The organism is Pseudomonas sp. B14(2022) (assembly GCF_012030485.1).
Lineage (GTDB): Bacteria > Pseudomonadota > Gammaproteobacteria > Pseudomonadales > Pseudomonadaceae > Aquipseudomonas.
In genome coordinates, this window is the sequence record NZ_JAAUVM010000015.1 from 112,737 (window position 1) to 154,882 (window position 42,146).

Genomic DNA, 42,146 nt, shown 5'->3' on the forward strand with positions numbered 1-42,146 from the left:
CGAAGCCTTTGCCGTAGTCAGCCTGGTGACCATGAGCAAACTGGAAATCCCCCATGCCAAGGTCAATGTCCACGGCGGCGCCTGCGCCCTGGGCCACCCGATTGGCGCGTCCGGCGCGCGGATCCTGGTCACGCTGCTTTCGGCCCTGCGCCAGAAAGGCCTCAAGCGTGGCGTCGCCGCCATTTGTATTGGCGGTGGTGAAGCCACGGCCATGGCCGTCGAATGCCTGTATTAAGGACCTACTCCCATGCTGCCCAATGACGAACAACTGCAAATCAGCGACGCGGCCCGGCAATTTGCCCAGGAACGGCTCAAACCGTTTGCAGCCGAGTTGGACCGCGAACATCGCTTTCCCAAGGAAGCCATCGGCGAGATGGCCGAACTGGGCTTTTTCGGCATGCTGGTGCCGGAACAGTGGGGCGGTTGCGACACGGGTTATCTGGCCTACGCCATGGCCCTGGAAGAAATCGCCGCCGGTGACGGCGCCTGCTCCACCATCATGAGCGTGCACAACTCGGTGGGCTGTGTGCCTATCCTGACCTTCGGCAACGATCAGCAGAAAGAGCACTTCCTCAAGCCCCTGGCCAGCGGCGCCATGCTCGGTGCTTTCGCCCTGACTGAGCCGCAAGCCGGTTCGGATGCCAGTGGCCTGAAAGCCCGCGCGCGCCTGGACGGCGACCATTACGTGCTCAACGGCTGCAAACAGTTCATCACCTCCGGGCAAAACGCAGGGGTGGTGATTGTGTTTGCCGTCACCGACCCGGCAGCGGGCAAGCGTGGCATCAGTGCGTTTATCGTGCCTACCGATTCGCCGGGCTACAGCGTGGCCCGTATCGAGGACAAGCTCGGCCAGCATGCCTCCGATACCTGCCAGATCCTGTTCGAGGATGTGAAGGTGCCGGTGGCTAACCGTCTTGGGCAGGAGGGCGAAGGCTACAGGATCGCCCTGGCCAACCTTGAAGGCGGTCGCGTCGGCATCGCCTCCCAGTCGGTGGGCATGGCCCGCGCCGCCTTTGAGGCGGCGCGCGATTATGCCCGGGAGCGCGAAAGCTTCGGCAAGCCAATCATTGAACACCAGGCCGTGGCTTTTCGCCTGGCGGACATGGCCACGCAAATCGCCGTAGCGCGGCAGATGGTGCATTACGCCGCCGCCCTGCGTGACAGTGGCAAACCAGCGCTGGTGGAGGCCTCGATGGCCAAGCTGTTCGCCTCGGAAATGGCTGAGAAAGTCTGTTCCGCAGCCTTGCAAACCCTCGGCGGTTACGGTTACCTGAGCGACTTCCCCCTGGAGCGGATCTACCGCGATGTGCGGGTCTGCCAGATTTATGAAGGCACCAGCGATATCCAACGCATGGTCATCTCACGCAATCTCTAAGGAGCCGATACATGAGTTACGAAACCATTTTGCTCGAAATCCAGGGCCGCGTCGGGCTGATCACTCTCAACCGTCCGCAAGCCCTGAACGCCTTGAATGCACAGTTGGTCAGCGAATTGAACCAGGCGCTGGATGGCCTGGAAGCCAACCCGGAAATCGGCTGCATCGTATTGACCGGCTCGAAAAAAGCCTTCGCCGCTGGCGCCGACATCAAGGAAATGGCCGAGCTGACCTACCCGCAGATCTACCTCGATGACCTGTTCAGTGACAGCGACCGCGTGGCCAACCGCCGCAAGCCGATCATCGCCGCCGTCAACGGCTTCGCCCTGGGCGGCGGTTGCGAACTGGCGCTGATGTGCGATTTCATCCTGGCCGGTGACGGCGCCAAGTTCGGCCAGCCGGAAATCAACCTCGGCGTGCTGCCGGGCATGGGCGGCACCCAGCGCCTGACTCGCGCGGTGGGCAAGGCAAAAGCCATGGAAATGTGCCTGACCGGGCGTTTTATCGATGCGGTGGAAGCCGAGCGCTGCGGGATCGTGGCGCGCATCGTGCCGGCCGATGAACTGCTGGACGAGGCACTGAAAGTCGCCACGCTGATTGCCGGCAAGTCGGTGCCGATCAGCATGATGGTCAAGGAAAGCGTGAACCGTGCGTTTGAAGTGAGCTTGTCCGAAGGCGTGCGCTTTGAGCGCCGAGTGTTCCATGCGGCGTTCGCGACGCAGGATCAGAAGGAAGGCATGGCGGCGTTCGTGGCTAAGCGTGCACCGGAGTTCAAAGATAAGTAAGCGATCCTTCAAGCACTGAAGATCAAATGTGGGAGGGGGCAAGCCCCTCCCACATTGGTTGTGTAGTGTGCCAGTTAGAGTTGGTAGTGCTTGAGCTCTCTTGCAATCACCATCCGCTGGATCTCGCTGGTCCCTTCGTAAATCTGCGTGATCCGCGCATCCCGGTAGTAACGCTCCACCGGGTAATCCTCCAAGTATCCGTAGCCGCCATGGATCTGCATCGCACTCGAGCAGACTTTCTCGGCCATTTCCGACGCAAACAGCTTGGCCTGGGACGCTTCCGATAGGCAGGGCTTGCCGGCACTGCGCAGGCGCGCCGCGTGCAGGATCAGTAAACGGGCAGCGTTCAGACGGGTTTGCATATCCGCCAGCAGGTTCGCCACGCTTTGGTGCTCGATGATCGGCTTGTCGAACTGCATCCGGTCGCGGGCATAGGCCAGCGCCGCCTCAAAGGCCGCACGGGCGATGCCCAGCGCCTGGGCGGCAATGCCGATGCGGCCGCCTTCGAGGTTGGACAGGGCGATGGCCAGGCCTTTGCCGCGCTCGCCGAGCAGGTTGGCCTCGGGCACGCTGCATTGGTTGAGGGTGACGGCGCAGGTATCCGAGGCCCGAATACCCATCTTGTGTTCGGTGCGATCGACTACAAACCCTGGGGTGTCGGTGGGGACCAGGAACGCGGAAATACCTTTCTTGCCCAGGTCCGGGTCGGTTACGGCAAATACAATCGCCAGCTTGGCGCGCTTGCCGTTACTGACGAACTGCTTGGCGCCATTGATCACCCACTGGCCATCGCGCAGTTCGGCCCGGGTGCGCAGGTTGTGGGCCTCGGAGCCGGCCTGCGGTTCGGTCAGGCAAAAGCAGCCAATCGCCTGACCACTGGCGAGGTCGGCCAGCCAGGTTTGTTTCTGTACATCTGTGCCGTAGTTGAGGATTGGCCCGCAACCCACTGAATTATGGATACTCATCAACGCGCCGGTGGCGCCATCACCGGCAGAAATCTCTTCCACCGCCAGGGCATACGCCACGTAGTCGACATAAGTGCCGCCCCATTCTTCCGGCACTACCATGCCCAAGAGGCCCAGCTCACCCATCTTCGCCACCAGGGCGTCGTCGATCCAGCCGGCCTTCTCCCAGGCTTGGGCGTGGGGGGCAATTTCGCCGCGGGCGAAGTCGCGCGCCATGTCCCGAATCATTACCTGTTCTTCAGAGTATTCAATGTCTTGCATGGCTTATTTCGCAACCTGCTCGAAGTGGTGGAAGAAGCTGTCGACATGGCTTTTGTCCAGCCCATGGAGCGTCGGCGGGTTCCAGCGAGGGTTCTTGTCCTTGTCGATGATCAGCGCGCGGACCCCTTCGATCAGGTCGCCGCGTTCGAACCATTGGCGGTCAAGGTGCAGTTCCAGGGCAAAGCACTGCTCCAACGGCAAGCGCCGGCCGCGTCGCAGCATTTCCAGGGTCACGGCCATGGCCAGGGGCGAGCGGGTGCGCATCAGGTGGACGGTGTTCAATGCCCATTCATGGCTGTCGGCGACCGTAACTTCCTGGAGTTGCTCGACAATGCTCGGAATGTCCGGCAGGCCGAAGAAGTGGTCGATAGCCGGGCGCAATTCTGCCAACGGCGGGTCGGGCAGCCGCTGCACGGCGAGCTTGGCCAGCACGCCTTGCAGATCCTTGAGGGGCGATTCGTGCCATTGCAGGCTATCGAGTTTCTGGTCGAGGCTGGCCAGCTTGGCGCTGTCCAGGTACCAGTTGGCCAAACCGCAATAGAGGGCGTCTGCCGCGTGGACCTGCACGCCGGTAACGCCGAGGTAAATGCCCAGTTCACCGGGAATACGGGGCAGGAAGTAGCTGCCACCGACATCCGGGAAATAACCGATCGCCACCTCCGGCATCGCCAGGCGGCTACGCTCGGTGACGACACGCAAATCTGCGCCCTGCACCAGGCCCATGCCGCCGCCCAGGACAAACCCGTCCATCAGGGCCAGTACGGGTTTGCGGTAATGGTGGATGGCCAAGTCCAGCGCGTATTCCTCGACGAAGAACTCTTCGTGCAGGGTGTCGCCGCGTTTGAAACTGTCGTACAGGGAACGGATATCGCCGCCGGCACAGAAAGCCTTTTCGCCCGCACCGCGCAGGACCACGGCATGCACCTGTGGGTCGTCTGACCAAGCCAGCAGCTGTTGCGTCAGGCGGCGGACCATGTCCAGGGTGAGGGCGTTCAAGCCGGAGGGGCGATTGAGGGTGAGGTGGCCGATATGGTTGCGTACCTCGGCCAGTACGTCTTCCTCAAGGCTATTGGCACTGCTTGCTTCGCTTGAAACCTGAGCAGTCATCTATAACTCCCTGCTTTTATTGTTCTTTATCAAGATGTTCGTGTGCGAACACTCTCGTGATCGTACCAGTGCAAATTTGCACAGTACAACCCGGAATCATGCAGGTCGTTTTTGCATTTATGCAGGGTTCCGGGCCTGGGCTCAGGTCACGCGACTTGCCAGCACTTCGCCAATACTGCGGCGCCGAGCGTGGGTTTCTGCGGCGTGGATCAATTGCTCCAGCTCCGTGGGTGCCACATCGTAGAACTGCTCCATCTCGGCCAGTGCCAATTTCAAGTCGGCAGCGGTAATGGCCGGGTCTCGTGCAGCCTTGGGGTCAGGCAGGATAGCCGTTGCAACCTCGACAGCGCCCTTGGGGTAGCGTGTTCGGGTGGCATTGTTGTAGGCCAGCGCGCAGGCCAGCAGGGCACCGGCACCGAGTAGTACAGCACCCAATTCGTGCCAGCCCAGGGCGGCGGAGGCAGGATCGGCCAATACCAGGGTCATGGCCAGGCCGCCGGCGGGCGGATGCAGGCAACGCAGCCAGCACATCAGCACCACGGCCATGCCAGCTGCCAGGCAAGCACCGCCCAGGGTGCGACCAAGGACGCGGGCCACCAGCAACGCCACGACACCGGCGCACAGGTAGCTGCCGATGATCGACCAGGGCTGCGCCAGCGCACCGGACGAAACCGCAAACAACAACACCGCTGAAGCCCCCAACGGACCGAGCAGGTGCAGCGCCACCTCCATGCCGAAGACCTGGGCGCAGAGCCAGACACTGAATAATGTACCCAAGGCCATGCCAATCGCGGCACGGCTCCATTCGGCGGGGCGGGTATTGATAGCAGCGGGAAACCAGCGAGCGAGCATTGAAAAGAAATCCATAAACGGCGGGCAAAAAAAAGGCTTGTCTGGTTGCCCGGAAAAGCCCTTTGAAAGTTCCTGCATTCGGGGGAGGAACACTGCGCAGTGTGCCGTGCCAGATAGGTCAGCGCCAATGCATATTAATGAGGGTTAAATACAAAAATAATGAATTTATTACGAAGTGACAGCAGGATTGAGCTTGCCCAGTACGCGATTATCGGTTTCTTCATTGAACAAGTGCTTTTGCAGGTTTTCCTGCAGCCCTGGCTCGCCGGCCAAGGGACCTTTGAGTGCCACCAGGGCATTGCGCAGCCACATCAGCCGATCCAGCGGCGGAACGGACAGGTAGCCGATATGCACTTCATCACGGGCCAGGGAAGTTGGGGTATCCGGTAAACGGTCATTTGGCACGGTTTGTCCTCTCACGAAGTGAGCCGCGGTGCTGGCTGCGGCTCATAGCGTCCTTGTTGTTATCCATGGCCTGTGGCGGTAGACAGTTACCGCACGTGGCCATCGAGTTTACAGTTGGGTTTCAGACGCGGGAAAGTGAAATGACACCAGCCATTACGCATAGCTTCGTAGGATCTTTCTGCGTCGCAACTCAAGGTTGAGTGGCTTTGGCCAGGTACAGCAGGACATAGGGGTTTCGGTCGAACTCGCCGGTCAACGTTGGTGTGATAGAGGCAAATCGCGGGTCTTTGAGCCCTTCGAAATCCTCCTGGCTCATCACCAGCCATGCCGGCCCTCGTAACGGAGCCAGGTCAGAGGCTTGTCGGGTAAACAACGGCACCTGATCGCAGTCGAGGTTAACCATGAATTTGATCGCCTTGGCGTCTTTGCCCAAGCCGTGCAATACCACCGGGGCGCGCTGTTGCTGGACCTGCTCATGCACTTGGAGCGTAAAGGTGCGGGTGTCGTAGATGCTGCGTTCGAGCGGTTCGACCACTGCTATATACGTTGCCCACACCGCAAGGACGGCGGCAAGCGCCGGCCCCAACGGCCGTAGACGAGCCCTGAACAACGCCAGCAATGCCAAGGCTTGCAACAGCCCGAGCACGGCAAACACCGGCCCCAGCTGGCTCAACTGCTCCGGATAACGTGGCCGCGCGAAGATCAGCCCAACGATCAGCAGGCCTGGCAGCAGTGTCCAGACACCCAGCATCAGCCCGCGCAGCCATGCAAACAGACGACCTTCAACGACCTGGAACGGGTACGCCGCAATGATCGCCGCCATCGGCAACATCGCCAGCACATAGCGGGCCTTCTTTGCCTGGGGAATCGACAGGCCCAGCATCACCAGAAAGCCAGCGGCAGCGCAGTACAGCACCAGTTGCAACGCGGGCGTCGGTACGCGTCGCCGACCGACCCCGACCGCCAGCAGCACCAGCAGTGCCACGGGATAGGCGAGGGCGTAATTACCCAGCGAGCTGGTGAAGTAGTACAACGCGCCGCTGGAGCCTTCACTGCCGTCCATCCGCCCCAGGAACTGCATGCGGATCACATCCTGCATGAAGCTCTCGCCGCCACTGAGCTTGGCCATCAGCAGCAGCAGGCCGACACAGGCCACCAGCAGCGCCAGGGCCAGCAGGCCGAAACTGAACAGTTGTCGCCATTGCCGGTTGATCAGGTAGTAGCTGCACAGCACGCCCGTAGGAATCACCAGCCCGATCGGCCCACGAATCGCAAAGCCAAGGATCAGCAGCAGGTACAGCCAGTGCAGGCGTTTCCCCCCGCCGAAATGGTCATGGGCATAACCGAGGTAGAACACCGCCAAGGCGATGGCCGCGAGCATCTGGTCGAGGGAAACCGCGCGGGTTTCACTGATGAAGGTACTGCTCAGCAACAGCAGCGCGAGGCTCAGCAGCCCCCAACGCTGTGAGTAGGGCGCCGTCAGGCGATACACCAGGGTGACGATCATTGCCGAAGCCAAGGCCGTCGGCAGCCAGGCCGTGAGGCTGGTGACCTGGCCCAGGGGCAGCGACAACAGCCAGGTCATCAGCGTCGAGGTGGCGAGGTAATCAGCATACGGCTGCCCGTACGTGGTGGGGAAAAACCCCGGCCCATGGCGCAGCATCTCCTGGGCAAACACCACGAAGCGTGAGTCGAAACCGATAATCGCCTGGTGCCAACTGCCGGCGATAAACAACAACAGCGCCAGCAATCCCAGGCCGAGGGATTGGCGGCGGATCGTTGGGCTGAGCAGGGACGACTGAGCTTTGTTCACGTATCAGGCTTCCACGACCTGCGGCACCCACTGCTGCTGGGGAATCGGCAACTGGCAGGAATCGCCACGGCCAATCGGGTAGTACTGGAAGCCTTTGCGCGCCAGGCGTTCACCGTCGTACAGGTTGCGGCCGTCGAAGATCACCGGGGTTTTCAGGCGCTGGTGGATCAGGTCGAAGTCCGGCGCCTTGAACTGCTGCCATTCGGTGCAGACGATCAGCGCATCGGCGCCGACCAACGTGGACTCCGGCGTGCCCATCAGCATCAGCCGTTGCTCGTCACCGTAGAGGCGCTGGGTTTCCTGCATGGCCTCCGGATCGAACGCCCGGACGTTGGCGCCGGCAGCCCACAGGGCTTCCATCAGCACGCGGCTGGGCGCATCGCGCATGTCGTCGGTGTTGGGCTTGAACGCCAGGCCCCAGAGGGCAAAGGTCTTGCCGCGCAGGTTGCCCTGGAAGAACGCATTGATGCGGTCGAACAGCTTGCTCTTCTGGCGCTGGTTGATGGCTTCCACGGCTTCCAGCAGGTCGCTGGAACAGTTGGCCTGCTTGGCGCTGTGGATCAAGGCGCGCATGTCCTTGGGGAAGCACGAGCCGCCGTAGCCGCAGCCAGGGTAGATAAAGTGGTAGCCGATGCGTGAGTCGGCACCGATGCCCAGGCGCACGGCCTCGATGTCGGCGCCCAGGTGTTCGGCCAGCTCGGCGATCTGGTTGATAAAACTGATCTTGGTGGCCAGCATGCAGTTGGCGGCGTATTTGGTCAGCTCGGCGCTGCGCAGGTCCATGAAGATGATGCGGTCATGGTTGCGGTTGAACGGCGCGTACAGGTCACGCATCACGTCGCGCACTTCTTCGCGCTCGCAACCGATGATGATGCGGTCCGGACGGCGGCAGTCGGAAACGGCAGAGCCTTCCTTGAGGAATTCCGGGTTGGAGACGATATCGAACTCCAGGTGCCGACCGGCCAGGTGCAGGACTTTTTCGATATGGGCGCGCAGGGTATCGCCGGTACCCACGGGCACGGTGGATTTCTCCACCAGGATCACCGGTTCGATACGGTGGCGGGCCACCGCATCGCCCACCGACAACACGTACTTGAGGTCCGCCGAGCCGTCTTCATCCGACGGCGTGCCCACCGCGATAAACAGCACTTCGCCGTGTTCGACGGCGAGTTTTTCATCGAAGGTGAAGTGCAGCCGCCCGCTTTCCAGGTTTTCCTTAACCATGGCCGCCAGTCCCGGCTCGAAGATGCTCACATGGCCTTGCTGCAGGAGCTTGACCTTGTTCTGATCGACGTCCATGCAGATGACATCGTGACCGACTTCGGCTAATACGGTGGCCTGTACCAGACCGACGTAACCACTACCAAATACACTGATTTTCATGGGGCATTCCTGGCGCTTGCAGCGCTAGCACGGCGAGAGTTAATGACCAGCACACCGAGGATGACCAAGGCCACCCCCAGGGTTTTCGAGAGGGAAAAATGTTCGTTGAACACCGGCAGGCTGGCGGCCAGCAGGTACACCAGCGCGTAGCTGATGCTCAGCAGCGAATAGGCGCGGCCCAGGGGCAGGTGCTTGAGGGCGCCGAGCCAGCAGAGCATCGACAGCGCGTAGGCCAGGATCGCCAGGCTCACCACCCCCAACGCCCCGAAGTCGATGGCGTTGCTGTTGAATGCCGTCAGCCATTCGGCGGGCAAGGGCAGGCGCGTCATGCTCCAGCGCATGCCCAATTGGGCGGCGCTGACCAGGCCAACGCTGCCCAGGGCCAGGGCGAAACCACGAATGCGGCTCATACCTGGCGCCCCAACAGCACCACACCGGCAATCACCAGCGCCACGCCCAGCCAATGCCGTGTGTCGATGGTTTCCTTGAACACGAAGCGCGCCACCAGCGTGACCAGAACAAAATTGAGGCTGAGCATCGGGTAGGCGATGCCGACTTCCAGACGCTGCAACACCAGCAACCACACCAGCAAACCAAAACCCAGGCACAGCAGGGCAGACCACAACCACGGCGAGCGCAGTTTCAGCGTCCAATCGTCGGGCTGGTCGCGCCAGCCTTCCACGGCGAATTTCTGCGAGACCTGGCCCATGCATGTCAGCAGGCAGGCCGCCAAGAACAGGAGCAGTGTGATCATGGCGCAACCTGCGGGAACACCAGGATCACGATATTGCCTTGCTCGTAGCGCTTGCCGTCTTTGGGCAGCAACGCCACTTCGGCGATTTCGTCGTCACCCTTGACGCGCATCACCACACCGACCGCGCCGTGTTTGCGCGCGTCGCTCATCCATTGCTGGACCTGCGTGGTGTCGACCTTGTGATGGGCCGCATCGTCGAAGGCCAAGCCATATTTCACTTCGCCGATGGTGTTATAGAGGGTCACGTCCGGGCGCTTAACGCGCCACGCCAGGGCGGAGGCCGCGCCCAGGTCGTTGCTCAGCAACGCGGTGGTCTGGCTCAGTTCCTGGAGGTGATCGATGATGAACTGGTCCGGGGTCTTGTTATAAACCACCGAATGGGGCAATGCGGCCGGGACCAACGCCACCATCAACCAACTGCCGATCACCGGCGCGGCCCACAGTTTCAAAGGCCGTGCGGCCTGCAGCAGGTTGACGAGGATCCAGCCAAACAGGAAGGCAAACACCAGTACCAGGCTGAGGGTTTCACTGCCGTGCTCATACACCGGTTTTTTCAGTTGGAACCAGGTCAGTGCGAGCAATGCCACGACACCGATGATCAGGTTCAGCCCGCCGTTGACCCGCAACGCACGGTCACGGCCCTCGGCCAATTTGGCGGACAACGCAGACCCCATCAGCAACGCCAGCGGCAGCAGGCACGGCATGATGTAGGAGGGCAACTTGCCTTTGGCCAGACTGAAGAAGGCCAGGGGCATCAACAACCACAGCAGCAGAAACGCGGTGGCAGGCAAGCGCTTTTGCTGCCACGCCTGCTTGAAGGTGGACGGCAGCAGGGCGACCCATGGCAACGAAAACGCGACCAGCAGCGGCAGGTAATACCAGAACGGCTCGGCGTGCTGTGCATCCTCGCCGGCAAAACGCTGAATGTGCTCGTGCCAGAAGAAGAAGTTCCAGTAGTCCGGCTCTTGCAGGTGCACGGTCAGGGCCCAGGGCAGGCTTACGACAATGGCGACGACCACGGCGACCAGGCCGTAACCGAGCAGTTCGCGAAAGCGCTTCTGCCAGATCGCGTAGGGCAGGGCAATCAGCACCGGCAACAGCCACGCCAGGAAGCCCTTGGTCATAAAGCCCATGCCACAGGCCAAACCGAGCAGCGCCCAGGCTCCCAGGCGGCCGTTGCGGGTGGTGCTGTCGAAGCAGAACCACAGGGCAACGCCGGTCAGGTTGACCCAGAACGTGAACTGTGGATCGAGGTTGGCATAGCCGCCCAGTGCCGCCACGCTGACAAAACTCATGTACAGCACGGTGCTGACCAGGCTCTTTTGCGGGTCATTCCACAGCCGGCGGGACACCAGGTACACCAGCAGGATGCTCAAGCCGGTGCTCAACGCCGAGGCGAAGCGTACACCAAACAGGTTCTGCCCGAAGATCGCCTGGCCCAGCGCGATCATCCAGTACCCTGCAGCGGGTTTTTCGAAGTAGCGAATCCCCATGAAGTGCGGCGACGCCCACTTGCCGGTCAGCAGCATTTCCTGGCTGATCTGCGCGTAGCGGGTTTCATCCGGAATCCACAGGCCGTGGGTGGCCAGCGGCAGCAAATAGAACGCGCCGAATGCCAACAGGAGCAGGGGCAAGGCCCAACGCCGGATCATGCCTGTTGCACTCCGAGCCAACCCTCACGGCCGCTCAATGCGCCGCGCACCAAGTGTTGTTGGGGCAGGGTGCTCAGGTCCGCAGGCAACAAGTCGCCCAGGGGTTTGAAATCGATGCCGCGCAGCCCTGCCTGGGCGAGCAACTGGCGAAAATCATTGGCCATCAGAATCCCTTCTACTTCTGCGTGGATCGTGTAGACGTTGAGCTTCGACTCGGCAAACCGGTCAAGAATGAAACCGTTGAAGTCTTTGGCGGCCACCACCGGCCCGACGACTTCGTCGAAGGTCGGCAGGTCCACCGGAATTTGTGGCGTACCCGCGCTGCCATCGGCCAATGTCGGCCGAAACAGGCTGGTACCCCGGCAATCGCTGTTGTAGCGAAAGTTGAACCCTTGCTTGGCTTGCACCACACGCTCATCGGCACGCCACCCGGCGGCCGCGGAACAGTCGATGCGTTCGCCGAGGATGTCGCTCAAAGTCTCCACGCCGCGTCGAATCTGCTCCACCAGCTGTGCACCGCTCCAACGCCCGGTGTTGGCCTGCCAGCCGTGGTGATCCCAGGCGTGCAGGCCGACTTCATGCCCCGCTGCCTTGGCCTGGCGCATCAAGTGCCCCAGGTCACGGCCGATGGGCTTGCCTGGCCAGGCGGTGCCGGCCAGCAGGATGTCCCAGCCGTACAGGCCGGCAGCATTGGAACGCAGCATTTTCCACAGGAACTGCGGGCGGATCAGGCGCCACAAGTGGCGCCCCATATTGTCCGGCCCGACACTGAAGAAGAACGTCGCTTTTACCCCGGCCTCATCCAGGGATTCGAGCAACCGCGGCACACCTTCACGGGTGCCGCGGTAGGTGTCGACGTCGATGCGAAGACCTGCCTGCATCAGCGCTTGTCCGCGATTTCGAGCATGGCTTCACGCAGGAAGAAGTCCAGCGTGTTGCCGATGGTTTCGCTCATCTCAACGGTCGGCTCCCAGTTCAGCAGGCGCTTGGCGTTTTCGATGCTTGGCTTGCGGTGGGCCACGTCCTGGTAACCGGTGCCGTAGAACGCCTTGCTTTCTACATCGCGGAAACCGGCGAACGGCGGGAAGTTGCTGCGCAGCGGGTGCGCTTCGAACTGACGCAGCAGCTCTTCGCCCAACTGACGGATGCTGGCTTCGTTTTCCGGGTTGCCGATGTTGATGATCTGGCCGTTGCAGGCATCGTTGTCGTTGTCGATGATGCGCGCCAGGGCTTCGATACCGTCGGCGATGTCGGTGAAGCAGCGCTTCTGCTCGCCACCGTCGAACAGGCGGATCGGCGTACCTTCCACCAGGTTGAGGATCAGCTGGGTGATCGCACGGGAGCTGCCGATACGCGCCGAATCCAAGCGATCCAGGCGCGGGCCCATCCAGTTGAACGGACGGAACAGGGTGAAGTTCAGGCCCTTGGCGCCGTAGGCCCAGATCACGCGGTCCAGCAGTTGCTTGGAGACCGAGTAGATCCAGCGCTGCTTGTTGACCGGGCCGACCACCAGGTTGGAGGTGTCTTCGTCGAAGTACGGGTCCTGGCACATGCCATAGACTTCGGAGGTCGACGGGAAGATCACGCGCTTGTTGTACTTGACGCAGTAGCGCACCAGCTTGAGGTTTTCTTCGAAATCCAGCTCGAACACGCGCAGCGGGTTACGGGTGTACTCGATGGGTGTGGCGATGGCCACGAGCGGCAGGACCACGTCGCATTTCTTGATGTGGTACTCGATCCACTCGGTGTGGATGCTGATGTCGCCTTCGACGTAATGGAAGTTTGGGTGGCTGCGCAGGCGCTCGATGGCGTCGGAGCCGATGTCCAGGCCGTAGACTTCATAACGGTCGTCACGCAGCAGGCGCTCGGACAGGTGGTTACCGATGAAACCGTTCACACCGAGGATCAGCACGCGGGTACGGCGCGGCTTGCGGCCGGACTCGGCACCGCGCAGCACGGAGCCGTCGACCAGGCCCAGTTCGTTGGCCAGGGACGGACCCGCCAGGTACAGGCCGTTGTCGTTGCGCTGGCCGAACTTGACCACCAGGGAGTCTTCACCGCAGGCGATGCGCAGCGGGTTGACGCTGATCACGCGGCCCGGCGCCAGGCCTTCGTTGCCCTTGACCACTTCGGCTTGCCAGACGATGAGCTGGTGCTCACCGACAGAGCAGAAGGCGCCCGGGTACGGTTGAGTCACCGCACGCACGAGGTTGAACAGTTCTTCAGCCGGTTTTTTCCACTCCAGCTTGCCGTCGGCTGCCGTGCGGCGACCAAAGTAGGTGGCCTGGCTTTCGTCCTGGGCAGTCTCGGGCAGCTTGCCCGCAGCCAGTTGCGGCAGGGCATCGCGCAACAGGCTGGTCGCCGCATCACGCAGCTTGGCATGCAGGGTCAGGCCGGTGTCGGTGCGCTCGATCACGACTTTTTGCTGGACCAGGATCGCGCCGGCATCGGCACGCTTGACCATGCGGTGCAGGGTCACGCCGGTTTCGGTTTCGCCGTTGACCAGCACCCAGTTGGCCGGTGCGCGGCCACGGTATTTAGGCAGCAGCGAGCCGTGCAGGTTGAACGCGCCTTTGCTGGCGGTGGCCAACAGCGGCTCGCTCAACAGGTTGCGGTAGTAGAAAGAGAAGATGTATTCCGGGTTCAGCTTGGCAATGCGTTCGATCCACAGCGGGTGGTTGGCATCTTCCGGCGCATGTACCGGGATGCCGTTGCGCGCGCACAGCTGGGCGACGGAACCGTAGAAATTGTTTTCCTTGGGGTCATCGGCATGGGTGAACACGGCGGCAATGTCGTAGCCGGCAGTCAGCAGGGCTTCAATGCCCGCACAGCCAATATCGTGGTAAGCGAAGACAACGGCTTTTGAATTCATGACGAAACCTGATCGGAAGGAGAAGTAGTGGTGGAATGGGAGGACACCAGGCCGTCAACGACGACCACGGGTGCCGGTGCTGCCGGTTGGTTGCGCAGCACTTTTTCAATAAAGAAACGTGGGCGGGCGCGGACATCGCTGTACATGCGGCCCAGGTATTCACCCAGCAGGCCCATGCCGATGAACTGGCCGCCGGTGAACACGAACAGCACCGCGAACAGCACGAACATGCCGTCGCCGGCCCATTCAGCACCGAAGGCCAGGCGCAGGATGATCAGTGCAAAGGCGAACAGCATGCCCAAGGCCGCCAGGCTGAAGCCGACGATGGACAGCAGGCGCAGCGGGGTGGTGGTCATGCAGGTCAGCAGGTCGAACATCAGGCTGATCAGGCGCATGGCGCTGTATTTGGATTCGCCGTGTTCACGCTCGGCGTGGTGCACCAGGATCTCGGTGGTGTGGCGGGCAAAGCCGTTGGCCAGGATCGGGATAAAGGTGCTGCGCTCACGGCAGGCGAGCATGGCGTCGACGATCGTGCGGCGGTAAGCGCGCAGCATGCAGCCGTAGTCGGTCATGGCCACGCCAGTGGAGCGTTGCACGGCGAGGTTGATCAGGCGCGAAGGCCAGCGGCGAAAGGCCGAGTCCTGGCGATTGTTACGCACGGTGGCGACCACGTCGTAGCCCAGGGCCGCTTGCTCCACCAGGCGTGGGATTTCTTCGGGCGGGTTCTGCAGGTCGGCATCGAGGGTAATCACCACTTCGCCCCGGCACTGCTCGAAACCGGCCATGATCGCCGCATGCTGCCCGTAGTTGCGATTGAGGATCACCGCCACCACGTTGCTGCCGTCTTCAGCGGCGGCGTCTTCGAGCAATTGGGCGGAGTTGTCGCGGCTACCGTCATCCACCAGGATGATTTCGTATTCGTAGGCCAGTTGCTTGCAGGCGGCGGTGGTGCGGCGCAGCAGTTCAGGCAGGCTTTCTTGTTCGTTGTAGACCGGGATAACGATCGACACGCAATGAATAGGGTAGGGTTTCAAAGATTCATGACCTCGGGGTTAGAGCAACTTGGAGCGTGAAAGCGGTAGTAATCATTGGGCGAACACCTGGCCCGCTGGTAAAAAAACGGCGCTAAAGATGAAGCGTAATCAACAGGTTAGCGGGTGTTGTGTGACTCGCTCTGAAGGTTCACGTTCAAGATTAAGCGCAAAAATGTGCAACAGATATGAAAGGCAGATGAAAAACTCGTTTATTTGACAGGTAGACAGCTAGTGTTCAGCTACTTAATTAAGGCGATAAAGGCGTTATAAATTGGGCGAAACACGAACGGTTTGTATGTCGTGGGCCGGACTTGCCGAATACCGGCCGCCGTATCGCCCCGTGCGACTGCCTGCTGTGCATTTATATTGAAGAATCTTCTCTGCAATGCGCCTCAAGTGCCGGTAAAGTAAGCCATCTCTTGCCAGGGTACTCGGATGAATAGCGTGCAGCGTGTAGGCGGCCAATGGCGGCCCGTCTTGATGGGATTGTTGATGACGGTAGCGTGCGTCCCCACCGGACGGGCAGATGACGGCGTGGCACTCACCACCCTCGCTCAAGTGCCTGAGGGCGTTGAAGTACGCGGCAGGCAGGTCGCCGCCTATACCTGGGATGACCACCAGGGCAAGAACCTGCTGGTGCTCGCTGAGCAAGTCAGTGAGCGTGAGGACGATGGTACCCAATCGGCATTTGTCTACGCGGCGCAATACCTGATCGACGGCGACCGCCCCAAGCGCATGTGGATGCTCTACGACGACGTACAGCATTGCGAATTCGATGCGGCGCTGCACTTCGACATGGCGGCGACCAAGGTCACTGACCTCAGCGGTGATGGCATCACCCAGGCCACCGTGGGTTATTCGCGCACCTGCACCAGCGATGTCAGCCCCAATGAATTCAAGCTGATCATGCATGTCGGCAAGTCGCAGAAGTATCGCCTGCGCGGTGTCGACCGGGTGGGCGCGGCCTGGTGGGATGAAGAGGCCGGTGCGCTGCGTGGCATGCCGCTGCCCAAGGATTGCAGTGTGGCCGGGCAGCAGGCGCTGGTCAGCCAATACAAGGAGCAGGGCACCGAGTTGCCATTGCCGGGCTGCTATGACAACGAGAAGGACTTCGCCAAGGCGCCGGAGGCTTACCTGACCTTTATGCGCCAGCACTGGTTCGCGCTGATGCAGAAGCAGGACACCGAATGGAACCAGACCCAGACCCAGTCGCAGGCACGGACGGAGGATGACGACACGGCCCCGTGATTTTGTGCCAGGACCCCTCCTGGGTTAGACTCGGTCTTCGCCAATTCACTAAATACCTCGATTAAACAATGGTTTGTTTGAGGTATTTAATCCAAAGGCTGATCTACCTTGACTGAGTCTATCCGCAACCCACTGACCCTCTACCTCACTCGCCTGGCCCCCTCCAGCCAACTGACCATGCGCTATGTGCTGCAGGATGCCGCCGACCGCCTGGGCTACGAGGACATCAACCTCGAAGACATCGACTGGCATCTGCTGCAACCCGAACACGTCATTGCCCTGGTCGCTGCTTTGCGCGAAGACGGCTACGCGCCGAATACCTCGTCGCTGTATGTGAATGCGGTGCGCGGGGTGATGAACGAGGCCTGGCGCATGAGCCTGATCAGCCAGGAACACCTGTTGAAAATGCGCACGGTCAAGGCCACGCCCGGCACTCGCCTGGGCCAGGGCCGCAATCTGCGGCGCACCTTGATCCGGGAAATGATGGAAGTCTGCGCCGCTGACCCGCGTCCCCAGGGCCTGCGGGATGCAGCGGTGATCGGCATCCTGTATGGCTCGGGAATGCGCAAATCGGAGTCGGTGAACCTCGACCTGGCGCAGATTAACTTCGCTGAGCGCAGCTTGCGGGTGATTGGCAAGGGCAATAAGGAACTGGTCAAGTATGCGCCGGACTGGGCTTTCGCCAAGTTGCAGGCCTGGTTGGCCTTCAGGCGCGAGCAGCTCAAGGATGGCGAGCAGGACGATAGCTTCCTGTTCAACCGCATACGCCGGGGCAGTCATATCACCCGCGAACGTATCACCAAGCACGCGATTTACTACATCGCCCGCCAACGCGGTGAGCAGGTTGGGGTGAAGATCATGCCCCACGATTTCCGCCGCTCGTTCATCACGCGGGTGATCGAGGAGCATGACCTGTCGATTGCACAAAAGCTGGCGCATCACACCAATATCCAGACCACCGCCAGCTATGACGTGCGTGACGACAACGAGCGGCGGCGGGCGGTGGATCGGTTTGATTTGTAGGCGATCAGCGCCGTTTTACGTAGCGCTCGCAAGAGGGGCCGGCTTAGAGAATGGGTTTGCCACCGGTGACCGCATAGCGCGAACCCGAGATGTAGCTGGCCTCATCCGACGCCAGCAGCACATAAATCGGCGCCACTTCCACCGGTTGGCCGGGGCGGCCCAATGGGGTTTCGCTGCCGAAGTTCTGCACGTCTTCATCGGTCATGGTCGCCACGATCAACGGCGTCCAGATCGGGCCGGGCGCGACGCTGTTGACGCGGATGCCCTTGCTGCCGAGTAATTGCGCCAAGCCACCGGTGAAGTTGGCGATTGCGCCCTTGGTGGCGGCATAGGCCAGCAGGGTCGGCTTGGGCATGTCGGAGTTGACCGAGCTGGTGTTGATGATCGAACTGCCGGCCTTCATATGCGGCAGCGCGGCCTTGCAGATGCGAAACATCGCAGTGATGTTGATATCGAAGGTCTTGACCCATTCCTCATCCTCGATCTCTTCGAGCGTCTCGTGGGTCATCTGGAACGCAGCGTTATTCACCAATACATCGATGCGCCCGAATTGTTCCACGGTTTTGTCGACCAGCGCCTGGCAGGTGGCTTTTTGCGCGATATCGCCGGGCAGCAAAAGGCATTGGCGGCCAGCTTCTTCAACCCAGCGTGCGGTTTCCCTGGCGTCTTCGTGTTCGTCCAAATAGGCGATGGCGACGTCAGCCCCTTCACGGGCAAAGGCAATGGCCACCGCGCGGCCGATGCCGCTGTCGGCACCGGTGATCAAGGCGATTTTGTTGGCCAACCGACCGGAGCCCTTGTAACTCTGTTCCCCGCAGTCCGGGTACGGGTCCATTTTGCGCTGGGTACCGGGCACGTTTTGCGCTTGAGGGGCAAAGGGTGGGCGTGGGTAGTCAGTCATTTCCAATCTCCATAGGTTTCGAGCGGTGCTATGGGATTAGTAGTTTCATGGCCGGCGATAGTTGTAATGGATGCCGGCCAGGCCCGACGAGTGGTACCGCTCAGGAGGAGGGCGGGGCGCTCGCCAAGTGCGCCGGCAGACGGCGCAAGGTCCAGAGGACGGTGAGCATCGCCGCCACGGCACACAACGCGATGCCTGTCAGCATCGGCGCCGGTGTATGGTCGGCAAACACCCCGACCAGTGTCATCGACACTGCGGCGGTAATCATCTGGATCGCCCCCAGCAGGGCCGAGGCGGAGCCCGCCACTGCGCCGTGATCCTCCAGCGACAACACCCCGGCCGCTGGCAACAGCAGGCCGAGAAAACCGAAGCCGATAAACAGCAGCGCCATCATCCAGGGCAGGCTATCGACCCACAGCGTGGTGGCCGACAGCACGATCATGACGGCGGCCACCGCCGTTACCGACCAGCGAATCAGCGGCGCCAGGCCGAAGCGGGCGCTCAGGCGAGCGGTGAGTTGGCTCATGGCGAAGAATGACGCAGCGTTCAGCGCAAAACACAGGCTGAATTGCGTCGGTGTCAGGCCGAAGTATTCGATATATACGAACGGCGCACTGCCAATAAACACAAAGAAGGTGGCCAGGCCAAAACCGCATACCACTGACAAACCGATAAAAACCGGATCGCGCAGCAACGCACCGTAGCTGGCGAACGCCGTGCCCAGGGTCTTGCCCAACCGCCGTTCGGCCGGATGGGCCTCAGGCAGTTGCACGATGGTCATGACCAGGCACGCGACGGACACCACCGCCAGCACGGCAAACACTTCGCGCCAGCTCCACAGCGAGATCACCAGGCTGCCCGCCAGCGGCGCGAGGATCGGCGAAACACTCATCACCAGCATCAGCAAGGCCATCAGCCGCGCGGCTTCATGGCCGGTGTACAGATCACGCACGATCGCCCGCGGAATGACCATCCCGGCACAGGCACCGAACGCCTGCACGGCACGAAAGCCGATCAGCACTTCAATGGTAGGCGCCAGCGCGCAGCCGATACTGCCCACGGCAAAGATCACCAGCCCCGCATAAATCGGCGGCTTGCGCCCGAACACATCACTGATCGGCCCGTAGAACAGCTGGCACACGCCGATGATCATGAAGAACACTGTCAGGCTCATCTGCACCGCCGCCGGCGATGCCTGCAGGCTCGCGCCCAGGGTTGGCAGGGCGGGCAGGTAGATGTCGATGGCGAATGGGCCGACGGCGGTGATCAACCCGAGCAGTAGGGCGAGGTGGGCGATACTTCGAGACATGGGCAGTTCCGGGCAGAGCAAAAGTCGATCAGATTAAGGGATTCGCGCAGATCTGCAAACTTAGGCTTCACTAACTGAGATTGATGCCGATAACGGTAAGAACGTTGCTTTGACTGTTGGGTATGGGGATGCGGGCATGACGATCAAATTACGCTTGATGTTATTGATTGCCACCGGGCTGCTCACGGCCTTGGTCATGAGCCTGGCCGGCTACCTGGGAAACGCCCGGATGAGCGAGGCGGTGCAGGATAGCGAGGTCAGCATGACGGTCCTGCGCAACCATATGGAAGCCGACATGATGCACGACGCCCTGCGTGCCGACGTGTTTTCCGCCATGCTCGTGGGGTTGGGGAAAAGCATCAGCAGCAAGGACGAGGTCAACACTTCGTTGAAGGAACACGCCGAGCACTTCCGAGAAGTACTGGGGGACAACCTTAAGCTGCCGCTGGAGGCCACGATCAAGACCAGCCTGGAAAAAATCAGACCCAGCCTGGACACCTACATCAGCGCCGCGGAGCGCATCGTCGCGTTGGCCCTGGACAATCCTGAAGCCGCTCGCGGGGAACTGGACACCTTCAACAAGGCGTTTTCCCAGCTGGAAGATCAAATGGCGGCCTTGAGCGAGCTGATCGAAAGCAATACCCATCTGACCAGCACCAGTACGCGGCAGACCATCAGTCACGCCAATTTAACCTTGGCCGCCGTGCTGATCGCCAGCCTGTTACTGCTGCTGGCGCAAGGGCGCTGGGTCATCTTGAGCATCATGGGGCCGCTGCAGGCTGCCAGCCGCATCGCCGCGAGTATCGCCCGTGGCAACTTGAGCGAGCCGATCGTCGAACCCAAGCGCAAGGACGAAGCCAGTTCGTTGATCCGCAACCTCGCCATCATGCAGCGGGATTTGCGCGGCATGATCGAAGTGGTGCGCAGTAATGCCCATGGCGTCAATGGCATGAGCGAACGCTTGAGCCAGGGCTGCCATGAAGTCGCTGGCAGCAGTCAGCAGCAAAGCGCGGCCGCCAGCACCATGGCGGCAGCGGCGAGTGAAATGACCGCCAGTATCGAAGAGATTACCCGACATGCCGGGCGTGCCCTGGACATGGCCAACCAGGCTGAAGCCTTGGCCAAGGACGGCGGCCGGGTGATTCACCAGGTGGTGAAGGACATGGACGGCATTGCCCGTTCAGCGCAGCAATCGGCCCAGGTCATTCGTACGCTGGACAAGGAGTCCGAGGCGATCTTCAGCATTATCCAAGTGATCAAGGGCATCGCGGACCAAACCAACCTGTTGGCCCTGAACGCCGCGATTGAGGCCGCCCGCGCCGGCGAACAGGGGCGCGGCTTTGCGGTGGTCGCCGATGAAGTTCGCAGCCTGGCGGGCCGCACCAGCGCCTCGACCCAGGAAATTGCCAACATGGTAGGGCGTATCCAGCAAAACACCCGGGAAGCGGTGACCAGCATGGAGGAGGGCGTCACCCAGGTGGATAAAGGCATGGCGGTGACTGCCGAGGTGGAGCGCGCGATCCGCGATATTCTGCAGGCCACCCTGAATACGACCGAGTTGGTGAACGACATCTCGCGCACCATCGGTGAACAGAGCCTGGCGAGCAACGAGATCTCCCACCAGGTGGAGATGATTGCCGGGATGTCGGAAAACAACAGCCGTGTCATCGGAGAAACCGCCTCGACCACCGATGAGCTGGCCGGGTTGGCCGGCAAGTTGTCGCAGTCCGTGGATCGCTTCAGCTTGTAACGCAGCGCAGACCTGATAACCGCTTAATGGACCGGCCCCCTGTGGGCCGGTTTTTTTTGCCCGTTGCACCGACTCACCCGCAGGACTTATAGATCGGCCATTGCAAAAAAAGATTGAATATTCACACCTAATGTTATTTAAATAACAAAACAAGAGCGCCACGACCTGCCTGGTCGTGCTGCAACAAGGTGGAACAGCAATGAGCAAGATCGCAGTCATCGGCAGCAATATGGTGGATCTGATCACCTACATCGAGCGCATGCCAGCCCAGGGCGAAACCCTGGAAGCGCCTGGCTTTGCCCTCGGGTGTGGCGGCAAGGGGGCGAACCAGGCGGTGGCGGCAGCCAAGCTTGGGGCGCAGGTGCTGATGCTGAGCAAGGTCGGCGACGACATGTTTGCCGACAACACCCTGGCCAACTTCCAGCGTTTTGGTATCGACACCCGTTATGTCCAGCGGGTGCCTGGGGTTTCCAGCGGCGTCGCGCCGATTTTTGTGCGGGCCGACTCCCACAACAGCATTCTGATCGTCAAAGGCGCCAATGCGCATTTGTTGCCGGCGGACATCGACGCGGCGGCCGCCAACCTGCGCGAGTGCACGCTGATCGTGCTGCAGTTGGAGATCAATCTGGAGACGGTCTACTACGCCATCGAATTTGCGCATCGGTACGGCATCGCGGTGCTGCTCAACCCGGCACCGGCCCTGGCCGGCCTGAGTAGGGAGCACCTGGCGTTGCTGGATTTCCTGATCCCCAACGAATCGGAACTGGCGTTGATCACCGGCCAGGTCGTGGACTCGCCGGATGCCGCCCAACGCGCCGCGCGCACGCTGGTGGCCAGCGGCATTCGCCACGTGATCGTCACCCTCGGCGAACACGGCGCGTTGTACGTGGGAGAGGAGGGGGAGTTCCGGGTGCCGGGCCGAAAGGTCGTGGCACGTGACACCACGGGCGCCGGCGATGCCTTTATCGGTTGCTTTATTCAGCACTGGAGCCGCGACGGCGGTATCCGACAGGCCATGGAACAGGCCGTGGCGTATTCCGCCTGCTCAGTCATGGCGCTGGGCACCCAGACGTCTTATCCCGACAGCCAAGCGTTCGCTCGTTTCCAGCAACAGCAGTAACACTCTCAAACCAGCCCGGAGAACAATAATGAACAAACCTGCGCTGCAACAGACACCCGATGGTTTCTACCTGAACCGCACGCCCTGGTTCGCCTTTATCCTGCTGTGCAGCATCTTTGCCCTGTGGGCCGCGGCGGCGAGCATGAACGATGTGCTGATCGCACATTTCAAGAAGGCGTTTTTACTCAGTGATTTCCAGACCGCCTTTGTGCAGTCGGCGTTTTACCTGGGCTACTTTTTCGTGGCCATTCCGGCGGCGATGGTGGTGCGTCGTTTCAGCTACAAGAGCACGATCCTGATCGGCTTGCTGCTGTACATGTTCGGCTGCCTGCTGTTTTTCCCGGCGGCGTCAACGGCCAAGTACGGCATGTTCCTGCTGGCGTTGTTTGTGATTGCCGCTGGCCTGTCGTTCCTGGAAACCGCCTGCAACACCTACTCGACCCTGATGGGCCCGCGGGAAACCGGGACGCGGCGCTTGAACATCTCGCAGACTTTCCACCCCTTCGGCGCGATGGCCGGGGTGTACGTCGGCAGCTTCGTGATGTTCAAGGACACTGACGCCACCACGGAACAACTGACGCAGATGAGCGCCTCCGAGGCCGCTGTGCAGCAGTTGCAAATGATCCAGTCCACGCTGTTGCCCTACAAGTGGATGATTGCCGTGCTGGTACTGATGTTTATCCTGGTCGCCATCACCCGATTCCCCGCCTGCAAGGGCAATAAACCCGCTGACAGCAAGCCTGGCAGCCTGCGCCAAAGCCTGGGTCGGTTGTGGCGTAACCCGCGTTTTACCTTTGGCGTATTGGCGCAGTTTCTCTACGTGGGCGCGCAGGTCGGCGTGTGGAGTTTCACCATCCGCCTGGCCATGCAAATGGGCGGAATGAACGAGCGCAGCGCTTCATGGTTTTTGCTGACCACCTTTGCCGCCTACTTTGTCGGCAAGATGATCGCCAACCTGTTGATGCGCCGCCTGCACCCGGCCAAGGTCCTGGCGATCTATGGTGTGCTGTGCATTGTGCTGCTGGCCTACACCATTCTGGTGCCGAACATTTCGGCGGTGTATGCAGCGGTCGGCGTGAGTATTTTCCTCGGCCCGTGCTGGCCGACCATTTACGGCCTGACCATCGATGGCCTGGGTGAAGACACCGGCGTCGGCGGTTCATTGCTGGTGATGAGCATCGTCGGCGGCGGGGTGATTCCAATCTTCCAGGGCCTGTTGTCCGACGCCAGCGGCGGCAACATGCAACTGGCTTACAGCGTGCCGTTGCTGTGCTTTATCGTGATAGTGATGTATGCGCTCAAATGCATGCGCCAATCCGCGACCTTGCCATCGGGCGCAGCAGCGGCGGTGGCCTCATGAACACGCGTATCCCGCTGTATCCCGCGGTGTTTACCGAGCAGGAAAAGATCCTGCTGCAGTCTGAGGATTTCAAGGTGAGCGCCTGGACCTACCCGTCCGGCGTGCTGGCCGTGAGCCTGGAGAACAGCCGTGGACGCCTGGTGGTGCTGCCTTATCAAGGGCAGATGATCTGGTCGGCGGTGTTCGACGGCTGCGACCTGACCATGAGCAACCTGTTCGAGCAACCTCGGCCCAGCCCGACGGTCATCGATACCTATGGCTGCTTCATGTTTCACAGTGGCCTGCTGCGCAACGGTTGCCCGGCGCCGGATGACACCCACGCCTTGCATGGCGAAATGCCTTGCGCCCCGATGGACTCGGCGTGGCTGGAAATCGGCGAGGGCTTTGTGCGCCTGGGCGGTCGCTATCAATACGCCAAGGGCTTCGGCGATCGCTACCGGGCGTGCCCCAGCGTGACCCTGCGCGCCGACTCGGCTTTGTTCGATATCGACATGGAGGTGACGAACCTGGCCGGCAAGCCTATGGAGTTGATGTACATGGCCCACATGAACTACGCCTTTGTTGCCGATGCGCGGTTTGTCGAGCCATTGGGCATGCAGCGCCTGCGCCTGCGTACCAGCATTCCTGACCACGTCAAGCCGACGCCGGACTGGAGCGCCTACATGGCGCAATTGGCTGAGCAGCCCGGGCAATTGGCGTGTCTCGATAAGCCGGAGTTGTACGACCCTGAAATCGTGTTTTTCTTCGACGGCGTCGGCACAGATGCCACCGGCCAGGCGCATTTCCTGCTGGATCACCCCGATGGCGCGGCGTTCTACACCCGCTATCGCCCCGAACAATTCGAGCACGCCGCACGCTGGATCCTGCACACGCCGGATCAGCAAGTGGCGGCGTTCGTGCTGCCATCCACGTGCGAACCCGAGGGCTATAACGCCGAGAAAGCCAAAGGCCACGTGCGTCTGTTGGCAGCGGGAGCCAGCGCCTCGTTCAGTGTGACCACGGGCTATCTGAGTGCGCAGGAACGGCAGCGATTGCTGGGTTAAACCAGCAATTGCGCGCCGTGGGCCTGGATGGCTTCCTTGTAGCTGCGGGGGATTTTCTTGTCGCTGACCACGTACTGAAAGTCCTCCAGGGTGGCGAAGTGAGCCGTGCGCACCGTGTCGAACTTGCTGAAGTCGGCGAGCAACACCCGTTGCTGGGCCTGGCGCATGACCTTTTGCTTGACCTCGACCTCGTTGAAGTTGAAGCACGTCACGCCGAATTCCTGGCTGACACCCGCGGCCGTCACGAAGGCCCAGGTCAGGCGCACGCTGTCGAGGATGCTGCTTTCGGCCGTGTTTTCAAACACCTGGTTCTTGCGGTGAAAGGTCCCGCCGCACAACACGATGTGGCAGTTGGGCTTGCCATGCAGCTTAAGCAGCACGTTCAGCGAGCTGCACACCGCAGTGAATTCCAGCTCATCGGGGATGAAGTCAATCACAAAGGGGGAGGTGGTGCCGCAGTCGAAAAACACCGTGTCACCGGGCTGGATCAGCCGCGCGGCGAGTTTGCCGATGCGGCGCTTTTCCTCGACGTGGCGCGTGTCCTGCTCGGCAACCCGGTAATCGCTGACCTCACTGCCGACGCGGGTGATGTAGCCACCCAGCAGGCGCAGGTGATCGCTGAAGTGGTTGAGATCGCGGCGCAGGGTCATCTCCGAAACCTCCAGCAGCGCCGCCATTTCCCTCAGGTGAATGGCGTTCTGGTCCTGCAAGGCTTGTTGGATAAGCTTGAGTCGCTCGGCTTTTCTACTGTCCACGAGTATTCCAGGGCTTGATTGTTTGTGTTAGATAAGTAACATTTAGTGTTATTATTGTAACGTATTAGTGTGGGCGCTGTGACAGGCGGCACACGATCATTCGCAACATACAGGCAAGGGCTCGTTAAATGAACACTCTTCAACCCGCAGCATTGGCCAAGTACATCGATCACACCTTGCTGGCTCCCGATGCCTCCCGTGAGCAGATTCGCACCTTGTGCGAGGAAGCCCGGGAGCACGGTTTTTATTCGGTGTGCCTGAACTCAGGGCAGGTGCCTTACGCCGCATCGTGCCTGGCCGATGACAGCGTGGTGATTTGTGCCGTGGTGGGCTTTCCGCTGGGCGCCGGCCTGAGCGACACCAAGGCCTTCGAAGCCGAACAGGCGATTGCCGCCGGGGCAGGGGAGATCGACATGGTGCTCAATATCGGCTGGTTGAAGGACGGTTTGCTGGAGGCGGTGCGCGAAGACATTGCGTTGGTCCACAAGGCGTGCGGCGCCGTGCCGTTGAAGGTCATCCTGGAAACCTGCCTGCTTGATGACGAAGAGAAGGTCCAGGCCTGTAAAATCTGCCGGGACTTGGGGGTGGCGTTCGTCAAGACGTCCACCGGGTTCAGCCGAGGCGGTGCCACCGCCGAAGACGTGGCCCTGATGCGTAAAACCGTGGGCGCCGGGGTTGGGGTCAAGGCTTCCGGAGGCGTGCGCGATTATCCGACGGCACTGAAGATGATTGAAGCCGGGGCAACACGCTTGGGCAGCAGTTCGGGGGTCGCGATTGTCGGCGGGGCGATGACGGCGGCGAGTGGTTACTGAGCTTCGGGCCGACGCTTGGTGACCTGTCGGGAAATCCCGACAGCCTTCGCAAATCATTAGAGCAATATCGGGATTTCCTCATGGCTCTTTGCTATATGTCACGCTAGAGTGATTGGAAGATTTAATGAAGTCTTGATTTCTCCGGCCTCGGCCGAGGCCGCAGGACACTTCATACCTGTGGAGTGCACCATGAAAGTTCTAATCGCCGATGACTCATCCATGTCCCGCAAGATGGTCTTGCGTTCCCTGCCTGAATCACTGACCGAAGATGTTCGCCAAGCCTGTAATGGTGCCGAGGTGATGGAGGCCTACCACGCCGGGCACGTCGATCTGCTTTTTCTCGACCTCACCATGCCCGTCATGGACGGTTTCCAGACGCTGGAGGCGCTCAAGCGCGAAGACGCCAATGTGGTCGTCGTGGTGATCAGCGCGGACATCCAGCCCCTCGCCAGGCAGCGCGTATTCGACCTGGGCGCTGCTGCATTCGTCGCCAAGCCAGTTACGGCAGAAGCCGTACTCAATGCTTTGCACGTCATAGGAGTGCTTTGATGGAAACCTTGGCCGAGCTCACCGAAGACCAACGTGACGCCCTGCAGGAACTGATGAACATCGCCATGGGACAGGCGGCCGAGCGACTGGCCCTGCTGACCAATACCATGGTGACGCTTTCGGTTCCTTTTATTCACCCGCTGATTCGGGAACAGAATAACCTGGCGATCCCGGAGCATCTGCGCCGAAGCTTCATGATTGTCACCCGTCAGTCTTTCCTGGGGGAGTTACGCGGAGAAGTGTTCGTGTGTTTTGGCGCCATGGGGGCAGATGAACTGGCCGAGCTGCTGGGCTACAAGGGCGGCGGCCTGGCCCAGCAGGACGAGTTGATGCTTGATGTCACCAATATCCTGACCGGCGCCTGCATCAGTGGGCTGGCAAGACAGGTGGCGACTCAAGTGAGCTATGACGCACCCTCCATTCTCGTCCACAGGGAGCAGGAAGCGAACGCACTGGATGAATTGAACCTGAATGAACACCTTGCGATGGTGTTGGAAATCCGTTTCGAGGTTCAGGCTCATCAATTCTCCTGCGACCTGCTGATCTGCATCACTGAACGTACAGCAGGCGTTGTCGTTCGGGCCATTGATCGTTTGCTGGACGAGCTTTGAAGGGGGCTCCCATGACAGACAATAAGGCAATCTCCCGGGAAACCCTTGAGTCGATGCTCAAGGCCATCAACATGGGCGTGCTGCTGGTCGACCAGGACTGCAAGGTGCTGTTCTCCAACCACTTTATGTCCATCAACAGCGGCCGCAGCGCTGAAGAACTGATCGGCCGTACGCTGTTCGAAGCTTTTCCGGAACTGCCGGAAGTCTGGACCCGGCAGAAGATCAACAGCGTCATGACTCTGCAAAACTTTGCTTTCACTTCGTGGCAGCAACGTCCGCACCTGTTCAATTTCGAAAGCACCCGGCCCATCAGTGGCATGGTCCGGCACATGTATCAGAACTGCACCTTCTTCCCCGTGCAAGATGCCGATGGCAGCAATCTTGGCGTGGGCCTGGCCATCAGTGACACGACCGATACCGCTGCGCGTCAAATCGAGCTGACGCACCTCAACCAGTTGCTGGAAGAAGAAAAGGGCGCCCAGGCGCTGCTTATCGCGCGGCTCGAAGAGGCACAGGCGCAGTTGCTGCAGTCCGAGAAAATGGCCGCGATAGGGCAACTGGCTGCCGGCGTGGCCCACGAGATCAATAACCCGATCGGTTTCGTTTGTTCCAACGTCAACAGCCTGCGCCGTTACCTCGTGGACATCTTCGCGCTGCTCGAGGCCCATGAACAGGCGACCGATGACACGCATGCCAGTGCTCATCCCGAGCTTGCGGTGATGCGGGACAAGATGGATTACACCTTCATGCGCCAGGACATCGACGACCTGCTGGCCGAGTCGGCCGACGGGCTTGACCGGGTCACTCGCATAGTCAAGGACCTGCGCGAGTTCTCCCATGTCGACAGTTATGAATGGCAGTTGGCCGATCTGCACAAGGGGCTGGACAGCACCCTCAACGTTATCTGGAACGAGATCAAGTTCAAGGCTCAGGTGATCAAGTGCTACGGCGATATCGAGCCCATCGAATGCATGGGCTCACAGATCAATCAGGTTTTCCTGAACTTGCTCATCAATGCAAGCCATGCCGTGGGTGCCGACGGCGAAATCACCATTAGCAGCGGGAGGGAAGACGGCGGCGTGTTCGTCGAGATCGCCGACAACGGTCATGGCATTCCCCTTGAAATCCAGAACCGGATATTCGAACCGTTCTTCACAACCAAGCCGGTGGGCATGGGGTCGGGCCTTGGCCTGTCGTTGTCGTACAGCATCATGGTCAAGCACCATGGACGGCTCACCGTCGAAAGTGAGCCGGGCAGGGGGAGTCGCTTCCGCGCGTGGTTACCATTACGCCAGCCGGTGATACAGGCTGTCTCTACTTGCGCCGTTGAAGGACGCTGATCATGGATAGGCTGTCTTCCAGCGTAAAACGGCATACCGTCATGCTGGTGGATGATGAAGAAAGTATCCTCAACAGCCTCCGACGCCTGCTGCGCGCAAAGCCTTACGACTTGCTTCTGGCCACGAGCGGGGCCCAGGCGCTGAGTCTTTTCGAACAACATCCTGTCGACCTGATCGTCTGCGACGCGCGCATGCCTTTCATGGACGGACCGACCTTGCTGCGCGAGGTGCATAGGCGCGATCCGCAATGCGTAAATATCCTGCTGACCGGTTATGCCGATATGAGCATGATCACGCAGGCGCTCAACGATGGGTACGTGTTCCGTTACATCAGCAAGCCCTGGAATGATGAAGAGCTCAAGCTCACTCTCGATCAGGCTCTGGAAATGAAGAGAGCGTCCGGTGAGCGTAACCCTCCGAATACGCCCCAACCCTATAACTCAACTAAATGACTATTTAGTTGAGTTATTCTTTTTGTTTTTTTTGTGGGCGGCATAGGGCAGTTTAATCGTTGTCACCCAACCGTGGACTGTTGGTATTCTTAACGTCTGAAACATTCAACTCGTAAAGGAATACCCGATGCCAATATACCTCGCTGCCGAATCAGAACTGCACGTGGGTCAAAACTCATTCACAGAAGCACCTGCGGAAGAAGGAACTTGCGTTGTCGTATTCGAAGACGACGAAGACACCGGCTATTTCTACGCTCTGGATACAGCGGCTGAAAGCAACCCGATTCAAGACGCGCTGCATATCTACAACGTTGCGGACGTTTCAGACAAACATAAACCCTCCAGTTTGAAGATCGGTTGGTCCGTTGATCACACCAAGGCCGTGTTGCTAATCAACGATTATCCGCATGCCATATTCGATTTCACGGCGAAACAAGGCTATTGCCGTACCGGGTTCCCACCGCAGACTGGCAATGGTTGGTCTGAACATGGCCACGATTGGGATGATGCTGCGCTTGAGCTGTTCGCATGAGTATGAGGATGAGCCTGGGTTAGCCAGGCTTTTTCTTCTGCGCAAAGGATCTACCAGGTTTAACGGGCAGGCAGCGCCACAGCGAGTGTCGTCATCGTGTTTTTCCATCAGGCGAGAAACAGGAGTACTCGGAACTAAAGCTTTGTAAATCTCTACTAAAAGTAAAAGTCTATAGAATCAATAAGATATGAAGATGCTCTGCATTGCACCCGAGATTTTTTCGCACGGTTGCTGACCATTTTTTTGCCAATAAAGAATAGAAATGGAGCACAAATGCTGCAAAGAATAGAAATGGAGAAGGTTGTCTAGTAAAGATTAGAAATGGAGAAAGAGTCAGCATGGCCCCTAGAGCATGAAGCACCTCGCACCTTCGTCGGCCTTCGCTTTGCCTGCCCCCGCTGACAAACGCTTCGAACCATTAACATCCGGCGTGCGTCGTTTGCGGCAGTGTTCGTAATAGCAAGGTCTTATGACTCTAAAATATGAGCAAAACAGATCAACCGCCACTTCTGAGCGGAGCTGATCGACTAACGCGAGCGCTTGTGCTCCTCGACTACCAAGATCGCGGTAGCCTTTCCCATTCCAAGCGATTGATGCGAGCTTTTAGTTCCAGGATTTTTTCTCCTAAGGCATCAGTACTTTGCTGGTCGGCGGTGACACCGCCACGTTCTTGCTGCAGTTGGCTCACACAGCGGCAAGGGGATGAATCAACCGGCCGACGTGCGTCATAACTATGCATTGGCCTTCCAGCAAGCTGGCGTCTACTCACTTGAGCCCAGGGGTATGGGTACGGCGTTGTTTTGTCATCAGACACCTCTCTATCGCAAGCATTCTCGCGCGAATGGGTGGCCAGCTTCGTTAGGCCACTACAACATAAAGCCCGGGCTAGGGCAGTCCAATACCAACGGGTTTGCAGGCACTAGCAGGAAGGGTGCCAGCCTTTTACTGGCTTGATGAGCCACCAAGGAGGCCACCGCTCCCTGACTGATATCTCAATGATTTAAAATAGGTTTCAAAGGGGGTAGTGCGGATGTATTGCGCTCAATATATGTCTAAGACAATTTCAAACTCTAGCTAAACACTGGGCATTATAAATATTGATCAGAGATTTTGCCGTCCTTCAATATAATGCTTAATGGTGCCAGCTATATCCGGTAAGAGATCTGATGATTTTTATTAGATGAAAAAGTTATTTGGCACATTCAGCCAAGCCAGTCTAAGGTCGCCAATGGGCATGAGCGGAGTTCCTGGGATTATCATGGCAGATAGAGGTGGTGATGGCGACACTCAAGTCGAAGCTTCGAGGGAAGTTGATGTCCTCCCATGGAGCCCGAAAAAATACCAGAAATGCTCTTTGGGTCGTGTATAGCCCGAAATCCCAGAAAGACCTTGCTCTAGCCAGCAATAATGAGTGCGTTTACTGGGTGACGCACTTGGAAACCGATCCAACAATCCGTAGCTTTCAGTTTGGCTATGAGGCGGAGTTGAAGCTAGAGGGCGAGGATAAGTTTCGTAATAGTGAGGTCATTCGAGTAGAGAGAATGAATGGTGACGTGCAAATTCATACTTTGTCCGCAGGTGATGGCGGGGTCAAAGAAAGCACTATTGCGCTGCGCGAACGTTTTGCTGGCAGGGCGGTAGTAGAGGAACGCCAAGTAACTTTTGTTAGGGTGTATTATGACCATCTCAGGCAACAGGCAAAAAAGGCTACTAGAACATTAACGCTGATCGGTTACGCGTCTCAAATCAGAGGGCGGAAACATAACGCGACCAAAGGCTCCGTAGAATTGGCACTTCTAGCTTTGAAGGCAGGGAAAGTTGAGCAAATCCTATTAGCGACATCCCGACATGATCCGATGGTGGTGTTGGGGATATTCGCAGAAAAAGTCTTAGCGGGAGGAGTGGGCATTGACCTGATGGAGCTCCCATTTGGTAACCACAGTTACTGGAAGCTTACATGAGCGCCAAAAGGAGTCGCTACGAGATTGTATCGGCAATTAGGTCAACGCGCCCTTGGCCACCTGTCGTGACTGATGGCATGGATCCGGATACTGAAGAACTATTCATAAGTCGCGTGAAGGCTGTTGACCTATATGCTGAAGGAGACAGCCTTTACGCAATCGAAGATGCAACAGAAATAAAAGCTCCTGAGCTGCACAGACTGATCAAAAGATGTCTGTCAATAGCGAGTAACGGTCTGGTTCGAGGGTATCAGGCCTTAATACCTAACGTTAGGGTGGAAGTGTATACGCGTACTAGTCCTATAAAGCCAAAATTCCCAGAGGGCAAAGGCGGATATGCCGGCGCGTTTGCTAACTTGCTGACTAAATACCCTGACCTAAAACTGGTGCTGGTCAGAAAAGTGCTCAAGCTTAAGCATGAAAGAACCGTATATGAGTTTCGCATCAAGCCCAAAAATGTACATAAGGAGATGATGGATTACCTTAAAGGGAAGAATCATCCTAAGGACGAGTGGCCCTATGGCACAAAGCTCTTGGGTTCAAGAAGCATAGGGAAGTTTGTCCAGCAAGTACTTGATCAAGATTTTGATCGCAATGTGACGGTGAACGGTGAAGTGGCTGCCAAGGCTCATCTTATGGTAGGCAGCGGTAATAACGCTTTGCTTACATTTGAATACATGATGGAGGCGGCGGAAATTGATAGCTACCATGTTGATGCGCATTTCTCCATTGGGTTCGATAATGGAGACGGTCTAATAAGCTATGTTCCGATACAACGGATCAATATCATGGCTTTGGTAGATCGGGCTTCAACGGCTGTTTGGTGGTTTATCGTCATCTTCAGTAGTGAGGTGAGTGCGGTCGACGTTGTCAGATTGCTGACCGAGAGTCTGAGGGTAAATCTTCCTAGACCTAGAAAAGAAGTTCTTGGAATGAATTTGAGTGGAGATGTAGGTTTTCCGGGAGAAATATTCCCTGAGCTTGCTCATACAATTCCAACAGTGCTGATGCCCGATAATGCGCTAGCAAACCTCTCTAGTGCGGTATCTGATGCCCTCCGCAAAAAGTTAGGATATTCACTATGCTACGGGCCCCCTGGTCATTTCGAGATGCGTCCAAATGTGGAGAGGTCTTTTAAAGAGCTGGCTAGTCAAATATTCCAGCGCCTACCAAGCACAACAGGTTCCAGCCCTGGGTCAGGGCGAGCCGAAGGTAGTTCTGAGGTATCAGCTCACCTCAAGATCGATGCTAGCTTGATTGAGGAACTCGCCTTTTACCATTTTGCTTTGAGCAATGCCACGCCCTCAGAGGGTATAGGTTTCCTCTCGCCGAATGAGTACATTCGACAAAAGTTGAATAAGGACAGCAGGCACTACATTCCTAGAACTGTGCTCCAAGAGAATGTTTCGAAAATGACTAATTATTCTGTTACCGAATCGGTCATTGTGAGGTGTTATCCAAAGCGAGGAGTCAGGCCTTATATTCAACTTGATCGTGTGCATTATTCGTCAGGCGTGCTGAGAGAGTCAGCATGGCTTGCGGATAAGAAAATCATTGTGGAGGTCGATGAGGATGATATGAGAATCCTCAAGGCATATTGGCCCGATGGTTCATTTATGGAGAATCTTACAGCCTGTGGGAAATGGTCGCTGACAAGGCATAGCCGAAAAACTCGAAAGTCCATTAATAGTCTTCTGGCCCAGAAGCTGTTAATTGTCTCTGAATTTGATGATCCAATTATCTTGTATATGAAATACTTGTCAAACGTCGCCCAAGGCATAAAAGATGGCGCAGCAGATGTTGTCATGAGTGTCGCCAAGGCAGCCACAGAGCATAAGAGGGTCGAGATGGAAGTCTTAGCGGGCATGGACTTAGAAGGTGAAGAGCTTAACTCGTACAAGCCATGGAACGACTCAAATGACGAAGTTACAAGCCCCCTAACAAGGAATGTCGAAGTATCTGAGTCGTCACCGAGCCCGGATAAAAATAATGATGAACCCAAGCCGCAAAAAACTGCGACCATTATTCCATATCCAATGCCAGACTTGAATAAAATGATCAAGGATTTTTGACTGGAGGAGTTAGGGATGCGTGGTTTTGATCCGTTAGACAGTGTTCGAAGGGATGAACTGCAGTCGCAACACCCACTTATGCTGAAAAATTACTTCACTCTTACTCCTACTATCGTAGAGATTTATCAGAAAGTTAGGGAGCTAATATTTCTTAGCGAACCCAGTGTCTATTTTTGGTCAACACCTCGAATGGGTAAGACTGAATGTGCCAAAGCTGTGCGGTATCTGATTTGCAAGGAGTTTCCGGACAAAATGGTAATTATGGCGTCTTGCGATCCCTCCAAAGAGATAGGCATCATTCCGACGATATTTAAAAGTATGGGCTTGGAAAAAGACACTTATCGTCTGTCAAAGTCAGAGGCGCGGGATCGCGTGGTTGATCACATAATTTGTGAGTTGTCGGGAAAAAGTGGAAAGCATTGTTTGCTAATGATTGACGAAATGCAAGCTATGGTAACCAAAGATTATCAAGCCCTTCAGGCTATTCAAAATGAGCTGAAACTCAATAATATCTCCCTCACCACCATCGGGTTTGCACAGCATGAGATTAACAGCGTACGAACCACACTGAGTCGGGGAGGGCAGATCGCGCTGGTCGCCAGATTTCTAAGCCGGAGGGAGAGATTCAAAGGTTGTGCGGAGGTTAGCTGGTTGGCTGCGACCCTTGAAAAATTTGATGAAGAGTTAATGTTTCCGGAGTTAAGCGCCTGCACTTTTACTAATTTTTTTGTGCCCAATGCTTTTGGTGCTGGCTTCAGGCTCGCGAACTCCGCTGAATTGATCTTCAAAGAGGCAAAAAAAGCAGTTTCTTCCTCGAAAGCAAAAATCATCCCTACTGCTCATCTGTTTACCGCCATTGGCTATATACTTGCTACCGCGAGGCCCGGAGATAAACCTGAATTTATTCTCACACAATCCATGGTGGTCAGTGCTATCCGAGTTTCGGGGATGGGTGAGTTCGCACAGCTCATAGATGTCACGGAAGAGGTCTCTAATGGATAAGGTCTTGTCTTACCCGAAGATTGAAACTCCATATCAATCTTGCTGGTTAATCATTGCAAAAACCTTGATTATTAATCGCATTAGCCTGAGTGCGGTATTGAAAGGTATTGATGTTAATGGCGGCAGTGCAATTGCATCAAGCTTAGGACGGCATCACGAAAAACTTTTGTTGGATCTGAATAAGCGCTTACAGCTTTCAGCGCTTACCTTGAAGCAAAGCTGCATAAGCTCAAATTTTCACTCGCCAAGCCAAGCCCGCGCCCAAACCATTCGGCATTGCCAGGATTGCATCACTCAAAATTTTCATTCATCGCTTTTTCAAAATCCATTGCTAGAGAAATGCCCAGTGCATCATAAGGTATTGACGTACTGCAGGGACTGCACAGTCGCCTTGATAAAGGGCGGAAGTCTTTATACTAAGCCGCTTAACAAAAGCAACTCTTGCGAGCACTTGAGGTCTCTGGCCCTTGAGCGTATACCGATCGTCAAATTGCCACTAGACGAAATCAGAGCATTTAAAATAATTGGCGATGTATATCAGGCTTGGTTAGAAGATATTGAACGCTTGGATTTGGGTGACGTTTGTAAAGTGATTTCGAAGATTTCCGGTGTGCGAGACCTTGAGATTAGTGAGTTTTATTTTGAATATGTAAGGGGGCGCGTAGGCCTTCCATTTGATCTATATTGGCAAGATAATAATTTTTCTCACGACGTTTGCGTTGTCAACTACGCCCCTGCGGCAATTGGCATCGATAATTTAAATGCTCAAGATGCTAGTACTTGCAAATTCAGCATAGGTAAATTGCCTAGTAATCAGCGACCTAGCTTCAATGTAAGGGACGTTGTAAGCTGTCTGAAGTGCATGCGGCGTCATTTCTTTAAAGAGTACATAAGGCAGCACCGAAAATGCTTCAATACTATGAAGTCACTAAGCCACAGTCAGCTTAATGTTCTCAGCCTTTCGGCTAGCTGCACCTGCGTGTCCGCTTACTGCTCATGGCTGGTGTCATCAGGGGGAGTTTCAACTTTTCCTGAGTACCAGGCGCTTAGATCTAGCTTACCTATGATTGAGGCTTTTAGCGATCTTCTTTCCCAAGACGCTGCTAGCCTGAGAGAAGCCCTAGTAACTCAGTTGGTTTCTTTTTTTGATATTTGGGGGGCATTGGAAAGGGCGAGTGCAAAACAGAACAAATGTTCTGGTCTAATCGTGAAGAGGGCTACGATTCCGACCCAATTCTTTGTGTGCATGAACGCTTCGTACACGCTGACCCATCGTGACGAGGCAAGTGGTCATACACAGAAAGAGAAGAGTTATATTATATCGCCGCTACAACTTAAAGCCCAATCGCAAGCGCGATGCTCAAGTAATAAGATGAATGCATATTCAAGGCTTTTTCAATTGCCTGCTCACAATGTATTTGTTCGAAATGCACATGGTGTCATGAGGTTCGTTGACGGCCAATGTAACTTGCACAACACGGCTGTCATCAGCATCTGGTGACACATTCGGGAGTGAGGCCACTTGATGTTAGTCTTGAACACTAGTGCGTCTGACGAGGCTACTGGCACGAGCTAGACCAAAGGGCCATGCTTTGCTCTATTGTTGGCCCTATGGTAAGTAAGTTTGTTGCGATATTGTGCTCCCCTCGGCTCAGCTCCGTTCATTCCAATATTTGCTAACTGTCGACTTCGCAAGCCCCAGAAGTTCCGCAGTCTCCTTCTGCGTCTTACCTTCAACTTTGCATTGAAGCACCGCTGTCCGATTGGCAGCGCCTGATCGAATGCGACCGTGCACTGACTGAAGCTTGCCGCCGGTGAACTCGCCGTCGAGCTTGTTTAGGACACCCAGCTTCTCAAGCTTGGTGATCTCGCCGGCCAAGTGTTTCAAAAATTCCGTCGGGGTCTGGCTACGGTCATGAGCGCTGGCCACGGCCACGAGCGCTACAAGATCAACGCCCAATCCGATGGCGATGTCTTCGAGCGATGACAGGGTAGGGCTGCTTCTCGCGCGCTCGATATTGTTCATATGCCGAGCTTCGACCCGACCATGAAAGTCTTCCTGAGACAGGTTTCGGGCGGTACGTGTCAGCCTCAAGACTGCGGCTAGCGGTTCTCTCAACGACATTTGGAATACCCAAAGCCGAGGATAAAGCCATATTGCGCGGTTCGACTCCATGCAATATAGTGCTGCGAAATGAACTGACTGGCACGCTTGTGCCGCGCTCTGATCGAGGAAGTGAAGGTCGGGATGCTCCCGTTCCATTGCGCCGAGTCCCGGCACGCGTGCGCTCTGTAAACCAGTCGGCGTCAATTTATAGCTAAAGCCTCAAGGCCAGCGTTTTGCGAATCAGAATCTACTCAGACCTCCACGCCGAGTTCCACCGTTTCGCCCCCCCATCCCTCGATGCGGGGGTTGACCTGGTGATCCTCGCCGGCGACATCAACAAGAAGGCCAGGGGCGTCCAGTGGGCCAACGATACCTTCGCCTGCCATGTCGCGTATATCGCAGGGAACCATGAGTACTACGACGGTCACATCGATCGTACCCTGCAAAAAATGAAGGGCGCTGCGGCCGGCCATGTCCACGTGCTAGAGAATGAAGCACTCATACTGGGTGATGTCAGGATCTTGGGTACTACTGCGTGGACTGACTACAGCGTCACAGGGGATTTGTTGGCGGCCAGCAACGCTGCCAGGCAAGGCATGAACGACTTCAAGTACATCAGGGCAGACTCGAACTACAGACGATTGAGACTGGACGACTTGGTTACCCGGAATCACATCGCCCGGGACTGGCTCACCCAAGAGCTTGCTCGACCGTTTGACGGCAAAACGGTAGTAGTGACCCATCACTCACCATCCCCTGTGGTGATTGGTGAGCAGCATGACGGGCATCTTACTGCAGCGTACACCAACGACTGGCCGCGTTTGATCGAGAAGGCCCATGTGTGGGTGTTCGGTCACACGCATGAGGCTACAGATGTTGAGCTAGCCGGCTGCAGGGTGGTCTCGAACCCAGGTGGCTACCCTGGAGAGAGCACTGGTTTTGACCCTTACTTCGAGATCCAAATCTAATGGCCACTTCGGCGATGAAGCACTTTTTTGACCGCGCCGTCGAGCCGATAGAGCTCGATCGGGATCTTCCCTCGGAGGTCATTCAGGCGCGGGGCATTTCCTGGGGTATGGTGGTCGACGCTTACCTTGTCAACGCAGCAAGGGTAGGGCAGAGCTATGCGGCGCTCGTTTACAACGATCAGTCAAACGTGAGCTCGAATGGAATGACGGTTGCTACCCCTCCACTTCAGTTGGTTGAGACAAGGGCGGGGTTCAAGCTAATGCGCAGCCTAAGTGGCAAAGACTACTACGTTATCGCTAGCGAGCTCAGCGAGCCGCGGTGAGCATCCAATTGGGTTGACTCACTCAGCCTAAAGGCCGCTTTCAAGCTGTAGTACTTGGCAAGGCGCGGCGAGCACCTTGGATTTAGAGCTTTATATATCCCGCTGACCAATCCGCTGGACGACTTCATGTGCGCTCGTATTCACGTAGCACTTCAAAGTGCACTAAGGAAAATGCATGTCTGATCTGAAAAAAATTGAGCTCACTGTCAAGAACTACAATGTTAAAAACTCTGCTGACATTGATACGCTCTATAGCCAAGTTCGGTGCGAAGACAGTGAAGGAAAAACTTTCTATTTCAAAGAAGTTTGCATGTTGGACTACTTGAAAAGGCACGGGGCGATTGTTACTGACAAGCCTCGTACGTGGTACTACAAGCATTTGAACAAGAAAACCATCGTTCTAGTGGCGTTCCAAAAGGCAGATGGAAAGGTTGAGTATGACCTTGATCACCTGAGACAGGTTGCTAAATCCAGCATTCTTAAAGGGATTGTTTTCGCGGTAGCGGCAATTCCTGCGGGTTTGATCATCGCAACAGCGACTTTTGGTATCGGGCTGCTGTTTACGCCTGTGTGCCTCTTCTATGCATACAGAAGTCTCTTTAAGATCCCCCGTATGCTGCGCCGGGATACGCTGCTAAACGAGCTCGCCGCGCATGGAGTGATTGTACAGTAGCTGTCAAGCTGGACTGCTGCGATGCAGAGCAAAGGCCGCGTGTCGATGAGGAGCAATAAATGACAGCAGTAATTTTGGATCTCTTCGGTACGCTTTTGGAGATTCGAAACCGGCAGAACCCCTTTCGACGGCTCCTCCGCCTAGGCTCACAGCAGGGACGCGCCGCTTCCCCTGGAGATCTGCGCTGGATTATGACCAACGCCTGTGGGTTGCAGGAGGCTGCTGATTTTTTTGGAATCAAACTTTCCTCCACTCAACTCACTGAGCTCCAGAGCTGCCTAGAGCTCGAACTTGAATCGATCACACTCTTTGAGGATGCGCTGCCGGCGCTCGCTCTGCTGCGACACCACCAAATAAAAATTGGCGTTTGCTCGAACTTGGGTGGCCCGTATTGCCCGGTAGCCCGGAATTTGCTGCCGGGGCTCGATGGCTATGCGCTCAGTGCCGAGGTTGGGCTGATGAAGCCTGATGTGGCCATGTACCAACACATCTGCACCCAGCTCGAGGTTGCACCCAGCCAACTCCCAGGATCGAACGCGCCTCAGGTCTTGATGATCGGAGACTCCCGGCGATGTGATGCTGATGGCCCCCGAGTGGCCGGCATCGAAGGTTACCATCTGGATCGTAGTGGAGCGGGTCGCTTTTGTGACCTGCTTGAGTTTGTTACAGGTAACAACACCAGCAGAGGTTGATGCCCACAGCCAGCCCTTCGCGTTCGACCTTTGAAGCGGGTGTAGGAGATGTGTGCCCGATCTCGACAGGAGTACATTTGTACTCAAGTGTATGCGAGGTAACCAACAGATCATTCCCGACTTATCCCGCTGCGCTTTCGCTAAACGCGAATAGGCCATTTAGAGTCAGTACCCGGACTGATGAGCGGAGTAATTGACACTCTCTAAGGTGCTTCAATTCAGGCGCCCGACCCTAACAGCGGTACTTAGGGGGTTGCTGGTGTTCAGCAACGTGGCTATGTTGATTGAGTGGCAAATACGAGAATCGATATGGACGATCAATCTTCAACGAAGCACACAAACGTGACGATCAGGATGAAGGTGCAGATTGCTGAAATCCTGCTCAGCATGTTCACGGCTGAGCTGCAGAGCATCGTGCGGGACTCTGACTTCAGAGACAATGCTGAGCATGGGATCGAAAATAGCCTGCCCGTAGATAGCGAAACCCCAATCCACGCTGCCTTTGGGTCGGGGAAAACGATTTTGAGTTCTGTCTGGATGAGTGCTTTAACCAAAGCAATGGATGAGGCTGAGCAAGCGCGCAAGGCATTGGATTTCATTGCCTCGTACTGTCGTTTTATCGGACTCACACCCTCTCTTCAACGGGAGGTCAAGTACTGGCTCGAAGTCTTGGCGTTCGCCCGGGCCACTGTGGCGAAGCTCCTTATCCTCTTTGCCTATTCTCGGTACTCCTTCCTGGAGGTTCCGCTGTTCGCTGACGGCCCTGAGCTCAACGGCTACAAGCACCGCCTTCGCTAACTCTTCCTTCGAATTGGTCATTTCCTTGTTCGATTGGGAGATTTGCTTGTGCCTGAAAAAAAGCGCTGTGCCTGCTCCAAATGCCCGCATACGGGCAAACTGGGGCGTCCGGTACCCGTGTCGCCTTCGAATCCCACCCCTGAGAAGCCCCAGAAGCCTGAGCGGAAGTGGGTCACCCGATTGCTGGACATCCTGAAAATCGTTATTGGCCTGGCCAACTTGATCCTCGGACTGTTCAAGCACTGATAGCGTGTCCCCCACTGATTTGGTGGGGGCACTCTACTCTGCAGCAGAGGGCTCCACACTGGCTGGCTTACCTGCGACCTTGAGGGGCTCGACAAGGCTAATTTGAGCCTTTAGTGCGAGAGTTAAGGAGAGCCTACGATTGGTCAGGGTTTCATACCTTCCACCTTGCATCGGTGCTGGCCGTGGTTCAGAAACTGAGTGGCGCCAGATCCCAAGCACTACCACCTCGTCGTCTTGCTCGAAGCCTTTGAACCATTCGGGCTGGTTCGACCAGATGCTCACCTCCAAACCAATGCCATTGGATGGATCATTTGGATCGGCTTGCACCTTGTTCATTACCAGGTTGATCACATTGCTCGAAGGCTTGTCTTTAACAGCGTATCGCACGCTCTTGATACGGCCCTGGATTGCAATAGGGTGCGACACGGTGTTTTGTGACACGGCGTGGTAGGCGTGTCTATGGCGCTCTTGCTCAAAGTAGAACTGATCCCACGAGACGGTGGTGTTGCCCTCGAAGACCAGCTCAATATGCTGTTCCATCTCCTCATTGCTTGCGCACAGTGCGCGCAGCTTCAGGACTCTGTTAGCCGAGTTGACATACGCCGGCAGAAGCCCCGGATTTGAGGTGTAAGTACGGCCGCCCTGGCGTCTTTCTCCATCGCCCTGCCTAGGCTTACCTGCATTGCCAGCCAATGCCTCCTGGATCATGACCAAGCGCAGGCGATATTTGTCGCGCTGAATGCTCTCGATGAGATCCTCTGAGGATTTCGCAATCTTTTCGATTTCTTCATCGACGCCGTAATCGCAGTGCGCGGCATGAGCCCCCTTGGGCTTCAAGCGGAAGTAACCAGGTACGAATACTGACTTGTCGTACATTTCCCTGGTGTAAGGAGGGTTGTGAGCCACGTTTGTCTCGCAATGCATGCACAGCAGCGGTTCTGCACCTAGCCCTTTCTGATAGGTCTCCGCATCCCAAAAATGGCCATTTTGGTCTCGTGCCTGGCTCATCTTGATGCCCATAGATGTACCTCCTGGTAACGCCTCATTTTGTTAAAGGCCGGCCGCGGGAGTTGGTTGAGTGGTCGCGGTCACTGCCCATTACACTGACGATGAGTGAATCGCCCCGGATTCTGTAGACACCTTGCAAGCTCATTGCGTAACGCTTTTCAAACTCTACCGGTGACAGCTGATTGTTGAAACCATGGCGGCGTTTTACGTTGTAGAACATCTCGATGTAATCG

39 protein-coding genes and 3 pseudogenes (1 of these 42 only partly in view) are annotated in these 42,146 nt (G+C 57.4%); 24 read left to right on the forward strand and 18 right to left on the reverse strand.

The genetic code is table 11. The annotated features are described in order from the left end of the window. The 3 genes in view from HCF10_RS20940 to HCF10_RS20950 are tightly spaced (at most 12 nt apart) and all read left to right on the forward strand, a layout consistent with a single transcriptional unit that may run on beyond the window. Positions 1-235 carry the 3' portion of an acetyl-CoA C-acyltransferase gene (locus HCF10_RS20940; protein ID WP_131696258.1) on the forward strand. Its footprint begins 950 nt before the window's first position, so the window shows 235 of its 1,185 coding nt (coding positions 951-1,185); the start codon falls outside the window, past its left edge; it ends in the stop codon at positions 233-235. Positions 236-247: 12 nt separating this feature from the next. Then, positions 248-1,375 (forward strand): acyl-CoA dehydrogenase, encoded by a 1,128-nt coding sequence (locus HCF10_RS20945; RefSeq protein WP_167656310.1) that lies wholly within the window; start codon positions 248-250, stop codon positions 1,373-1,375. Positions 1,376-1,386: 11 nt separating this feature from the next. Further along, positions 1,387-2,160 carry an enoyl-CoA hydratase gene (locus HCF10_RS20950; protein WP_145337822.1) on the forward strand — a complete coding sequence of 258 codons (774 nt, stop codon included), beginning with the start codon at positions 1,387-1,389 and terminating at the stop codon, positions 2,158-2,160. A 74-nt stretch (positions 2,161-2,234) separates the two neighbouring features. Here the strand turns inward: HCF10_RS20950 and HCF10_RS20955 are convergent, their stop codons facing one another. The 12 genes from HCF10_RS20955 to arnC form a co-directional block, all read right to left on the reverse strand. Then, positions 2,235-3,386 (reverse strand): acyl-CoA dehydrogenase family protein, encoded by a 1,152-nt coding sequence (locus HCF10_RS20955; RefSeq protein WP_131696261.1) that lies wholly within the window; start codon positions 3,384-3,386, stop codon positions 2,235-2,237. Positions 3,387-3,389: 3 nt separating this feature from the next. After that, positions 3,390-4,493, reverse strand: a complete 1,104-nt coding sequence (locus HCF10_RS20960) for an enoyl-CoA hydratase/isomerase family protein (protein WP_167656311.1) — start codon at positions 4,491-4,493, stop codon at positions 3,390-3,392. A 141-nt stretch (positions 4,494-4,634) separates the two neighbouring features. Further along, positions 4,635-5,345, reverse strand: coding sequence for an HPP family protein (locus HCF10_RS20965; RefSeq protein ID WP_167656312.1), 711 nt, complete (start codon positions 5,343-5,345; stop codon positions 4,635-4,637). 168 nt (positions 5,346-5,513) lie between these two features. Next, positions 5,514-5,669, reverse strand: coding sequence for a type VI secretion system contractile sheath small subunit (locus HCF10_RS31100; protein ID WP_259242783.1), 156 nt, complete (start codon positions 5,667-5,669; stop codon positions 5,514-5,516). Between the two features lie 271 nt (positions 5,670-5,940). Then, positions 5,941-7,563: a phospholipid carrier-dependent glycosyltransferase gene (locus tag HCF10_RS20975; protein ID WP_167656313.1), complete on the reverse strand. Its 1,623-nt coding sequence runs from the start codon at positions 7,561-7,563 to the stop codon at positions 5,941-5,943. Between the two features lie 3 nt (positions 7,564-7,566). Beyond that, positions 7,567-8,946, reverse strand: coding sequence for a UDP-glucose dehydrogenase family protein (locus tag HCF10_RS20980; protein WP_131696266.1), 1,380 nt, complete (start codon positions 8,944-8,946; stop codon positions 7,567-7,569). Then, positions 8,943-9,356: a 4-amino-4-deoxy-L-arabinose-phosphoundecaprenol flippase subunit ArnF gene (gene arnF / locus HCF10_RS20985; protein WP_131696267.1), complete on the reverse strand. Its 414-nt coding sequence runs from the start codon at positions 9,354-9,356 to the stop codon at positions 8,943-8,945. The genes HCF10_RS20980 and arnF overlap by 4 nt, the downstream gene beginning before the upstream one ends. Next, positions 9,353-9,700, reverse strand: coding sequence for a 4-amino-4-deoxy-L-arabinose-phosphoundecaprenol flippase subunit ArnE (gene arnE, locus HCF10_RS20990; RefSeq protein ID WP_131696268.1), 348 nt, complete (start codon positions 9,698-9,700; stop codon positions 9,353-9,355). The genes arnF and arnE overlap by 4 nt, the downstream gene beginning before the upstream one ends. Beyond that, positions 9,697-11,352, reverse strand: coding sequence for a lipid IV(A) 4-amino-4-deoxy-L-arabinosyltransferase (gene arnT, locus HCF10_RS20995; protein ID WP_167656314.1), 1,656 nt, complete (start codon positions 11,350-11,352; stop codon positions 9,697-9,699). Before arnT ends, arnE begins: the two co-directional genes overlap by 4 nt. Continuing rightward, positions 11,349-12,233 carry a 4-deoxy-4-formamido-L-arabinose-phosphoundecaprenol deformylase gene (arnD, locus tag HCF10_RS21000; RefSeq protein ID WP_167656315.1) on the reverse strand — a complete coding sequence of 295 codons (885 nt, stop codon included), beginning with the start codon at positions 12,231-12,233 and terminating at the stop codon, positions 11,349-11,351. Before arnD ends, arnT begins: the two co-directional genes overlap by 4 nt. Further along, positions 12,233-14,224: a bifunctional UDP-4-amino-4-deoxy-L-arabinose formyltransferase/UDP-glucuronic acid oxidase ArnA gene (gene arnA / locus HCF10_RS21005; RefSeq protein ID WP_167656316.1), complete on the reverse strand. Its 1,992-nt coding sequence runs from the start codon at positions 14,222-14,224 to the stop codon at positions 12,233-12,235. Before arnA ends, arnD begins: the two co-directional genes overlap by 1 nt. Further along, positions 14,221-15,258 carry an undecaprenyl-phosphate 4-deoxy-4-formamido-L-arabinose transferase gene (arnC, locus tag HCF10_RS21010; protein WP_131696272.1) on the reverse strand — a complete coding sequence of 346 codons (1,038 nt, stop codon included), beginning with the start codon at positions 15,256-15,258 and terminating at the stop codon, positions 14,221-14,223. Before arnC ends, arnA begins: the two co-directional genes overlap by 4 nt. A 435-nt stretch (positions 15,259-15,693) precedes the next feature. On the opposite strand from arnC, the gene HCF10_RS21015 reads away from it, so the two are divergent. Further along, positions 15,694-16,506 carry a M949_RS01915 family surface polysaccharide biosynthesis protein gene (locus HCF10_RS21015; protein WP_131696273.1) on the forward strand — a complete coding sequence of 271 codons (813 nt, stop codon included), beginning with the start codon at positions 15,694-15,696 and terminating at the stop codon, positions 16,504-16,506. A 108-nt stretch (positions 16,507-16,614) separates the two neighbouring features. Next, positions 16,615-17,529, forward strand: coding sequence for a site-specific integrase (locus tag HCF10_RS21020; RefSeq protein ID WP_145337831.1), 915 nt, complete (start codon positions 16,615-16,617; stop codon positions 17,527-17,529). A 43-nt stretch (positions 17,530-17,572) separates the two neighbouring features. Here HCF10_RS21020 and HCF10_RS21025 read toward each other — a convergent pair whose 3' ends face one another. After that, positions 17,573-18,430, reverse strand: coding sequence for an SDR family oxidoreductase (locus HCF10_RS21025; RefSeq protein WP_092484302.1), 858 nt, complete (start codon positions 18,428-18,430; stop codon positions 17,573-17,575). Positions 18,431-18,530: 100 nt separating this feature from the next. Then, positions 18,531-19,739, reverse strand: a complete 1,209-nt coding sequence (locus HCF10_RS21030) for a multidrug effflux MFS transporter (RefSeq protein WP_167656317.1) — start codon at positions 19,737-19,739, stop codon at positions 18,531-18,533. A 136-nt stretch (positions 19,740-19,875) separates the two neighbouring features. Here HCF10_RS21030 and HCF10_RS32100 point away from each other — a divergent pair. The 5 genes and pseudogenes from HCF10_RS32100 to HCF10_RS21050 form a co-directional block, all read left to right on the forward strand. Further along, a pseudogene (locus tag HCF10_RS32100) lies at positions 19,876-20,631 on the forward strand (MCP four helix bundle domain-containing protein); the annotation flags it as partial. A gap of 132 nt (positions 20,632-20,763) precedes the next feature. Continuing rightward, a complete protein-coding gene (locus tag HCF10_RS32105) occupies positions 20,764-21,489 on the forward strand; it encodes a methyl-accepting chemotaxis protein (protein WP_371929143.1) in 726 nt (241 codons plus the stop codon). 199 nt (positions 21,490-21,688) lie between these two features. Further along, positions 21,689-22,609 carry a ribokinase gene (rbsK, locus tag HCF10_RS21040; RefSeq protein WP_167656318.1) on the forward strand — a complete coding sequence of 307 codons (921 nt, stop codon included), beginning with the start codon at positions 21,689-21,691 and terminating at the stop codon, positions 22,607-22,609. 28 nt (positions 22,610-22,637) lie between these two features. Then, positions 22,638-23,969: an L-fucose:H+ symporter permease gene (gene fucP, locus HCF10_RS21045; RefSeq protein ID WP_131696278.1), complete on the forward strand. Its 1,332-nt coding sequence runs from the start codon at positions 22,638-22,640 to the stop codon at positions 23,967-23,969. Beyond that, positions 23,966-25,012, forward strand: a complete 1,047-nt coding sequence (locus HCF10_RS21050) for an aldose 1-epimerase family protein (RefSeq protein WP_167656319.1) — start codon at positions 23,966-23,968, stop codon at positions 25,010-25,012. The genes fucP and HCF10_RS21050 overlap by 4 nt, the downstream gene beginning before the upstream one ends. Here the strand turns inward: HCF10_RS21050 and deoR are convergent. Further along, positions 25,009-25,767, reverse strand: coding sequence for a DNA-binding transcriptional repressor DeoR (gene deoR / locus HCF10_RS21055; RefSeq protein WP_131696280.1), 759 nt, complete (start codon positions 25,765-25,767; stop codon positions 25,009-25,011). The genes HCF10_RS21050 and deoR overlap by 4 nt on opposite strands. Before the next feature lie 128 nt (positions 25,768-25,895). Here deoR and deoC point away from each other — a divergent pair, with 128 nt between their 5' ends. From deoC to HCF10_RS21105, 10 genes and pseudogenes are all read left to right on the forward strand, one after another. After that, entirely contained in the window at positions 25,896-26,579 is a 684-nt protein-coding gene (deoC, locus tag HCF10_RS21060; protein WP_131696281.1) for a deoxyribose-phosphate aldolase, read from the forward strand. Positions 26,580-26,768: 189 nt separating this feature from the next. After that, positions 26,769-27,128 (forward strand): response regulator, encoded by a 360-nt coding sequence (locus tag HCF10_RS21065; RefSeq protein WP_131696282.1) that lies wholly within the window; start codon positions 26,769-26,771, stop codon positions 27,126-27,128. Continuing rightward, positions 27,128-27,739: a chemotaxis protein CheC gene (locus tag HCF10_RS21070; RefSeq protein ID WP_131696283.1), complete on the forward strand. Its 612-nt coding sequence runs from the start codon at positions 27,128-27,130 to the stop codon at positions 27,737-27,739. Before HCF10_RS21065 ends, HCF10_RS21070 begins: the two co-directional genes overlap by 1 nt. An 11-nt stretch (positions 27,740-27,750) precedes the next feature. Next, positions 27,751-29,079: an ATP-binding protein gene (locus HCF10_RS21075; RefSeq protein WP_145337836.1), complete on the forward strand. Its 1,329-nt coding sequence runs from the start codon at positions 27,751-27,753 to the stop codon at positions 29,077-29,079. A 2-nt stretch (positions 29,080-29,081) separates the two neighbouring features. Next, positions 29,082-29,489, forward strand: a pseudogene (locus HCF10_RS21080) (response regulator); the annotation flags it as partial. A gap of 169 nt (positions 29,490-29,658) precedes the next feature. Continuing rightward, positions 29,659-30,063, forward strand: a complete 405-nt coding sequence (locus HCF10_RS21085; protein WP_131696286.1) for a DUF2251 domain-containing protein — start codon at positions 29,659-29,661, stop codon at positions 30,061-30,063. A gap of 1,277 nt (positions 30,064-31,340) precedes the next feature. Beyond that, positions 31,341-32,024 carry a hypothetical protein gene (locus HCF10_RS21090; protein WP_167656320.1) on the forward strand — a complete coding sequence of 228 codons (684 nt, stop codon included), beginning with the start codon at positions 31,341-31,343 and terminating at the stop codon, positions 32,022-32,024. Next, positions 32,021-34,096, forward strand: a complete 2,076-nt coding sequence (locus HCF10_RS21095) for a hypothetical protein (RefSeq protein ID WP_167656321.1) — start codon at positions 32,021-32,023, stop codon at positions 34,094-34,096. Before HCF10_RS21090 ends, HCF10_RS21095 begins: the two co-directional genes overlap by 4 nt. Before the next feature lie 15 nt (positions 34,097-34,111). Continuing rightward, on the forward strand, positions 34,112-35,098 hold the full coding sequence (locus HCF10_RS21100) for a hypothetical protein (protein WP_167656322.1): 987 nt from the start codon (positions 34,112-34,114) through the stop codon (positions 35,096-35,098). Further along, complete coding sequence (locus HCF10_RS21105; protein ID WP_167656323.1) at positions 35,091-36,599, forward strand: hypothetical protein; 1,509 nt, start codon at positions 35,091-35,093, stop codon at positions 36,597-36,599. Before HCF10_RS21100 ends, HCF10_RS21105 begins: the two co-directional genes overlap by 8 nt. A 150-nt stretch (positions 36,600-36,749) precedes the next feature. Here HCF10_RS21105 and HCF10_RS21110 read toward each other — a convergent pair whose 3' ends face one another. Further along, positions 36,750-37,124: a helix-turn-helix domain-containing protein gene (locus HCF10_RS21110; protein WP_237683160.1), complete on the reverse strand. Its 375-nt coding sequence runs from the start codon at positions 37,122-37,124 to the stop codon at positions 36,750-36,752. Positions 37,125-37,438: 314 nt separating this feature from the next. Between HCF10_RS21110 and HCF10_RS21115 the strand changes: the two genes are divergently transcribed. The 4 genes from HCF10_RS21115 to HCF10_RS21130 all read left to right on the forward strand — a co-directional run bounded on the left by HCF10_RS21115 (position 37,439) and on the right by HCF10_RS21130 (position 40,659). Continuing rightward, on the forward strand, positions 37,439-38,173 hold the full coding sequence (locus tag HCF10_RS21115) for a metallophosphoesterase family protein (RefSeq protein ID WP_146476495.1): 735 nt from the start codon (positions 37,439-37,441) through the stop codon (positions 38,171-38,173). Positions 38,174-38,671: 498 nt separating this feature from the next. Then, positions 38,672-39,169, forward strand: a complete 498-nt coding sequence (locus tag HCF10_RS21120; RefSeq protein ID WP_167656324.1) for a hypothetical protein — start codon at positions 38,672-38,674, stop codon at positions 39,167-39,169. Positions 39,170-39,228: 59 nt separating this feature from the next. Beyond that, the gene (locus HCF10_RS21125; RefSeq protein WP_167656325.1) at positions 39,229-39,861 is read left to right on the forward strand and encodes an HAD family hydrolase; all 633 of its coding nucleotides are present in this window, start codon (positions 39,229-39,231) and stop codon (positions 39,859-39,861) included. 309 nt (positions 39,862-40,170) lie between these two features. Continuing rightward, positions 40,171-40,659: a hypothetical protein gene (locus tag HCF10_RS21130; RefSeq protein WP_167656326.1), complete on the forward strand. Its 489-nt coding sequence runs from the start codon at positions 40,171-40,173 to the stop codon at positions 40,657-40,659. Between the two features lie 279 nt (positions 40,660-40,938). Here the strand turns inward: HCF10_RS21130 and HCF10_RS21135 are convergent, their stop codons facing one another. After that, entirely contained in the window at positions 40,939-41,925 is a 987-nt protein-coding gene (locus HCF10_RS21135) for a hypothetical protein (RefSeq protein WP_167656327.1), read from the reverse strand. Positions 41,926-42,040: 115 nt separating this feature from the next. Continuing rightward, positions 42,041-42,146: pseudogene (locus HCF10_RS21140) on the reverse strand (IS3 family transposase); the annotation flags it as partial.

What these genes read in the sequence shown, in the direction of transcription:
- HCF10_RS21120 (WP_167656324.1), top strand. Translation starts at nt 38,672, where the DNA reads ATGTCTGATCTGAAAAAAATTGAGCTCACTGTCAAGAACTACAATGTT.
- HCF10_RS21100 (WP_167656322.1), top strand. Translation starts at nt 34,112, where the DNA reads ATGCGTGGTTTTGATCCGTTAGACAGTGTTCGAAGGGATGAACTGCAG.
- rbsK (WP_167656318.1), top strand. Translation starts at nt 21,689, where the DNA reads ATGAGCAAGATCGCAGTCATCGGCAGCAATATGGTGGATCTGATCACC.
- HCF10_RS21110 (WP_237683160.1), bottom strand. Translation starts at nt 37,124, where the DNA reads ATGAACAATATCGAGCGCGCGAGAAGCAGCCCTACCCTGTCATCGCTC.
- deoC (WP_131696281.1), top strand. Translation starts at nt 25,896, where the DNA reads ATGAACACTCTTCAACCCGCAGCATTGGCCAAGTACATCGATCACACC.
- HCF10_RS21105 (WP_167656323.1), top strand. Translation starts at nt 35,091, where the DNA reads ATGGATAAGGTCTTGTCTTACCCGAAGATTGAAACTCCATATCAATCT.
- fucP (WP_131696278.1), top strand. Translation starts at nt 22,638, where the DNA reads ATGAACAAACCTGCGCTGCAACAGACACCCGATGGTTTCTACCTGAAC.
- HCF10_RS32105 (WP_371929143.1), top strand. Translation starts at nt 20,764, where the DNA reads ATGGCGGCAGCGGCGAGTGAAATGACCGCCAGTATCGAAGAGATTACC.
- arnT (WP_167656314.1), bottom strand. Translation starts at nt 11,352, where the DNA reads ATGATCCGGCGTTGGGCCTTGCCCCTGCTCCTGTTGGCATTCGGCGCG.
- HCF10_RS21030 (WP_167656317.1), bottom strand. Translation starts at nt 19,739, where the DNA reads ATGTCTCGAAGTATCGCCCACCTCGCCCTACTGCTCGGGTTGATCACC.
- HCF10_RS20960 (WP_167656311.1), bottom strand. Translation starts at nt 4,493, where the DNA reads ATGACTGCTCAGGTTTCAAGCGAAGCAAGCAGTGCCAATAGCCTTGAG.
- HCF10_RS21065 (WP_131696282.1), top strand. Translation starts at nt 26,769, where the DNA reads ATGAAAGTTCTAATCGCCGATGACTCATCCATGTCCCGCAAGATGGTC.
- HCF10_RS21130 (WP_167656326.1), top strand. Translation starts at nt 40,171, where the DNA reads ATGGACGATCAATCTTCAACGAAGCACACAAACGTGACGATCAGGATG.
- HCF10_RS20965 (WP_167656312.1), bottom strand. Translation starts at nt 5,345, where the DNA reads ATGCTCGCTCGCTGGTTTCCCGCTGCTATCAATACCCGCCCCGCCGAA.
- HCF10_RS20980 (WP_131696266.1), bottom strand. Translation starts at nt 8,946, where the DNA reads ATGAAAATCAGTGTATTTGGTAGTGGTTACGTCGGTCTGGTACAGGCC.
- HCF10_RS20950 (WP_145337822.1), top strand. Translation starts at nt 1,387, where the DNA reads ATGAGTTACGAAACCATTTTGCTCGAAATCCAGGGCCGCGTCGGGCTG.
- HCF10_RS21070 (WP_131696283.1), top strand. Translation starts at nt 27,128, where the DNA reads ATGGAAACCTTGGCCGAGCTCACCGAAGACCAACGTGACGCCCTGCAG.
- HCF10_RS21025 (WP_092484302.1), bottom strand. Translation starts at nt 18,430, where the DNA reads ATGACTGACTACCCACGCCCACCCTTTGCCCCTCAAGCGCAAAACGTG.
- HCF10_RS21050 (WP_167656319.1), top strand. Translation starts at nt 23,966, where the DNA reads ATGAACACGCGTATCCCGCTGTATCCCGCGGTGTTTACCGAGCAGGAA.
- arnD (WP_167656315.1), bottom strand. Translation starts at nt 12,233, where the DNA reads ATGCAGGCAGGTCTTCGCATCGACGTCGACACCTACCGCGGCACCCGT.
- HCF10_RS21015 (WP_131696273.1), top strand. Translation starts at nt 15,694, where the DNA reads ATGAATAGCGTGCAGCGTGTAGGCGGCCAATGGCGGCCCGTCTTGATG.
- HCF10_RS21135 (WP_167656327.1), bottom strand. Translation starts at nt 41,925, where the DNA reads ATGGGCATCAAGATGAGCCAGGCACGAGACCAAAATGGCCATTTTTGG.
- HCF10_RS20955 (WP_131696261.1), bottom strand. Translation starts at nt 3,386, where the DNA reads ATGCAAGACATTGAATACTCTGAAGAACAGGTAATGATTCGGGACATG.
- arnE (WP_131696268.1), bottom strand. Translation starts at nt 9,700, where the DNA reads ATGATCACACTGCTCCTGTTCTTGGCGGCCTGCCTGCTGACATGCATG.
- HCF10_RS20945 (WP_167656310.1), top strand. Translation starts at nt 248, where the DNA reads ATGCTGCCCAATGACGAACAACTGCAAATCAGCGACGCGGCCCGGCAA.
- HCF10_RS21090 (WP_167656320.1), top strand. Translation starts at nt 31,341, where the DNA reads ATGGCGACACTCAAGTCGAAGCTTCGAGGGAAGTTGATGTCCTCCCAT.
- arnF (WP_131696267.1), bottom strand. Translation starts at nt 9,356, where the DNA reads ATGAGCCGCATTCGTGGTTTCGCCCTGGCCCTGGGCAGCGTTGGCCTG.
- HCF10_RS21125 (WP_167656325.1), top strand. Translation starts at nt 39,229, where the DNA reads ATGACAGCAGTAATTTTGGATCTCTTCGGTACGCTTTTGGAGATTCGA.
- HCF10_RS21075 (WP_145337836.1), top strand. Translation starts at nt 27,751, where the DNA reads ATGACAGACAATAAGGCAATCTCCCGGGAAACCCTTGAGTCGATGCTC.
- HCF10_RS21095 (WP_167656321.1), top strand. Translation starts at nt 32,021, where the DNA reads ATGAGCGCCAAAAGGAGTCGCTACGAGATTGTATCGGCAATTAGGTCA.
- arnA (WP_167656316.1), bottom strand. Translation starts at nt 14,224, where the DNA reads ATGAATTCAAAAGCCGTTGTCTTCGCTTACCACGATATTGGCTGTGCG.
- HCF10_RS21085 (WP_131696286.1), top strand. Translation starts at nt 29,659, where the DNA reads ATGCCAATATACCTCGCTGCCGAATCAGAACTGCACGTGGGTCAAAAC.